Here is a 57,671-nt window from a genome sequence, read left to right on the forward strand (position 1 = left end):
GATGTGGTTCCTCAACCGCTTCGATCCCGAATCCGCGGTGGACAACATCCCGGCCGCGGTGCGGCTGTCGGGTCTGCTGGACCGGCAGGCACTGCAGATCGCGGTCGCCGATGTGCTGGCGCGCCACGAATCGCTGCGCACCCGCTACCCCGAGGTGGACGGGACCGCCTACCAGGAGATCGTGCCGACCTCGAAGGTCATCCCCGATCTCACGCCGATCGACGTCACCGAAACCGAACTGCCGCAGCGCATTTCGGAACTGGTCGGCACCGGCTTCGACGTCACCGTCGAGGTGCCGTTCCGGGCCCGGCTGTTCGAGGTCAGCCCGACCGAACACGTGCTGGCCCTGGTGGTGCACCACATCTCCGCCGACGGCTTCTCGATGGGCCCGCTGACCCGCGACGTGATGACCGCCTACGGTGCGCGCGTCGAGGGCGGCGAACCGGCCTGGGCGCCGCTGCCGGTGCAGTACGCCGACTTCGCGCTCTGGCAGCGCGAGGTGCTCGGCCGCGAGGACGATCCGGAATCGGTGATCGCCGACCAGATCGAGTATTGGCGCGACGCACTGCGCGGAGTGCCCGAACAGCTCGAACTGCCCGCCGACCGGCCGCGTCCGGCGGTCGCCTCCGGCCGCGGTGCGACGCACACCTTCCACATCGACGCCGACGTGCACGCCCGGCTCGCCGAGCTGGCCCGCACCCGCGGCGCCACCATGTTCATGGTCACGCACGCGGCGCTGGCGCTGGTGCTGTCGCGACTGAGCGGGGAGGCCGATATCGCCATCGGCACGCCGGTGGCCGGCCGCGGTGAGCGCGCCCTCGACGATCTGATCGGCATGTTCGTCAACACCCTGGTGTTGCGGACCGAGATCGACGGCGGCGCGAGCTTTACCGATCTGCTGCAGTCGGTGCGCAGCACCGATATCGCCGCCTTCGGGCATGCGGATCTGCCGTTCGAGCGGCTGGTGGAGATTCTGAACCCGGCGCGTTCGCAGGCGCGGCACCCGTTGTTCCAGGTGATGCTGTCGTTCCAGAACACCGGCCAGAACGCCCTGGAACTGCCGGGGCTGACGGTCAGCGGTGTGGAGCTGCCGATCGACACCGCGAAATTCGATCTGCAACTGGTGCTCACCGAGGAGACCGCGGAGACCGCCGACGGTGCCACCGCGGCCGCCGGTATCACCGCCGAATTCGTCTACGCCACCGACCTTTTCGACGGTGAGACGATCGCCGGCTTCGCCGGTCGCCTGGTGCGGGTGCTGTCCGCCGTGGTCGCCGAACCGGCGGCCCGGGTGGGCGACATCGATCTGCTCGCTCCCGCCGAGGCGGCGCGCGAACTGCGCGGCTGGAACAACACCGCACGCCATCTGCCGGTGCGCCGCGAGGGCGCCACCACGCTGCTGGCCGACTTCCACGCCCAGGTCGAGCAGACCCCGGACGCGGTCGCGGTCGTCGATCCGGAAGCCGGCGTCACGCTGACCTACGCCGAATTCGCGGCGCGGGCACAGCGACTCGCGCGGTATCTGGTCGAGGCGGGTGTGGGCCCGGACGCGCGGGTGGCACTGGCCGTGCGGCGTTCACTCGACCTCGTCGTGGCCGCCTACGCGGTGCTGGAGGCCGGTGGCGCGTACGTGCCGCTGGATCTGGAACAGCCGGGTGAGCGCATCCGCTACGTGGTCGACACCGCCGCCCCGATCGCCGTGCTCACCACGGCACGCGACGGCGCGGACATCGATCGCGCGCTCGAGGGGGCCGCGACCGCCGTGCGCATCGACGAGCTGGACCTGTCCCGCTACGCGGACGGCGAACTCGACAACACCGAACGGCGTGCCCCGCTGCGGCCGGAACACCTCGCCTACGTGATCTTCACCTCCGGCTCCACCGGACGACCGAAGGGCGTGGCGGTCTCGCAGGCCGCGGTGGTGAACCAGATCCGCTGGATCACCGCCGAATACGGCATCGGCGCCGATGACGTGGTGCTGTTCAAGACGCCGCCGACCTTCGACGTGTCGGTGTGGGAGCTGTTCGGCGCGACCGCCACCGGCGCGCGCCTGGTGATCGCGGCGCCGGACGGCCACCGCGATCCCGGCTACCTCGCCGAGGTGATCGCGGCCCAGCAGGTCACGATGACCTCGTTCGTGCCGTCGATGCTGTCGGTGTTCTCCGACAGCGTGCGCGCGGGTACGGCCGCGGAGGTGTCGTCGCTGCGCACCCTGCTGATCGCGGGTGAGGCGTTCACCGCCGACGCCGCGCAGGCCTACCGCCGGATCGGGACCGCCGAGCTGCACAACCTGTACGGCCCCACCGAATTCACCGTGCACGCCACCGCGATGCCGGTGGCCGCGGATATCGCCGGCGCGGTGCCGATCGGCCTGCCGGTGTGGAACGCGCAGGCCTACATCCTGGACGCGCGGCTGCATCCGGTTCCGGCCGGTGTCGCGGGTGAGCTGTATCTGGCCGGTGCGCAGCTGGCGCGCGGCTACTTCGGCCGCACCGACCTCACCGCGGACCGCTTCGTCGCGAATCCCTTCGGCGGCAGCGGTTCCCGCATGTACCGCACCGGTGACCTGGTGCGCCGCGGCGCCGACGGTGCCATCGAATACCTGGGCCGCACCGACTTCCAGGTGAAGGTGCGCGGTCTGCGCATCGAGCTCGGGGAGATCGAATCCGCGCTCACCGCACAGGATTCGGTCGCGCAGGCGGTGGCCGTGGTGCGTTCCGACGAGCGGATCGGCGAACAGCTGGTCGGCTATGTCGTGCCCGCCGCCGACGCCGGTGAGATCGATGTCGACGCGGTTCGCGCGCAGCTCGCGGCGCGGCTGCCCTCCTATATGGTTCCGGCCGCGATCGTCGTGCTCGACGCCTTGCCGCTGAGCGCGAACGGCAAGCTGGACCGGCGCGCGCTGCCCGCACCGGAATTCGAGGCCCGGGAGTTCCGCGCCCCGACCACTCCGGTCGAGGAGATCGTCGCCGCCACCGTCGCCGAGGTGCTGGGCATCGACACCGAGGCGCGGCCGGTCGGTCTCGACGACGACTTCTTCGAACTGGGCGGCAACTCGCTGATCGCCACCCAGGTGGTCGCCCGCCTGGGCCAGGCGCTGAACACCCGTATCCCGGTGCGGACCCTGTTCGAGGCGCCGACCGTGGCGGCGCTGGCCGCCCGGCTGGAGACCCACGCCGGTTCCGGTGGCCGCCGCGCCCTGGTGGCGGGGCCGCGACCGGAGGAGATTCCGCTCTCGCTGGCCCAGCAGCGGATGTGGTTCCTCAACCGCTTCGACACCGCCAGCGCGGTCAACAACATCCCGATGGCGGTCCGGCTCACCGGAGCGCTCGACGTCGACGCCCTGCGCGAGGCCGTCGCGGATGTGATCGAACGCCACGAGGTGCTGCGCACGGTCTACCCGGAAACCTCCGAAGGCCAGGGCGTGCAGGTGATCTTGCCCGCCGATCGCGACGCGGTGGAACTGGACGCCGAACCGGTGACCGAGGCGCAACTGCCCCAGCGGGTGCGTGAGCTGGTCCTCACCGGCTTCGACGTCACCGCCGCGGTTCCCGTGCGCGCCAAGCTGTTCCGCGTCGAACACGCGAGCGGCAACGGTGCCGGCGAGCCGGCACCGGACTACGTGCTGGTCTTCGTCGTCCACCACATCTCCGGTGACGGCTGGTCGGTGCGGCCGCTGGCCCGCGATGTGATGCTCGCCTACGCGGCTCGCTCGCAGGGCGGCGCGCCGGGCTGGGCACCGCTGCCGGTGCAGTACGCCGATTACGCCCTGTGGCAACGGGAAACGCTCGGTTCCGAGGACGATCCGGAATCGCTGATCGCCCAGCAGGTGTCGTACTGGTCGCAGCATCTGGCCGGTCTGCCCGAGCAGCTGGATCTGCCGTCCGACCGTCCGCGTCCCGCGGTCGCCACCTATCGCGGTGGCGTGCACGAGTTCTCGCTCGACGCCGAGTTGGTGCGGCGGCTCAACGCGCTGGCCCGTGCCCACGGCGCCAGCCTGTTCATGGTGACGCACGCGGCCTTCGCGGCGCTGCTGGCGCGGCTGTCCGGCAGTGACGATCTGGCCATCGGCACCGCCGTCGCCGGCCGTGGTGAGGCCGCGCTGGACGATGCCATCGGCATGTTCGTCAACACGCTGGTGTTGCGCAGCAGCGTCGATCCGGCGATGTCGTTCACCGAATTGCTCTCGCGCACCAAGGAATCCGATCTCGCCGCCTTCGGACACGCGGATCTGCCGTTCGAGCGGCTGGTGGAGATTCTGAATCCGGCGCGTTCGCAAGCGCGGCATCCGCTGTTCCAGGTGATGTTGTCGTTCCAGAACACCGGCGAGGCGTCGTTCGCCCTGCCGGAGCTCGAAGTCAGCGGCCTGCCGCTGGATGTGCTGACCGCGAAATTCGATCTGCACCTGAACCTCACCGAGCGCTTCGCCGCCGACGGTTCCGCCGAAGGTATGTCGGCCGAATTGGCGTACGCCACCGACATGTTCGACGCGCGCACGGTCGCGGCCTTCGCCGATCGCCTGGTCCGGACGCTGGACGCGGTGACCGCGGATCCGGCCGCCCCGCTCGGCGATATCGACCTGCTCGACGCCGTCGAACGCCGCACCATCGTCGACAACTGGAACGCCACCGCCTACGACGTCGACCGTGTCGTCCTCGGCCGGGCGGCCGGTACCGTCGCGCTGACACTGGCCTCGATGTTCGATATGCAGGTCGAACGCGATCCCGACGAACCGGCGCTGACGTTCGAGGGGACAACTCTGTCCTACGGCGAGCTGGCGGCCCGGGTGAACCGGCTCGCCCGCCACCTGATCGAGCAGGGCGTGGGCCCGGATTCGCTGGTGGCGCTGCATATGCGGCGTTCGCTGGAACTGGTCGTCGGCATGTACGCGGTGACGGTCGCCGGTGGTGGCTACGTGCCGCTGGATCCCGACCACCCGGCCGAGCGCACCGAATACGTGCTGACGACCGCGAACCCGGTCTGCGTGCTGACCACCGCGGACAGCCCGCTCGCGGCGCGGCCGGACGTGCCGGTCGTGGCGATCGACGGCCTGGAGTTGTCGGAGTACGGCGAGGACCCGGTGACCGACGCCGACCGCATCGCGCCGCTGCGTCCCGCGCACACCGCCTACGTGATCTTCACCTCCGGTTCCACCGGGCGGCCGAAGGGTGTGGCCGTCAGCCACGCCGCGATCGTGAACCGCCTGGCCTGGATGCAGGACGAGTACGACCTCTACCTCGACGACGTCGTCCTGCAGAAGACGCCCGCCACCTTCGACGTATCGGTGTGGGAGTTCTTCTGGCCGCTGCAGGTCGGCGCGCGCCTGGTCGTCGCCAAGCCCGACGGCCACCGCGATCCGGCCTATCTGGCGGAGCTGATCTCCGCCGAACGCATCACCACCGTGCACTTCGTGCCGTCGATGCTGTCGGTCTTCGTCGCCGCGCTGGACGCCTCCGGCGCCGACTGCACGACGCTGCGCCGGGTGTTCGCCTCCGGTGAGGCGCTGCCCGCGGTCACCGCCCAGCGCCTGATCGAACTGACCGGCGCCCGGCTGCACAACCTCTACGGCCCGACCGAGGCCGCGGTCGACGTCACCTATCACGAGGTGACCGAGGCCGACACGGTCGCGGTGCCGATCGGCCGCCCGGTGTGGAACACCTATGTCTACGTGCTGGATTCGCGGTTGCATCCGGTCGCCACCGGCGTCGCGGGTGAGCTGTACCTGGCCGGTGACCAGCTGGCCCGCGGCTATGTCGCGCGTGCCGATCTGACCTCGGATCGGTTCGTGGCCAACCCCTTCGGGGGCGGGTCCGGGGGGATGGGCGCAGCGGGCGGAGAGCGGATGTACCGCACCGGTGACCTGGTGCGCTGGAACTCCTCCGGTGAGCTGGAATACCTGGGCCGCACCGACTTCCAGGTGAAGTTGCGTGGTCTGCGCATCGAACTGGGCGAGATCGAATCGGCGCTGGTGGCGGTCGACGCGGTCGCGCAGGCCGTGGTGGTCGTGCGCTCCGACGACCGGCTCGGCGATCAGTTGGTCGCCTATGTGGTGCCCGCGACCGGCGCCGTCGTCGACGCCGACGTCGTGCGTACCGAACTCGGCGAGGCGCTGCCCGGCTACATGGTGCCCTCGGCCTTCGTGGTGCTGGACGCGTTCCCGCTCAACGCCTCCGGCAAGCTGGACCGCAAGGCGCTGCCGGCACCGGTGTTCGAGGCCCGGCAGTTCCGCGCCCCGGCCACCCCGATCGAGGAGATCGTGGCCGGCACGTTCAGCGATGTGCTGGGCGTGACCCGGGTCGGTCTCGACGACGACTTCTTCGAACTGGGTGGCAACTCGCTGATCGCCACCCAGGTGACCGCCCGCCTGGGCGCCGCGCTCGACACCCAGCTGGCGGTCCGCGATCTGTTCGAGGCATCGACCGTCGCCGCCCTGGCCGCGCGCCTGGAGCAGGGCGCCGGATCCGGCCGCACCCGGCCGAAACTGGTGGCCGGGCAACGGCCGCAACGGATTCCGCTCTCGCCGGCGCAGCAGCGCTACTGGTTCCTCAACCAGTTCGACACCACCACCTCCGCGGTGGACAACATTCCGCTCGCGGTGCGGTTGTCGGGTGCGCTCGACGTCGCGGCCATGGAACGCGCACTCGGTGACGTGCTGGCCCGCCACGAGGTGCTGCGCACCACCTACCCGCGTTCGGCGGACGGCCCGCACCAGGTGATCCTGCCCGCGACCGATACCGCTCCCGCGCTGGAGCCGGTGGCGGTCGACGAGTCCGAATTACTGGACCGCATCATCGGATTCGCGATGACCACCTTCGACGTCACCGCCGAGGTGCCGCTGAAGGTCGCGTTGTTCCGGATCACCGGCGGCGACCAGTCGGCGGAGGAACACGTCCTCGCGTTCACCGTCCACCACGTCGCCGCCGACGGCTCCTCGATGGGACCGCTGGCCCGTGATCTGATGGCGGCCTACGCCGCACGCGTCCAGGGTGAGGCGCCGCAGTGGACGCCGCTGCCGGTGCAGTACGCCGACTACGCGCTGTGGCAGCGCGAGGTGCTCGGATCCGAGGAGGATCCGGAATCGCTGGCCGCCCAGCAGGTGGCCTACTGGACCGCGGCTCTCGGCGGGCTGCCGGATCAGCTGGAACTGCCGACCGACCGTCCGCGTCCGCCGGCCCAGTCGTTCCAGGGCAAGGCGATTCGCTTCGAGATCGATCCACAGCGCCACGCCCGCCTGCACGAGCTGGCGCGGGCGAACAACGCCTCGCTGTTCATGGTCGTGCACGCGGCGCTGGCCGTGCTGCTCTCGCGCCTGTCGGGTACCGACGACATCGCCGTCGGCACCCCGATCGCCGGACGTGGTGAGCGCGAACTCGACGATCTGATCGGCATGTTCGTCAACACGCTGGTGTTCCGCACTCGCATCGACGGCAACGCGAGTTTCGCCGAGCTGCTCGCCGATGTGCGCGAGCGCGACCTCGAGGCCTTCACCAACGCCGACGTGCCCTTCGAGCGGCTGGTCGAGGTGCTCAACCCGGTGCGGTCCACCGCGCGCAACCCGCTGTTCCAGGTGGGCCTGTCGTTCCAGAACCTGGCCGAGACCGCCCTGGAGCTGCCCGGTCTCTCGGTGAGCGCGGTGAATTTCGATTCCCAGCTGGCCAAGACCGATCTGCACGTCACGCTCTACGACCGCTACGCCGAGGACGGTTCGCCGGCCGAGATCATCACCGAATTCGGTTATGCCATCGACCTTTTCGACGAGTCGACGGTGCAGGGCTTCGCGGACCGGTTCGTCCGGGTGCTCGATGCGGTGATCGCGGACGTGTCCGGCCCGGTCGGTGATATCGACCTGCTGGATCCGGCCGAGAACGAGCGGATCCTGCGGCAGTGGAACGAGACCACCCACCCGATCGACACCGAGGCGACGCTGGTGTCGCTGCTCGATGCGACGGTCGCCGCCGATTCGACCGCGGTCGCGCTGGTGGTCGACACCGAGGCCACCGGCACGGCGCAGCAGGTGCTGACCTACGGCGACCTCGACGCGCGGGTGAACCGCCTGGCGCGCTACCTCGTCGAATGCGGGATCGGCACCGAGGATCGGGTGGCGCTGGCGCTGGGCCGCTCGGTGGAGCTGATCGTCGCGATGTACGCGGTGGCCAAGACCGGTGCGGCGTACGTGCCGATCGATCCGGGCCAGCCCGCCGAACGCATCGACTACATCCTCGAGACGGCGGCCCCCGCGTGCGTGCTGACCACCTCGGCCGTCGTCGCGGCCACCGCCGGCGACGACGAGGAGAGCGCGCTGCGCTGGACCCCGCAGCGTCCGGTGATCGAACTCGACGGGCTCGAGCTCTCCGGTTACTCGGCGGCGCCGATCACCGCGGGGGAGCGGTTGCGTGAGCTCACCGCCGGCAACGCCGCGTACGTGATCTTCACCTCCGGATCCACCGGCCGCCCCAAGGGTGTGGTGGTGTCGCACGGCGCGATCGTCAACCAGTTGCGCTGGGAGATTGCCGAATTCGGCCTCGGGTCCGGAGATTCGGTGCTGCTCAAGACCGCGGCCACCTTCGACCTGTCGGTGTGGGAGTTCTGGACCGCCGCCGCCTGCGGTGGCCGCCTGGTGGTGGCCGCGCCCGAGGGGCATCGCGATCCGGCCTACCTCAACGATCTGATGCTCGGCACCGCCGTCACCACGCTGCACGTGGTGCCGTCGATGCTGGACGCCCTGCTCACCGAGAGCGAAGGCATGCTCAGCTCGTCGCTGAAGCGGGTGCTCGCCATCGGTGAGGCGCTGCCGGCCGCGACCGCGCAGCGCTTCCTGCAGACCGCCGAGGCCGCGCTGTTCAACCTGTACGGCCCGACCGAGGCCGCGGTCTCGATCACCAGCCACCGCGTCACCGCCGCCGACCGGCAGTCGGTGTCGATCGGCGCGCCGGAGTGGAACAGCCGGGTGTACGTGCTGGATTCGCGGCTGCGGCCCGTTCCGGTGGGCGTGCCGGGTGAGCTGTACCTGGCCGGTGCGCAACTCGCGCGCGGCTACTTCGGTCGCGCGGATCTGACCGCGGACCGATTCGTCGCCGATCCGTTCGGGACGCCGGGCACGCGGATGTACCGCACCGGTGACCTGGTGGCCTGGACCGAGCGGGGTGAACTGGACTACCGGGGCCGCACCGACTTCCAGGTGAAGATCCGCGGTTTCCGCATCGAACTCGGCGAGATCGAGGCGGTGCTGCTGCGGCAGCCGGTCGTCACCGCGACCGCCGTCGTCGCGCACGCGGATCCGAATCTGGGCGATCGCCTGGTCGCCTATGTGGTCGGCACCGCCGAACTGGACAAGCAGTCGCTGCAGGCCGCACTGGCCGAACAGCTGCCGTCCTACATGGTGCCGTCGGTGTTCATGCAGCTGGACGCGTTGCCGCTGAACGCCAACGGCAAACTGGACCGCGCCGCGCTGCCCGAACCGGTCTTCGAGAAGGCCGTCTTCCGCGCGCCGGTGACCCCGATCGAGCAGATCGTGGCCAACACCTTCGCCGATGTGCTGCGCAAGGAATCCGGCACGATGGGCCGCGACGACGACTTCTTCGCGTGGGGCGGTAACTCGCTGCTCGCCACGCAGGTCGCCGCGCGCCTGGGCGAGGCCCTGAACACCCGGGTGCCGGTGCGCCTGCTGTTCGAGGCCTCCACGGTCGCCGCGCTCGCCACCCGGGTCGAGCATCACGCCGACGCCGGCGGTCGCCGCGCGCTGACCGCAGCCCCGCGCCCGCCGCGGATCCCGCTGTCGCTGGCGCAGCAGCGGATGTGGTTCCTCAACCGCTTCGACACCGCCTCGGCCGCCTACAACGTGCCGATCGCGGTGCGATTGAGCGGTGCGCTGGACGTGTCGGCGCTGCGGGCCGCGATGGCGGATCTGGTGGCGCGCCACGAGATCCTGCGGACCGTCTACCCGCAGACCGATCAGGGCCCGGTACAGGTGATCCTGCCCGCGGCCCAGGCGATTCCGGAGCTCGAACTGCGCGTGGTCGATGCCGCCGCGGTGGAGTCCGAGGTGGTCGCGCTGATCAACGGCAGCTTCGACGTCACCACCGAGGTGCCGGTGCGGGTCGCGCTGTTCGAGGTCCGCTCCGACAGCGATACCGAAACCGCGAGCGGCACAGGTGAATACGTGCTCGCGATGGTCGTGCATCACATCTCCGGCGACGGTTCGTCGGTGGGCCCGCTGACCCGCGATCTGATGACCGCCTACGCGGCCCGCGCGGCCGCGCTGGCACCGAACTGGGCGCCGCTGGCGGTCCAGTACGCCGACTACAGCATCTGGCAGCGCGAACTGCTGGGCAGCGAGGACGATCCGGATTCGCTGGCCTCCAAGCAGGTCGCGTACTGGAAGCAGGCGCTGGCCGAGCTGCCCGATCAGCTCGATCTGCCGTCGGATCGCCCGCGTCCGGCCGTGCAGAGTTTCGCCGGCGGCAAGGTCGAGATGCGCATCGATGCCGACCTGCATCGCGCGCTGATCGACCTGGCCCGCACCGAGGGCGCGACGCTGTTCATGGTCGTGCACACCGCGCTGGCGGTTCTGCTGTCGCGGCTGTCGGGTTCCGACGACATCGCCATCGGCACTCCGATGGCCGGTCGCGGTGAGGCCGTACTCGACGACCTGATCGGTATGTTCGTCAACACCCTGGTGTTCCGGACACGGGTCGACGCCGGGGCCGGCTTCACCGAACTGCTGGGGCGTCAACGCGATATCGACATCCAGGCCTTCGCCAACGCCGACGTGCCGTTCGAGCGGCTGGTCGAGGTGCTCAACCCGGTGCGCTCCACCGCGCGGCATCCGCTGTTCCAGGTCGGTCTGTCGTTCCAGAACCTGGCCCAGGCCACGCTGGAACTGCCGGGCCTGCGGGTCAGCGGGCTGGACTTCGACACCCAGCTCTCGCAGTTCGACCTGCACCTGATCGCCACCGACCGCTACAGCGACACCGGTGCGCCCGAAGGCATCACCGGATTCTTCACCTACGCGACCGACCTGTTCGACCACGGCACGGTGGCGGGCTTCGTGGATCGCTTCGTGCGGATGCTGGGCGCGATCGCGGCCGCACCGCGCGCCGCGGTCGGCGATATCGACCTGCTCGACGCCGCCGAACACGAGGCGCTGGTCTCCACCCGCAATGCCACCGACCACCCGGTGGACCGGTCGGCGACGCTGGCCTCGCTGCTGGACGCGACGGTCGACACCCACTCCGAGCGGGACGCGCTGGTCGGCGCCGACGGTGCGCGGGTGACCTACGCCGAACTCGACCGCCGGGTGAATCTGCTGGCCCGCCATCTGATTTCGCTCGGTGTCGGGCCGGAGTCGCGGGTCGCGCTGGCGATGCGCCGCTCGGTCGACCTGGTGGTCGCCATGTACGCGGTGACCGTGGCCGGCGGCGCCTATGTGCCGGTGGATCCGGATCAGCCGGCCGAACGCACCGGCTACATCCTCGACACCGCCGATGTGGTGTGTGTGCTCACCGATGCCGACGCCGGATTCGAGACCGAGGTCGCCCCGGTGGTCCGCGTCGACGACCTCGACGCCACCGGTGACGATTCGCCGATCGAGGACGCCGAGCGGGTCGCGCCGCTGCTCCCGCAGCACACCGCCTATGTCATCTTCACCTCCGGTTCCACCGGTCGGCCGAAGGGTGTGGCGGTCCCGCACGCCGCGGTGGTCAACCAGTTGCTGTGGAAGATCGCCGAATTCGGCCTGGGCGCCGAGGATTCGGTGCTGCTGAAGACCGCGGCCACCTTCGACCTGTCGGTCTGGGAGTTCTGGTCCGCGGCCGTCGCCGGCGGGCGTCTGGTGATCGCGGCGCCGGACGGCCACCGCGACCCGGCCTACCTCAACGAGCTGATGGCCCGCGAAGCGGTCACCACGCTGCATGTGGTGCCCTCGATGCTGGACGCGCTGCTCACCGAATCCGATGGGACGCTGACGAATTCGCTGCGTCGCGTGCTGGCGATCGGTGAGGCGCTGCCGGGCGCGACCGCGCAGCGGTTCCGCCGCGACAACGCCGGTGAACTGTTCAACCTGTACGGCCCGACCGAGGCCGCGGTCTCGATTACCAGCCACCGCGTCACCGCGGACGAACAGCAGTCGGTCGCGATCGGTGCGCCGGAGTGGAACAGCCGGGTCTACGTGCTGGATTCGCGCCTGCACCCGGTTCCGGACGGCGTCGCCGGTGAGCTGTATCTGGCCGGTGCACAGCTGGCCCGCGGCTACTTCGCGCGGCCGGACCTGACCGCGGACCGGTTCGTGGCCAATCCCTTCGAACCCGGCACCCGGATGTACCGCACCGGTGACCTGGTGAGCTGGAACGCGCAGGGCGAACTGGACTATCAGGGCCGCACCGACTTCCAGGTCAAGATCCGCGGCTTCCGCATCGAACTCGGCGAGATCGAGTCGGCGCTGCTCGGCCTGGACGAGGTCGCGCAGGTCGCGGTGCTCGCGAAGTCGGATCCGCGCATCGGCGACCGGCTGGTCGCCTATCTGGTCCCGGCCGGCGAGAGCCTCGACATCGACGGGGTGAAGTCGGCGCTGAACGCGGCGTTGCCGTCGTACATGGTGCCCTCGGCATTCGTCGAACTGGACGCGTTGCCGCTGAACATCAACGGCAAACTCGACCGGCGCGCGCTGCCCGAACCGGAATTCGAGACCACCGCCTTCCGGGCGCCCTCGACACCGATCGAAGAGGCGGTCGCCTCCGTATACACCGACGTGCTGTCGGTCGAGCGGGTCGGCGCCGACGACGACTTCTTCGCCCTCGGCGGCAACTCGCTGCTGGCCACCCAGGTCGCCGCGCGCCTCGGTGCGCTGCTCGACACCCGGGTGCCGGTGCGCGCGCTGTTCGAAGCCTCGACGGTGGCCGGGCTGGCCGCCAAGGTCGAACAGCAGGCCGGTGCCGGTGGCCGCCCGCCGTTGACCGCGGGACCGCGCCCCGAGCACATCCCGCTGTCGCTGGCGCAGAACCGCATGTGGTTCCTCAACCAGTTCGACACCACCTCGTCGGTGGACAACATCCCGGTGGCGATCCGGCTCTCCGGTGCGCTCGATGTGTCCGCGCTGCGGGAGGCGGTCGCCGATCTCATCGCACGCCACGAGATCCTGCGCACGGTCTATCCCGAGACCGACGCCGGTCCGGTGCAGCGGGTGCTGTCGCCGGCCGAGGTGGCGATCGATCTCGAGCCGGTGCGGATCGACGAATCCGGCGTGGTCGAGGCCGTCGCCGCCGCGGTGACGACCGGTTTCGACGTGACCGCGCAGATTCCGTTCCACATCCGCCTGTTCCAGATCACCGACACCGACTTCGTGCTGGTCTTCGTCGCGCACCACATCGCGGCCGACGGCTGGTCGATGGGCCCGCTGACCCGGGATCTGATGGTGGCCTACGCCTCGCGCGCCGAGGGTGCGGCACCGGCGTGGGCGCCGATGCCGGTGCAGTACGCCGACTTCAGCATCTGGCAGCGCGATCTGCTCGGCTCCGAGGACGATCCGGAGAGTCTGCTCAGCGCCCAGGCCGACTACTGGCGGCAGGCGCTGGCCGGAATTCCGGACGAGCTGAACCTGCCCGCGGACCGCCCGCGGCCGACCGTGCAGTCGTTCCAGGGCGGCCGGGTGCTGTTCCCGATCGGCAACGAGCTGTACGACGGGTTGCAGCGCACCGCCCGGGAACAGAACGCGACGCTGTTCATGGTCGTGCACACCGCGCTCGCGCTGTTCCTGGCGCGGATGTCGGGTACCGACGACATCGCGATCGGCACTCCGATCGCGGGCCGCGGCGAGGCCGAACTCGACGATCTGATCGGCATGTTCGTCAACACGCTGGTGCTGCGGACCCATGTGCGCGGTGAGCTGACCTTCGGTGAGCTGCTGAGCCACGCCAAGGATGCGGATCTGCAGGCCTTCGCGCATGCCGACATTCCGTTCGAGCGGCTGGTCGAACTGCTCAATCCCGAACGCTCCACCGCGCGGCATCCGCTGTTCCAGGTGGCGCTGTCGTTCGAGAACCTGCCCGAGAGCACGTTCGAACTGCCCGGATTGCACGTCTCGGCACTCGATTTCGACGTCGACACCGCGAAATTCGACCTGTCGCTGACGGTTCGGGAATCCGACGACGGCCGCAACGGCATGTACGCCGAATTCTCCTATGCGCGTGACCTTTTCGACGAGGCCACGGTGGAGGTGTTCGCGCAGCGCTTCACCCGTCTGCTCGAGGCGATCGTCGCGCAGCCGCAGACCGAGGTCGGCGATCTGTCGCTGCTGGCCGCCGACGAGTACGAGTTGCTCACCCACGTCCACGGCGACGAGGTGATGGCGACCGGCCTGCTGCCGGATCTGATGAGCCACGGCGTGCGGCTCGGCCGGGATCGAATCGCGGTGCGCTACAACGGTGAATCGATCACCTACGGCGAACTCGACGACCGGTCCTCGCGCCTGGCGCGGGTGCTGATCGACCGCGGTGTCGGACCCGAGCAACTGGTCGCGGTCTCGTTCCCGCGGTCCTACGAGATGGTGCTGGCCGTGCTGGCCGTCACCAAGGCCGGTGGCGCGCACGTTCCGGTGGATCCGAACTATCCCGAGGATCGGGTGCGCCACATGCTCACCGATTCCGGTGCGCTGCTGGGTATCACGGGTTCGGCGTATGTCGGCGACCTGCCCGGCGACGTGGAATGGCTGGTCCTCGACGATCCGGCGACCGACGAGCTGTGCGCCGCGCAGTCGGCGGCGCCGGTGACCGATGCCGACCGGCGTGCCCCGCTGCAGATGGCGCACCCCGCGTACGTCATCTACACCTCGGGTTCGACCGGTAAGCCCAAGGGCGTCACGGTGACCCATGCCGGTCTCGGCGGTCTCGCGGATGTGGCGACGAGCCTGTACGGCTTGGAGCCGCAGCATCGGTTCCTGCACATCTGCTCGCCCAGCTTCGACCCGTCGGTGCTGGAGTGGGTATGCGCGTTCTACGTCGGCGCCACCCTGGTGATCACGCCGCCGCAGATCATCGGTGGCCCGGAACTGGCGGAACTGCTGCGCACCGAGCAGGTCACCCACACCATCATCACGCCCGCGGTGCTGGGCACGATGGATCCGGCCGACCAGGAGCAGTTGCTGGTGACGTCGGTGGGTGGCGATGTGACCACGCCGGAACTGCTGGCGAAGTGGCAGCCGGGACGCAAGTACTTCAACGCCTACGGTCCGACCGAGACGACGATCATCTCCTCGTACGCGCGGTTGTTCCCGGGTAACCACATCACCATCGGCACCCCGGTGCACGGTATGTCGGCGTTGGTGCTCGACGCCCGGATGAACCCGGTGCCGCCGGGTGTGGCCGGTGAGCTGTTCCTGTCCGGTGGTGCGGTGGCCCGCGGCTACCAGCATCGGCCGGGGCTGACCGCGGAGCGGTTCGTCGCCAACCCGTGGGGTGCGCCCGGAACTCGCATGTACCGCACCGGTGACGTGGTGCGGTGGTACGCCGAACCGGATGTGCGCGGTGGCAACATCGCCCGCCCGGAGGTGCCGTGGGAGCTCGACTACGTCGGCCGCACCGACTTCCAGGTGAAGATCCGCGGCTTCCGCATCGAACTCGGTGAGATCGACGCGGTGCTCGGCCGGCATCCGGATGTCGAATTCGCGATCACCATCGGCCGCGAAACCGCCGCCGGTGCGACGATTCTGGTGTCCTACGTGCTCGGCGTGCCGGGGCGCGCGGTCGATCCCGCGGCGGTCACCGACCATGTGGCCGCCGTGCTGCCGCCGCATATGGTGCCCTCGGCGATCGTGGTCCTGGACGAGATTCCGCTGACTCCGGTCGGCAAGCTCGACCGCAAGGCGTTGCCGGAACCCCAGCTCGCGCCGCGCGAGTTCCGGGCGCCGACCAGTGCGCTCGAGTCGACCATCGCCGAGGTGTTCGCCGAGGTGCTGGGCGTCGATCAGGTCGGGCTCGACGATTCGTTCTTCGCGCTCGGCGGTGACTCGATCCTGTCGATCCAGCTGGTCTCGCGGGCCAAGGCGCGCGGTGTGCTGTTCACGCCGCGGCAGGTCTTCGAACGGCGCAGCGTGGCCGCGCTGGCCGAGATCGCCACCCGTGCGGGTGAGGCCGAGCAGCAGGTGCTGGCCGAACTGCCCGGGGGCGGTGTCGGCGAGATCCCGCTGACGCCGATCATGGCCTCGATCCTCGGCACCGGCTCGTCGTATCAACGGTTCTCGCAGGCCATGGCGCTGCGACTGCCCGACGACACCGACCGGGAGACCCTGGTCGCCACCGTCGCCGCGGTCGTCGATCACCACGATGTGCTGCGAACCAGATTGCGGCGCAACGAATCCGCCGCCGTGAACGCCACGGACGGGTGGACGTTCGAGGCGCTGGAGCAGGGCGCGATCGATGTCGGCGCCCTGGTGCATCGGGTCGAGTTGCCCGGCGACATCTCCGAGGCGGAACTGTCGCGCCGGGCGAGCGCCGAATACGACGCCGCGCTGGGTCGTCTCGATCCGGCGAACGCGGTGATGACGCAGTTCCTGTGGTTCGCCTTCACCGGTGCGCAGGACGACGCCGCGCCGCGTCGCCGGGACGTACTTGTGATCGTCGCCCATCACTTCGTGGTCGACGGTGTGTCGTGGCGCATCCTGATCCCGGATCTCGCGGTGGCCTGGTCGCAGCTGAAGTCGGGGCAGGCCGTGACGTTGCCGGCGAACGGCACCTCCATGCGCCGCTGGGCACACGCCCTGGTCGACGCCGCCGGTGCCCGGGCCGCGGAACTGCCGTTCTGGCAGCAGATTTCGGCGGCCGAGGATCCGGTGCTGGGCGAGCGCGCGTTCGACCCCGCGGTCGACACCTTCGCCACCGTCGATCGGGTCGAGGTGCTGCTCCCGGCCGAGGTGACCGATGCGGTGCTGACCGGCGTGCCGGACAAGTACCGGGCCGGCGTCGACGACGGCCTGCTGTCGGCGCTCGCGCTGGCGGTGAGCACGTGGCGCGGTGAATCCGCGGGTGGTGCGGCGCTGGTGAAGCTCGAGGGCCACGGCCGCGAGGAGAGTGTGGTTCCGGGCGCCGATCTGTCGCGCACGGTCGGCTGGTTCACCAGTGCCTATCCGGTGCGGCTGGATCTGGGACATGCCGATGTGGCGGCCGCCCTGCGTGGTGGAAAAGCGCTGGGTGACATCGTGAAATCGGTGAAGGAGCAGCTGCTCGCGGTGCCGGACAAGGGCATCGGATACGGCCTGCTGCGCTACCTGAATGCCGCGACCGGAACCGAATTGGCCACCGGCACCGCACCCCAGATCAGCTTCAACTATCTGGGCCGCGCGGATACCGGTGCGGGCGCCGAGACGACCGAAAACGCCTCGGGTCCGGTCGGTTTCGACTGGGCGCCGGTGGCGGACCTGGGACAGCTGGACGCCGACATGGATCCGGATATGCCCGCCAACGCCGCGATCGACATCAACGCGATCGTCACCGACGGTCCCGAGGGCGCACAGCTGTCCGCCTCCTTCGCGTTCCCGACCGGGCTGTTCGGCAAGCAGCGCGTGCAGGAGTTCGCGGATCTGTGGGTGGCGGCGCTGACCGCGCTCGCCGACCACGTCCGGCAGCCGGAGGCGGGCGGTCTGACGCCGTCCGATCTGCCGCTGGTCGAGGTCGCACAGTCCGAGATCGACGAGTGGGAACAGCAGGATCCGGGTCTGTCGGATGTCTGGCCGCTCTCGCCGCTGCAGTCGGGTCTGCTGTTCCACGCGATGATGACCCAGCAGACCGTGGACGTCTACACCATGCAGGCCGTGGTGGATCTGGGCGGCGTGGTCGACGAGGACCGGCTGCGGGCGGCCGGCCAGGCCATCCTGGACCGCTATCCGAACCTGCGCGCCTCCTTCGTCACCGATGCCGGTGGCCGGGCGGTGCAGCTGATCTCGGATCGGGTCGAGGTGCCGTGGCAGAGCGTCGATCTGACGGATCTGGCGCAGCCGCAGCGGATTCCGGAGTTGAAGCGCCTGCTCGAAGAGGATCGGGCGACGCACTTCGACATGTCGCGAGGCCCGCTGCTGCGGTTCACGCTGTATCGGACCGACGCCCAGGCGTTCCATCTGGCCATCACGACCCACCACATCCTGGTGGACGGCTGGTCGATGCCGCTGCTGCTGCGGGATCTGCTGGTGCTCTACGCGGTGCGCGGTGATACCGCCGCGCTGCCGCGGGTGTCCTCGTACCGGAACTTCCTGAGCTGGCTGGCCGGGCGCGACCGCGAGGAATCGCTGCGCACCTGGTCGAGGGCACTGGCCGGGGCGGACGAGCCGACCCAGCTCGCACCGCCCGCGCGCGGCCCCGAACACTACGAGATCGAGAAGTTCGTCGCCCAGGTCGACGAGGACCGCACGCGCCGGATCACCAAGTACGCCGCCGAGGTCGGGGTCACGGTGAACACGCTGGTGCAGGCCGCGTGGGGCATTCTGCTCGGCCGGCTCACCGGCCGCGACGACGTGGTGTTCGGCGGGACGGTCTCCGGCCGTCCGCCGGAGCTGACCGGGGTCGAATCGATGGTCGGCCTGTTCATCAACACGCTGCCCGTGCGGGTCGGTGTGGACGACCGCCTGGCGGTCGGTGAGCTGCTGCAGCGCCTGCAGCGCGATCAGGCCGATCTGCTCGACCACCACTACGTCGGCCTCACCGATATCCAGCGGATCGCCGGTGCCGGAGCGCAATTCGACACGCTGCTGGTGTTCGAGTCGTATCCGATGGATACCGACGCGATCGCCGCGGCGAGTTCGATCGACGGCATGTCGGTGACCGGTGTCGGCACCAACGACGCGACCCACTACCCGCTGACGCTGCTGGTGACCGCCGAATCGACGATCGAGGTGACCTGGAAGTACCTCACCAGCCGATTCACCGCCGAGGAGGTGCACACCCTCGCCGAGCGGCTGGGCCGGGTGCTGGACGCGCTGATCGGCGATCCGACGGCCGCGGTCGGCGATATCGACATCCTCGACGCGGAGGAGCGCGCGCGCATCCTCGCCGGCGCCGCGGTGACCGCCGAACCGGTCGCCGAGCCCGGCCGGGTCGGCAGCCGTACGGTGGCCAAGGCCCTCGGCGATGTGGTCGAGGAGGATCCGCAGGCTCCCGCGCTGCTGTCCGGCGACGCCGAAATCCCCTATCACGAGGTGGATTCGCGGTCGTCGAAGCTGGCCCGGGTGCTGATCGGGCGCGGGGTCGGACCGGGCGACATCGTCGCGGTGGCGCTGCCGCATTCGGTGGACGCCGTGGTGGCGCTGTGGGCGATCCAGAAGGCCGGCGCCGCGGCGCTGTTCGCCGACGGCCTGTCCTTCGGTGACATCGTCGCCGCGGGCGCCGGCTGGGGTATCGCGCTGGAACCGGCGGCCAAGTCGGTGCGCTGGCTGGTCCCGACCGATCCGAAGGTGCGCGCGGAAATCGACGCTGCTGCGGCACATCCGGTGTCCTATGCCGACCGGGTCCGGGTCCTGCAGGACGACCATCCGGCCTTCGTGGTCCGGGCGGCCGACGGCACCCTGCGCACACTGACCCAGGAGCAGGCCCTCGAACACGCCGACGCCCTGCGCGCCGAGCACGAGATCGACTACGAGTCGACCACGTACACCACGGCGACGGCGGGCCCGGCAGCACTCGCGGAATTCCTGACCTCCGCGACCGCGGGCGCGCTCTCCGTCCTGCCCAGCGGTGATATCGCCGGCGACCTGGCCGAGGGCGAGGTCAGCCACTGGTTCACGGTGGCGGGCGAGGCGACCGATGCGGCCGACGGCGAGGTGCGGGTGATCGAGGCGGAGTGACCGAGGCCGGTGCACGGGGTGCGGCTGCCCGAACGGGGTGCGGCTGATCTCCGGCACGGGCTTTCGGTCCGAGGTTGTCGTGCGGGCGCCGTTCGACTTTCTCATCGACACCGGCGCCTTGCTGCGGTAGCGAGTCGGGAGGGTGGGGTCGACATATTGTCGGGCGGTTGCAGCGCGGACCAGGCACAGTGGATGTGGCACATCGATGCGGGTGCGTCACCCGCGGAGGAGGGGATATGCACGCCGACATCACGCCTGCGCTGGAATTGAGCGGGCTGTACAAGCGGTTCGGTGGGCCGTGGGTGGTCGACGGGGTGAGTGTGGTGGTGCCGCCCGGGTCGTTCTTCGGGCTGGTGGGGCCCAACGGCGCCGGTAAGACCACCACGTTGTCGATGGCGGTCGGGTTGTTGCGGCCCGACGCGGGGCAGGCGCGGATCTTCGGCGCCGATGTGTGGGCGGATCCGGTGCGGGCCAAGACGATCGTCGGTGTGCTGCCGGACGGGCTCGCGCTCCCGGAGCGGCTCACCGGACGTGAGTTGCTCACCTACACCGGCCTGCTGCGCGGTCTGGCGCCGGCGACGGTGGCCGAGCGGGCGCAGGAACTGCTCGCGGTCCTCGAGCTGATCGAGGCGGAAAACACTCTGGTCGTGGACTATTCGGCCGGTATGCGCAAGAAGATCGGGCTTGCCACCGCATTGCTGCACGCGCCCAAGCTGCTGGTGCTCGACGAACCGTTCGAGGCGGTGGATCCGGTGTCGGCCAGCACCATTCGCACGATTCTGCAGCGGTTCGTCACCGCCGGCGGATCGGTGGTGCTGTCCAGTCATGTGATGGCGCTGGTGGAGAATATGTGCGATCACCTCGCCGTCATCGACAAGGGACGGGTGGTCGCCGCCGGATCGGTCGCCGAGGTGCGCGGCGAGGGCAGCCTCGAGGAGGCGTTCGTCCGGCTGGTCGGCGGTCGCATCGGGGGAGACGAGGGCCTGTCGTGGTTGGCGTCCTGATCCGGATGCGCTGGCGGTTGATCGTCCGCGCGATGAACAACGGACGGGCGGCGGTCGGCTTCTGGATCGGTCTGGTCTTCGGGATACTCGCCGCTGTCGCCACCGCGGTGGTGATGGCATCGGCCGGCCACGCGTGGGATACGCGTGCGGCGATCAATGTGGCCGCGACGCTGTACGCCGTGTGGACGCTCGGCTGGCTGGCCGGCCCGATCATCACCGGCAGCAGCGACGAAACGCTGCAGCCCGAACATTTCCGGCTGCTGCCGCTGAGCTATCGCCAACTATCCATCGGTCTCGCGGCGGTGGCCTTCACCGGGCCGGCCGGTGCGGTCAATCTGATCGCCTTCGCCGGGCTGGTCGCGCTCGCAGCTCAATGGGGCGTGGTACCGACTCTGTTCGCTGTCGCCGGGATGTGCCTGCAGCTGATCTTCGTGGTGCTGCTCTCCCGGGCCGTACTCGCGTGGATCGGCGCCGCTATGCGTTCACGCCGCGGTCGCGATCTCGGTGTCGTGCTGGCGGGCCTGACCGGCCTGGCCTACTACCCGCTGCAACTGCTGGTGTCCTATCTCGGACCGCGCTTGGAGCACGTGTCGCCAGGCCTGGGCGCGACATTGCGGATCCTGCCCTCGGGATGGGCGCCCTACGCCGTCCAGGCCGCCGAGGAAGGTCACTGGTGGTTCGGCGTCGGGGCCCTGGCGGGACTCGCCGCTCTGTCGGCGCTGCTGTGGCAGGCGTGGGCGGTACTGCTGCGACGGCGTCTCACCACCACCGCCGCACCCGCCGGTCCCGTTCGCGCACAGGCGGGTTCGGGACGTCTCGACCGGATGGTCCGCCCGACACCGGTCGGCGCGGTGGTACTCAAGGAGCTGCGCACCTGGTCGCGCGACGGCCGGCGGCGGGCGGCGTTGCTGCCGCTGATGCTCATCGGCGTGGTCCTGCCGATCTTCCTCGGACTGCAGAACGGCGGGGCCAGTCTGCCGTTCGCGGGGGTGTTCGTGGTGTGGATGGCCGCGATGGCCAGCGCCAACGTGTACGCCTTCGACGGGACCGCCCTCTGGCACACCCTGGTGATTCCGGGGGCCGTGCGTGCCGATGTACGCGGTCGCATGATTGCCTGGCTCCTGGTGGTCGGCCCCCTCGCCGTGGTTCTCACCCTCGTCCTCCCGGGCGCGGCCGGGCGTCCGCAGATGTATCCGTGGGCGGTGTCGACGCTGCCGGTGGTTGTGGGCGTCGGCGTGGCGGCGTCGATGTTCCTGTCGGTCTACGCCGCGTATCCGCTTCCGCAGCAACGCGGTAACCCCTTCGCCGGCAATTCCGGGAATCCCGGATGCGCGCGGGCGCTGGTCCAGTTGGTGGTCGGCTTCGGTCAGCTCGTGGTCAACCTGCCGGTGCTCGGCCTGCTCGCACTGGGCGCCTATCTCCACAACGCGCTCGTGCAGTGGTCGGCACTGCCGGTCGGAATCGTCCTCGGCGCCGGCGCCGCACTGCTCGGCGCACAGGTGGTCACCCGCCGCGTCGAAGCCCGCGGGCCCGAACTGCTGGCCGAGGTGAAACCGCGCTGAACTACTCCGGGAGTCCTCCGAACTCACCGTGACCGCCATCGCCGCGCGGTCTCACCGACCACGCCGGTGTGCGGCGCGGTCGATCGCCCGATTCGCGTCAGCGCAGCGCGGGGATCCGCATCGTCTCCGCCATGATGCGGGCGCCCTCGTCGTTGAGGTGCAGTCCGTCGCCGCTGTCGAGATCCGGGCGGATGAAGTCCGGCCGCTCCGGATCCGCCACGGCGGCCGCCACATCGAAGACGGCGTCGAAAACCGTTGTGGTCCGCAGCCATTCGTTGACGACCGCACGCACCGGCAGTGCGGGATCCACATTCACCTCCGGATAGATCACCCCGGCGAAGGGCCCGATCGTATTGGCATAGACGGGCAGTCCGGCGGCGTGTGCCCGCGCGGCGAGTTCGGTGTAGCCGGCGATCAGATCGTCGGCCGCGGCCACCGCGCCCAGCCCGAGGTCGTTGATACCGAGATTGACCACCACGTGGGTGACGCCCGGCACCGCGAGCACATCGCGGTCGAACCGGGCCAGCGCGTGTTCGCCGACCTCGTCGGTGAGCAACTGGTTGCCGCCGATGCCCTGATTGACCACCCAGCCGCGGGTCAGCAGCGAATTCAACGCGTCGACCGAGCGGCGATTCGCGCCGACCGTGGTGCCGGCGCCGTCGAACCACGAGTCACCGAACGCCACCACCACCGGGGTATCCGCGTCAGCGAGTACGTCGACGCCCGTCACATAGAAGCGCGAGGCAACCTCCTCGACCTCGGACAGGTCCGGATCGGCGGTGTGATCACCGGCGACCACGGCGGCGATCTCCATCGGCTGATGGGAGAAGGTCGCGAGTCCGGTCGGCCCCGGCAGATACAGGCTCAGCAGGAGATCGTCGCCGCCGTCCACGGCGAGATCGACCGCGTCGCTGATTATTTCGCCACCTACCGGGATGTGAACCCGGTCGGCTCCGTCGAAACGCAGCACGGTACCGGTTTCGGCGACAGCCGCGAACCCGCTCTTGCGCAAGGCGATCCGAGCCGCGCTGATCTCCAACGCGTCACGTCCGTACCGATTGCTCAATCGCACCCGGAGCCGGCGCCCGCCACCGGCCATGTGCAGCACCTGGCGCACGGTCCGATCGGTGAACCCCCGGGGTTCGGACAACTGGAACTGCTCGTAGGGGCTGATGATCGCGGAGCGGAATCCGGCGAGCCAGGTGCTGGTCATGACATCTCCATTTAGTTGCCGTGAGGAATATCCCCGCAGCAATAATATGGAAGATATTCCTCATGTCAACTATCCGCACAACAACTGTGCGTTAGGCTGACCGCATGGAGCACCCGCACGACGCCGACCTCTTCGACGACCCGCGCCTCTCCGACATCGGCATGCTGTTCGAGGCGACGAGCGGAATCCGCCGCAAACTCGAACCGACCTGGTCGGCGAACGGGCTGTCGGTGCTGGACTTCACGGCGCTCATGCGTCTGAGCCGCTCGCCCGGACGCCGGCTGCGGATGACCGATCTGGCCGATCAGGCCCAGCTGTCGACCAGTGGTGTCACCCGCCTGGTGGATCGGCTCGAACGCAACGGATTCGCCCGTCGCCAGTCCGATCCGAACGATCGCCGCAGCTCCTACGCCGCACTCACCGCGGCCGGTGCGACGCGGCTGGCGAAGGTGCTGCCGGAGTATCTGAAGATCCTCGACACCTGGTTCTACGGTCAACTCACCCCGGCGCAGTGCGAGGCGCTGATCAGCGGCCTCCGGATCATCCGCGACGCCACCTTCCCCGAGGCGGGCCGGCTCTCCGACTGATCCGGTGCGGGTAGCCGAATGCTCGCGTTCACCGCACGGTCCGGTATCGCCCGGTCCCTATTGCCGAGATTCGCCCGGTTCGGCTCGTAGACTCGACCGATACGAGTTACTTCCCAGCGACATCGGTCGACGACGGGAGCGGCGCATGGCTGATCACGTTCGAACAGACGCTGAGCTCGGTTCGCCACCCACCGGTGCCAGACGGTGGTACGCCCTCGCGGTCCTCGCGCTGGGGCTCGGGATGGTGACGCTGGACGGCACCGTCGTCGGTGTCTCGCTGCCGGCGATCATCGGTGATCTGGGACTCGATTTCACCCAGGCGCAGTGGGTTTTCTGCGTGTACTCGGTGGTGCTCGCGGTCCTGCTGATCATGGTCGCCCGGATCGGCGACCGCTTCGGCCGCCGTGCCCTCTTCGCGCTCGGAGTGCTGATCTTCGTCGGTGGCAGCCTGTTGGCCGCCTCCGCCGATTCGGCGAGCCCGCTCATCTGGGGGCGGCTGCTGCAGGGCATCGGTGGTGCGGCGGTCGTGGCGGGATCCCTGGGCACGGTAGCCGCGATGTTCCACGGTCGCGCACGCGTGATCGCCTTCACGACGTGGGTGGTCGCCCCGGCCGCCGCGGCGGTCGTCGGCGCCGCACTCGGCGGGTGGTTCGTCGACTCCTTCACCTGGCCGTGGATCTTCCTGATCAACGTGCCGATCGCGGTGGTCGTCCTGATCGGCACCGTGCTCGTGCCCGAAACCCGCATCGGCGCCGCGGCCACCGGACCGGACGTGGACGGATGGCTGCTCAGTGCCGCCGGGTTCGCGCTGGTGATCTTCGCCCTGATCGAGGGGCAGCGCTACGGCTGGGTGCGGCCTCGGCGGGAGTTCACCGTGTTCGGCGTGACCTGGTCGACCCAGTCGGCGAGTTCGCCCATACCCTTCGTCCTCGGCGTGGGGGTGCTGCTGCTGGTGCTGTTCGTCTTCTGGGAGCGACACCGGGTGAAGGTGGAACATGCTGCGCTGGTGGACTTCTCGCATCTGCGCGATCCCCGGCACTGGGGTGACGGCGCCGCCCTGCTGCTCGCGGCGGCACAGTTCGGACTGCTCTTCGTGCTGCCGCTGTACCTGGTGAACTGTCTCGGGTTGTCCACGCTGCGAACGGGTTCGATTCTCGTGGTGCTGACCGGATGCGCGCTCATCTCGGCGGTGCTGACCGCCGGACCGCTGCGAACGGTACCTCCACAGTGGTTGATACGGATCGGCCTGGCGATCGCGTTGCTCGCGATGGCGGTGACCGCGCTGGCGTTGACCTCGACGATTCCGGCGTGGGTGCCGACCGTGCTACTGGCCTGCTACGGCGTCGGTCTGGGACTGGCCGCCGCCCCGCTGACGGCGAGTATGCGCACGGGTGCGGGCGCCATGGCATCGGATCCGGGCTCGATCACCGCGGCCACGGCCCGGCCCGCCGGTGCCGCGCTGGGTGTGGCGGTGCTCGGCAGCACCCTCTCGATCGGTCTCGGCCACTTCCTGCCCGACCGGCTGAGCTACGTTCCGGGCCTGGCCACCCGCGCCGCCGGGGAGGTGGGTGCGGCCACCCGCGATTCGGCGGGCGGTGCGATCGCCGGACTGCGCGCCCAGCACGCACCGGCCGCGGTCACCGATGCGCTGGCCAACGGATTCGCCGACGCGACCCGCGTGGCGCTGCTCGGCGTCGCGGTCGTGCTGCTCCTCGCGTTCGTGGTGGCCACGCAAATTCCGCAGATCGACACCGAGCAGATCGACACCGAGCAGACCGACGCGCGGCAGACCGAGGCCGGGCGGATCGATGGCGAACCGCCCGGTGCGGTAGCCCGCGACCGAGACCTCGAGCGACCGGACCAGCCGCGCCCGACCATCGACGGCAAGGGCGCCGCGCCGGTCGAACGTGGCGACGCGACGTAGCGATCCCGCAGTCACCGCACGGGATCACGCGTCGCCGTCACCAGTCGATCAGGTCGAGTTCGTGCAGACGCCGGAACACCAGCATCGAGCCGGGCGCGACATGCGGCATGGCCGCGTACTCGCCGACGGTGAAATAGCGCAGTTCCGCGATCTCGCTCGTCGGCGTCGGTTCGCCGGTGAGCTCCGCGGTGAAACAGGTCATGTGCAGTGCGGTGCCCGGCGTGTGCCCGTACGCCTCACATTCGAAGACGCCCAGCTCGTCGTGGGCCGTCACGTCGACACCCAGTTCCTCCCGCACCTCGCGGTACAACGCCTGCACCGGTGATTCGCCGGGGTCGATCTTCCCGCCCGCCATGTAGAACACCTCTTTGCCGGTCGACCGTGTCTGCAGCAGACGGCGATTCCGGATGTGGGCGAGCGCGGCGGTGCGAATCAAGGAGTTCACTGGGCGGCCGGTGCGAGCTTCCAGTGGTCGTGCAGGGCCGAGGCGATCTCGGGCAGCAGGGTGACCGGTATCCGCTTCTCGCGCAGGATCCGGCGAATCTCGGCGACCTGTTCGCGCTTGCGATGTTCGTAGGCGTTGGACACCGGATGCCGCACCGGCGGAATGCTGAGCAGGACCAGCTCGTCGTGCGGTTCGTCGCCGCCGGTCAGATCCAGCGCGAGCGACCAGCGGGCCCGCTCGTCGAGGGCGAACCGGCCCGCCACCACCCGATCCCACTCCAGCCGCGATTCGGCCCACGGGGTGCGCCGATAGATCGCGCGGTCGGTGAGAACGACGACATCGCGACCGAACAGCGCCACCAGTAGCGCGATACCCGCCACCGCCCCGGCCAGCAGCCCGGTGAAGATCCGGTTCACCCCGAACAGGACCACCACCGCACCACAGATCACCAGCACCGACAGCACGGCGAGCGCACTGTAGGTGAGGGTGCGGCGGCCGGTGACGACACCGGCCCGCACCGCACGCATCGGCCCGCGGGACCGGCGGGAGATATCGGGTCCGGAAACCGGTGGGACGTCGTCGCTCATGGTGATACCTCGGAGATCGCCGGCGCCGGGCTCAGCCGCGCAGCGGGACCGCGGCCTCGGCGGTGTAGACCAGGAAGGTCAGGCTCTCCTGGAAGTACAGCTGCACGCTCTCCGCGTCGTGGGACAGGTAGCCGATCGACAGATCCTGCCCGAGTTGCAGATCGAAGTCGCCGCCGCGGGTGGTCAGCACGAAGGCGCCGTCGATGGCGGGCGCCCAGATGATCTCGCCTTCGGGGATCAGCCGCTCGATATGCGTGCGGATCGGGTGGCCGTGGTCGGAGGTCTCACTCACGGCGGTGTACAGATCGGCGCTCAGCAGCACCGAATACGGCCCGTCGACACCGGCGAGGCGCAACTTGCTCAGTGCCTGGGCGATGGCCTCGGGGATGAGGCGCGGATCGCTCGGCGCGGTGACGGGAGTGTTCGATACGGCCGCCCGGATGCCGGTGATCCCGGCGGCGGGGTAGCCCTCGAAGACGGCACGGTCCTCGGCGAACGCGATCTTGCGGGCGGCATCCTTCACCGGATCCAGATCGGCGTCCTCGGCGCCGCGCTCGACGTTGTCGAGCTCTTCCCGCGAGAGCGTGAACGGCACCCGCAGCTCGACCAGCGGCGCCACCAGGCGCTGGCGGGCCTGCACGCCCTGATCCGGCGCGTCGATGACGGTGGTGCGTCCCAATCCGACCGCGGAGTAGTCGGTGCCGTGCGGACCGGACAGGTCCACCACCCGGCGACCGGCGATATGACGCCGGAAGGTGCGCGTCGCCTCCTCCTCGATGGCCGACCACGCCTCGGAGGTGATCGGCGCGAGTTCACGGTGCAGATTGTTCATTGCGGAATCCTTTTCAACGTGCCGATACCGAGAGAGCCGTCGCCGGAAGGCGCGGCCACGGGCAGCTCGGCGATACCGGCTGCCCCGAGTTCCAGGTCCTGTTCCGCATCCGCCTCCTGCTCGGGGGCGTCGGGAAGGTCGTCGAAGAAATCGTTGGCCGGGGTGAAGAACAGCGTGCCGGTGATCGCGGTGGAGAAGTCGAGAATACGGTCGTACGGTGCTTCGTCGGTGCCGAGGAACATGCGCACCAGCATCCGCTCGGTGACATCCGGGGTGGCCGCGTAAGCGATGTAGTACGTGCCGAATTCGCCCTCGCGGACACTGCCGAAGGGCATGTTGGCGCGCAGTATCTGGCGTTCGGTCCCGTCCGGATCGATCAGGGTGTTGACCGCCACATGGGAATCCGCCGGCTTGTCCTCGTCGGACAGTTCCAGATCCTCGAGTTTGGTACGGCCGATGACGAGCTGCTGCTCCTCGACGGTCAGCGAACTCCACGCCTCCAGATCGTGCAGATATTTCTGCACGACGACATAACTTCCGCCGGCGAAGTCGGGATCCTCGTCACCGATCAGTGCCGCGGCGACCGCGGCGGGACCCTCGGGATTCTCGGTGCCATCGACGAAGCCGAGCAGATCGCGCTGTTCGAAATAGCGGAATCCGACCGTCTCGTCGATGATCGTGGCGGCGCCCTTCAACCGGGAACCGATCAGCATCGCCAATTCGAAACAGGCGTCCGGCAATTCGCCCTTGATGTGGAACAGCAGATCGCCCGGCGTGGCCGGAGCCTGATGCTTCGCCCCGGCGTAGCCCGGAAATTCGTGCAGCTCAGCGGGTTTCGGGCCGGCGAACAGCCGATCCCAGGCGGCGGAACCGATACTCGTCACGCAGGACAGCTGCGTCTGCGGCACCCGGAATCCGATCGAGCGCCGCAGGCCCGCCAGATCGGCGAGAAGGTCACGCACCACCGGCTCACCGCCCTCGTCGATGGTCGCGACGAGGAAGATCGCGGCGCGCGAGAGCGGATCGAGGATCGGCTGCGGCTCACCCATGATCAACAGGGTACGGTGCCCACCCGACAGCGGGTGCGGACGGCCCGGCCCGGCGAGACCGGCGTCACTTCGCGACGGTCAGCAGGAATACCGCGTCGTCGATCGCTTTCACACTGTGCCGGGCCGACGGAATGACCAGCAGATCGCCGGGCGATCCCTTCCACTCGTTGGTGCCGCAGATCAGAATCAGGGTTCCGGTCAGAACCTGCAGGGTGGCTTCACCGTGAGTTTCGTGCTCGGCCAGGCTCTGGCCGGCGGTCAGCGCGATCAGGGTCTGGCGCAGGCTGTGGGTATGGCCGCCGTAGAGGGTTTGCGAACTGCGTCCACTCGTGGCGGATGCGGCCAGTTTCAGCTGCTGGCGAGCCGCCGCCGTCAGCGATTTCTTGTCCATGATCTGCCTCTCGCGGTTCAGCCGGGATCGGGGCTGTGGTCACAGGCTGGATATCGCTGAGTATGCCGGACCCACCTCGCCCGGTCGGGCGTTTCGCCGATGCGATTCGGGTTCGAGACCTGCCGGGCCCGGTCAGCCGACCGTCGCGGGGGCGGTGTCGCGGGCGAAGCACCGGATCCGGTAACGCAGACCCGACCGAGACTGCGACCAGGGCGCGTCCTCCACCTGCCAATCGCCCTCGATCGCGGGTGCGTAGGCGTCACCGGGGATATCGGTGTCGACTTCGGTGACTATCAGGTCGGTCGCGTAATCCATTGCCTGCCGGTAGATTTCGCCGCCGCCGATGATCCACACGGTCTCCGCGGCGGCCAGTGCGATGGCGCCGGCCACCGAGTCGGCGCGTTCGGCGCCCGGCGCCGACCACTGCGATTGCCGCGTGATGACGATATTGCGCCGCCCGGGCAGCGGCCGGAAGCGCGCGGGCAGCGAATCCCAGGTGCGCCGGCCCATCAGCACCGGATGATCGGCGGTGACCGTTTTGAAATGCGCCATATCCTCGGGCACTCGCCACGGGATGGCGTTGTCGGCACCGATCACGCCGGCCGGGGTCTGCGCCCAGATCAGCCCGATGCGGCTCATACCGCCACCGGCGCCTTGATCGCCGGATGATGGCGGTAGTCGAGCACTTCCACATCCTCGAAGCCATAGTCGAACAGGCTCGGCGCGGGCCGCAGATGCAACCGGGGGAACGGATACGGTTCGCGGCTGAGCTGTTCGCGGACCTGGCTCAGATGGTTGTCGTAGATGTGGCAGTCGCCGCCGGTCCAGATGAAATCGCCGGGCTCCAATTCCGTCTGCTGCGCGACCATATGGGTGAGCAGCGCGTAGCTCGCGATATTGAACGGCACCCCGAGGAACAGGTCGGCGCTGCGCTGGTACAGCTGACAGGACAGTTTTCCGTCCGCCACATGGAATTGGAAGAACGCGTGGCAGGGCGCCAGCGCCATCTTGTCCAGCTCTGCCACATTCCAGGCCGAGACGATGATCCGGCGGGAATCCGGGTCGGTGCGCAGGGTTTGCAAAACCTGCGCTATCTGGTCGATATGGGTGCCGTCCGGCGTGGGCCAGCTGCGCCACTGGACCCCGTAGACCGGGCCCAGTTCACCGTGCGCGTCGGCCCATTCGTCCCAGATCGTGACGCCGTGCTCGTGTAGCCAGCGGATGTTGGAATCGCCGCGCAGGAACCACAGCAATTCGTAGACGATCGATTTCAGATGCACCTTTTTCGTGGTGATCAGCGGGAATCCGGCGGAGAGGTCGTAGCGCAGCTGATGTCCGAAAATCGAACGCGTACCCGTCCCGGTGCGGTCGGATTTCGGCGTACCGCGCTCGAGTACCAGCCGCAGCAGATCCTCGTACTGAGTGTCGTTTCCGGGCGCGCCGTCCATATCCGCAAGCCTAGCCTTCGGGCGACCACCGCCCTCATCGCCCGGTGGTCCGCTGGCTAGCCTGGGGCACCGTGCGCATGCTCTATGTGATCGGAATCGGCGCCGGTGATCCCCGGCAGGTGACCGTGCAGGCGGTCGAGGCGATTCGGCAGGTCGACACGTTCTTCGTCATCGGCAAGGGCGAGACCAAGCGGGAGCTGACCGAGGTCCGCGCCGCGATCCTCGCCGGACACGCCGATCCGGAGCATCGCGTGGTGTCCATCGCCGATCCACCGCGGGAACGCACGGTCTCCGGCGCCGCCGATTACCGCGAGGTGGTCGAGGACTGGCATCGCCGCCGCGCCGAACTGCTGGCCGAGGCATTCGATGCCACCGAGGGGGTCGGCGGCATCCTGGTCTGGGGTGATCCCTCGCTCTACGACAGCACCCTGCGGATGGTGCAGCGAGTGCTGGACGCGGGAACGCGATTCGAGTACGCGGTGATCCCGGGGGTCACCAGCGCGCAGGCCCTGGCGGCGGCCCATCGCATCGTGCTGCACGAGATCGGCGAACCGGTGCACATCACCACCGGTCGCCGCCTGCGTACCGAGGGCGTGGCGGCCGACGGGTCGACGCTGGTGATGCTCGACGGCGAGTGTTCGTTCACGCAGGTGCCCGGCGACGATCTGCACATCTGGTGGGGCGCCTACCTGGGCATGCCGGACGAGACGTTGATCGAGGGTCCGCTGCGGGCGGTCGAGGATCGAATCGTCCGGCGCCGCAACGAACTTCGGGAGGCCAAAGGATGGGTGATGGACATATATCTCTTGCGCAGAGCCGATTAGCGGGCGTTCGTCCCCCGGATATGTCCGAAATAGCCCCAAAATTGCTGTGGAATAAATCGATACGAATGTGATCCAGACCACCGGCCGGTTCGAATCACTGTCATCGATCGAAATCCGACTGGAGGTTTTCATGGCAGGGCAGCATTCGGCGGCATCGGGACAGTGGTGCCGGCGCGTTGGTTCCTCACTCGTCATCGGCGCGTTGCCACTGACCGTGGCGCTGTGGCAGACGGGTGTGGCGGGGGCGGCCGCGCCGACCGCCGAATCGGGTGTGGCGGGGGCGCTGCCGGACGCCGGAACCGTCGCCGCCGGTGTCTCGAACGCGGCGGATGCCGTGGCACGCGTGGTGGCGCAGGCCAATCCGTGGCAGTTCCAGCCGAGTGCCGCGACCGATCCGGCCGTACCGCCGTTCGCCGCGCCGGTCGCCGATGCCGAACCGAATGCCTCCGCCGATGCCGCAGCGCCGGCCGCCGCACCCGCCCCGGGCGCCGTCTCGTCGAACCGCAACGCCGCCAACAGCACTCGGGCGGTCCCCGATCTGACCGCGCCGGCCATGGTGAATCCAGGCGCACTGCATCTGCCCGACCTCGCCCATCCGGCGGCGCCGGTGGCGCCGATCAAGGCGCCCGACGGCACCATCCGGATCGGTTCGGTCGTCACGCCCCGGCCCGATTTCATCGATCCGCAGTTGAGCGCGCAGATCAACGATTCGGCCGCGCAGACCGAGGCGGGGTTGGCGCAGACACTGGACTCGGCCGGATTCGAGCCGTCGCGCTCGGACCGCATCGCCGCGGACACCCTCGCCGGCGCGGTGATCGGGTCCAGCGTGGGCAATATCGTCAGCAGCCCCATCGCGAGCACCAGCGCGGTCGTCGGCGCGGTCGCCGGTTTCATCGCCGGGATCCCGTTCCTGCCCGCGGGCCTGGTCGTCATGCCGGTCGTCGGGGCCGCCATCGGATACGCGGTGATCGCGGCGCCGGCCGCTGCCGCGGGTGCCGCGATCGGCGCCGGAGTGGGCGCGATCGAGGGTGCGGTCGCCCCCGGTGCGGCCACACCGCCGCAGGCGGCTCCCGCTCAGATGTGATCCGGGCCGCGGCCGTCGCGCGAATGCGGCCGGTTGTCGGTGGGCGCCGGTAGGCTGCGTGAATGCCCGAGTTGCCGGAGATCATGGCGCTCGAACAGTTTCTGGTCGAGCATGCCGTCGGCGCGGTTGTCGGGCGGGTCGACGTCGCGGCGCTGAGTGTGCTCAAGACGTTCGACCCGCCGGTGACCGCGCTGTCCGGGCGTGACGTCACGGGCGCCGGGCATTGGGGCAAGCATCTGGGCCTCGACTGCGACGGCCTGTGGCTGATCACGCATCTGTCCCGCGGTGGCTGGCTGCGCTGGATCGACGAACCCGGCGCCGCGCCGCCGAAACCGGGGAAAGGCCCACTGGCACTGCGGGTCCACTTCTTCACCCCGGAGGGCGCGACGCCCGCCTTCGATCTCACCGAGGCCGGTACCAAGAAGCGGCTCGCGGTCTGGATCACCGAGGATCCGCGGTCGGTGCCCGGCATCGCTCGCCTGGGCCCCGACGCGCTCGAGATCTCCGAGGACCACTTCGCCGAACTCCTCGCCGGCACCTCGCAGCGACTGAAAACCGTCTTGGCCGATCAGAGCGTACTGGCCGGCATCGGCAACGCCTACTCCGACGAGATCCTGCACGCCGCCCGGCTCTCACCCTTCGCCACCGCGTCCACACTCGGCGCGGACAAGGTCGCCGAGCTGTACCGGGCGATGCGCGGCATCCTCACCGACGCGATCACCCGCTCCGTCGGTCAGGACGCGGCGCGGCTCAAGGGGGAGAAGCGGTCGGGCATGCAAGTGCACGCGCGGACCGGACTGCCGTGCCCGGTCTGCGGCGACACCGTGCGCGAGGTCGCCTACGCCGACAAATCGTTCCAGTACTGCCCGACCTGCCAGACCGGCGGCAAGATCCTCGCCGATCGGCGGATGTCCCGGCTGCTCAAGTAGTTCAGACCAGCGCCGGAACCCGGACTCCGTGCCACGCGAGTCGTTTCGCGCGATCCGGATCGACCTCCACCCGCGCCGGGCTGTCGATGATGCGCGTGCTGCGGCGCTGCTCGGTGTACTGCGGCCAGGACGGCAGCGGCTCGCCCTTGCGGGCGAACGACAGCCAGTTGTCCTGGAATTCGCGCTGCACCGCGAGGAAGTCCCGGTAGCCGCCGGCCGCGGTGAGGCCACGTCCGATCGCACTGTCCACACCGCCGAAAACCGGAATCAGATCGAACGCGTGGGTGGCGCCGAATCCGGCCAGCTGGACCACGCGCGGCGCGTAGTCGAGCCGATAGGCGTAGGTCGGGGCGTGGCGGCTGTGGCCCTCGAGCACCTCCACGGTGGGGCGCCAGAAGACGAAGTCACCGCCCATGCGCACGGCGGCCCGCCGCGACGGATAACCGGGATAGGCTGCCACGACCCGCTTTTCGAGATCGGCGTCGCCGCATCGCGACAGCGCCACATGCAGCTGTTCGGCGGTGGTGGGCAGGGTGCGGTCGAAGCGTTTGAACAGGGTCGCCTCATCGCGGTTGGTGCCGATGATCAGCGGGACGGCGTGGGCGCGCCCGGCGGCGATGGCATCGATCGGATCCATCGGCAGGAAGTCGCCGTCGACGACCGGGGCGGCGGGGAAGCTGCCCGGCTGCCGCCACAACACATCGCCGATCGCGCGGTCGGCGGCCTTGCGGATGTCGTTCGCACCGGCGCTGCTCAGCGCCTCGGCCGCCTCGTCCGGCGTGGCGCCGAGATTGTCGACGCAGCGCCGGGCGAAGATCCGCGCCTCCTCGGCGGTCAGCGACCAGTCCGCCGGCGCGCTCTGCGCGATGCCCCGATGGAACAGCCCGGCCGCGGCCGGGGTGGCGAGCAGGCTGACCACCGCGTGCGCGCCGGCCGATTCGCCGAAGATGGTCACATTGTTCGGGTCACCGCCGAAGGCCGCGATATTGCGCTGCACCCACCGCAGGGCCGCCACCTGGTCGCGTAGACCCAGATTGGATTCGAAGGGCCGTGTCGCCGTGGAGAATTCACTGAAGTCGACATAGCCGAAGGCGCCCAGCCGATAGTTGAACGACACGACGACCACATCGCCGCGCAATGCCAGCCGGGCGCCGGAGTACAGCCGCAGCGCCGAGGTGCCGAGCACATAACCGCCACCGTGGATGAACACCATGACCGGCCGGGGCGCGGTGGCCGGTTCCAGCGGCGCGGTGACGTTCAGGGTCAGGCAGTCCTCGCTCGTCGGCTGCGGACCCCGCGGACCGATGCGGGCGCCGTCGCGCTGCTGCATCGCGGCGAATCCGTATTCGGTGGCCAGCCGTACACCGGACCAGCTCTCGACGGGCTGCGGCGCGCGGAAACGAAGATCGCCGACGGGCGGTGCGGCGAAGGGAATCGAACGCCACTGCGCGATGCGACGCCGCCGGAGACCGCGGACAACGCCGTCGGCGGTCGTGATGTCAACCATTACCCGATGGTAACCGTTACTGCAGGTACCCTTCGACCTGCTTCACGGGGTTGGCTTGGGCTTCGTCGGGGTTGCCGCCCTGCTGGATGCGGGCCCGCCGCTGCCGCAGCAGATCCCAGCACTGATCGAGCATCACCTCGAGATCGGCCAGCTTCGCCCGTTCGGTCTCGGGATCGAGCTCCCCGCTGGTGGCCTTGGACCGCAGCTGATGCTCCTGCTTCACCAGGTCCTGGATATGGGCAAGGATGTCCTGTTCGGTCATGAGGCCATGGTACGGCGCGGTGCGGTGCGCCACGGGTGACGCGGCCTGTTCGGTCGCCTCCCGCCGAGAGCGGGTACCGGTCCAGTCGTTTCGTCAGGTCCGGCAGGCTCGCGCTCACCTGCGGATCGGCCGTGGCGACGACTCCCGCACCGGGCCACCGTGGCGCTCTCCGGTCGGGGCGGTGGGGCCGGCGCTTCCGTTCGGGGTTCGGAGCGCCGTGCCGGTACCGGTCGCATCAATGATGTTGGCGAGGAACGGGACTCGGGCGACCGCTGCGGCCGGATGGCGGCGCAGGACGGTTTCGCGCACGGTCCGGATGTACCCTTCGGTTTCCGGATGATCGCGGCGCCGCAGGTAGTGGCCGAAGTCGTAGTCACCACCCAGCAACTCGTGTGTCGTCTCCGCGAGCAGCCGTAGCCTTTCGTTCGCGGGTGTGGACGGGCGGGTTCGGCGCAGTTGTGTGCGCAGGGCGTCGTCGAGTATCTCGGGAGCGGCATCCGGTCCGGCGGCCAGCACTTCCGCGACGGTGGAGGTGAACCACTGGGCGATTCGCCCCTCCACCGATGTCGTGCCCTGGAATCCGTCGCGCAACCGCATGGCGTGACGCAGCTGATACGGCTCGATCCAGTGGTTGAGGAAGCGGTCGTATACGGGGCGGCAGGCGATCATCGGAAGCAAGCTGTCGCCCGCGTAACGTGCTCGGAAGTATGCCGGTGTCTGCCGGTCCAGGGCTCGGCAACCCGGATAGTTCAATCCGTAGACACCGTCGCGGGGGATGGGATCGAAATGCCGGAACTCCTCCGGCCGCAAGAGTTTCCGGGTCAGGTCACGATCGACTTGGAGGATCGGTCGTGCCGCGACCATCGCGAGGTAGGGGTACTGCGGAAGTTCGTCGAGCGACAGGTCGCGCTGCACGCGGCCGATGGCGCTGGCATGTGCCGCGGTGTCGGGTCCGCTGGGCTGCTCCAGCTCACCTCCCCACATCGTCCCGTATTTGTAGACGGGCAGCAGCTCACCGGGCGTCCGGGGTCGCGGCTGTTCGAGCAGCAACCTGCGGCCGCTCGTATTGGGAAGGCCGAGAGCCGCTTCCGCCTCCAGCGCGGCGGCCGAGAATGCCGCGAGCACACTCAGCCGGGGCCCGCGTTCGCCCAGCCAGTTGAGCTGCCAGTCCCAGTAGTCGGGACTGTCGATCCAGGCCGGGCCGTGCTGTTCACCCGCCGCGATGCGCAGCAGATCATCGATGTAGTCGAAGCTCGGACCGAATCCGAGTAGTTCCGCGGCGAGCCGGTCGGGTTCGGGTGCGTATGCGGTCGCGGACGGCCGACTTCCGATCCGGGGTTCGGGCGGGGTCGAGTCGCGTCGTTCGGCCTCGGCTGCGGCCAGCTCGCTGAGCTTGTTGTGGAGTACCGCTTCACCCTCGGTCGGTGTCAGGGTGTCGACCTCGGCAGCCACTACCGATTCCGCCTCGGCCTCCTGAGTATCGAGGGCGCCATCCTCCTGGCGGATGCCGTACGAGCTGAATTGCTCTGCCATCCAAGCCCGCAAAGCTGGAATGTCGTTGGAACCGTACCTGTCTCGAAAGTACTGTCTGACCACCTCGTACGGACCCGGCGCGTCGTCGGGCAGGTGCCTGCGCAGCAGATGCGCCAATTCGTGAACAGCCAGGCAGAAGTAGACCCGATCGAGATCGACGCGCAGCCGTCCGGCAGCCAACTGCGCTATCGCATCGTCGTGCATTCGCGCCGGTGCGGCCATCCACCATTCGTTGAATTCGACGGCGTCGACGGAAGCGTGGCCGAATTCGCCGATGTCCCCGGGAGCGATCCTGATCTTCGACACCTCGTCGAGGATCGGGAATCGGGCGATCATGTGCCGTATGCCCGCGATGAGATCACCGGCGGTGGCCGCAGTAATGCCAGGGTTGTCGAGCCCGATGATTTCGATTCCGTGGTCGGCCAGTAGCGCCGCGGCCATGGCCGACTTGGCCTGTTGTTCCGCCGGCGTCGCAGGGCGGTACTCGGCCGCCAGTTGCTGTCGGAGCTGGTCCCTCCCGACCTGGCGCTGCGGCGCGAGCGTGGTCAGCAGGTTGTGAAGCACCTGCTCTCCGACCGACGTGTCCTCGGGATCGTGTTCCATCGCCGAAAAGGCTCCCGCCAGCGCGGCGGCACCGTCCAACCTTCCGTCGGCGCCCGGTCCGTAATGGCGGAATTGGCTTTTCGACCAGGCGTATGCGTCACTCGGAAGCCACGCCGTCGCCCCCTGGTGACTGCCCTCATGGTGGTCGATGAGGGTCGTCTTGGCATCTCGTTGTGCGGTCCGCCGCGTCGCTGCATTGAGGGCGTAGCCGAACTCACGTCGGACCAGCCCGAGCATCGGCTTCTCGGCGGCCCCCACAGCTCGTCCGCTGTCTATCATCGCGGCCCATTCCGCAGCGAAGCGCGCTCGATCGGCTGCGACGATGTCGGACACCGTGATCGACCGGGTGATGGGGTAACCGGCGCCGCTTCCGGCGACGTGATCGCTCACGGCGAGCGGGCGTGTCTCCGGGATGGGGCCGAACCCGATCCGGAGTAGTTGGACGTGCGGATATTTCGTCAACAGGTGGTGTATCGCCCGGGCTAGGTCACGAACGAGTTCCACTGTTACGCCGGGTATGTCGATTCCGAACATGTCGACGGCGTGTCTGTCCCACAACTCGGCGGCGACCGCGGCGCCCGTCGTACAGGCTGCGAACGGGTCGGCCACGGCCCGATCGACAGCACCGGCCGCGACCACCGAATCGCGTGCCGCACGCGCCAGACGCCGATGCTGCTCACGCAATTCCTCCGGGTAACCCGGATCATCGAACGGCAGTCGCTGTTCCGGGGTGGCGATGCGCCAATGGCGTTGGAGGCGGCCGTTGTGAATCCGGCTGCCCAGGTCCTCGAGGAAGTCGTCGGTCGAGATATCTGTCCCGGAATCCAGCGCGGCGTGCACGAATCGCACTGCGATTTCGGCCAATCGCAGATGTTCGGACAGCACGTCGTTCGGAAGGTCGTAAAATTTCGTGGTGTCCGGCGAGATTCGGTTGCTGCTGTTGTGCGCGTCGATCCAGGCCTGCTCGGTCGTCGTGTCGAGTGTGGCGCCGTATCCCGTGGGTTCGTCGGGTAGTTGAGCGGTCGCAACCGCGTACATGCGAGCCGCAGATCCGACGACCAGCGAACGCGGAGGGGGTGCGGGAACGTCGCTGCTCGTCTCCTTGGATCGAGGCGCTGAGCCGATTTCGCCGTCCTCGGCCACCCGGTCCGTCGCTTCCCCGGCTTGGAGCGGCATCGGGTTTTCGTGAGACGCGCCGGAACGCTCGGTGTGGGGCTGCTTCGGGTTACGAGGTCGACCGGGTTCGAAACGTGTGACGCTCCATGGCGTTACGCCGCCGGGCACCGTTCCGATCGCCGGGTCCGCGTCGACTCTGCGCGGAGCGGCGTCCAGGGCGTCGGCGATCTCGTTGCGGGTGGGCGGCACGGCGCCGCGGGCGGGCTGCCGTCGGCCCGTATTCGGCCGGAGCGCCGGCGCGGCCCCGAGTGGTGGGCGTCCGCGATCATCGGTGGGGAAGGTCACCGTGTAGGTGCCGTCCGGGATGGCGGGTCGGCCTGCCGGATCCACCACCCATCTGCCGTCGACGGACCGGACGTGCGCTCGGGCGAGTTGTTCTCGTGTGCTTCGTTCTGCGAGTTCGGTCGGGACTTGGTGGTGGATCGGTGTAGCCGGTGTCTCGTAGGTGCCTCCCAGCGATGCGGCGAGGTACCTCGCCCTGCCCAGTACATCGAATCGACGTATCACCGATCCGGCGGTGATGGTGCCCATGGCCGCCGTCATTCCGATCGCGGTGGGTGTGGCTCCTTGGTTGGCGATGAGCGTGCCGCCCGCGAGACCGGCCAGGGAGTAGGCGGCGATTCGGCTGACGTTGAGGAAGGAACTCGCGCGCCCCAGCCGGTCCTCGGGCACGTTCTGGCTGAAGTAGGCGTTGGTCCGCACGCCGGTGGCTCCCAGGGCCACCCAGCCCGCCGCGTAACCGGCCCCGCCGATGTACGGGTCGTTCGTGACCGCGGTGATCAAGGCGCTGGCCGCCATCCCGGTCAAACCGACGTATTTGGCGGCCAGCAGTTTGTGGATGTCGACCTTGCTCAACCATCGTTTGGGGAAGAAATTGCCGATGATGCCGCCGATCGACGGCAGGATGAACGCCGCGGAGGTCTGGCCGCCGGAAAGTCCGGCCGCGGTCAGCGAGTGGATGAAGAAGAAATGTTGTGCGCCCAGGTATCCGTTGGTGACGACGAGATTCCAGGTGTAGTTGCGCAGGATCTTGTCTTGGTTCAGCGCTTCGAAGCCGGGTATGAACACCTGGCGCAGTCGGTCTCGAAACGATTGCGGCTCAGTCTGTTTCGGTGGGGGCGGCAGCTCGCGAATCCTACGCAACCCCGCCACGTTGACGCCCGAGGCCGCCGAGTCGAATCCGAAGAGCAACCACGGTTCCAACGCCCCCGCGAAACTGTTGCCGATCGTCCGGGACAGGTTGGTCACGAAGGCGTTGTATTGGCTCAATCCCTGCTGCAACCGTTCGCCGGACCCGATGATTGCGCGGTTCACCCGGAATGCGGCCGGCCCGTACAGCGTGTCGGCGGCGGTGTTCACAAGATTCGCGCCGATCAGGGTCGGAACCAGGTACGGCGTCTGGAATCCGGATGTGGCAGCGGCTACGGCGGAGGCGCCGAACATGACCCACTTGGCCCTGTTCATCATCCTGGTGGGTTCTATGGTGTCGGCGAGGTAGCCCATGTAGGGGGCCAGAACGAGCCTCGGCACATCCGACAGCCCTGCGACGATGGCCGCGGTTTGCGGATCGATGCCCATCATCAGCAGAGTCAGGGCGTTCTGGGACGCCGAGGTTCCTATCTCGGCTACCAGTTGGCCGGAGAAGAGGGTTCGCGCCTCGGCACTGTTGCGGACCAGGCGGAGCAGCGATCCGTTCGCTTCGGCGCCGGCTGCCGCTCGCTCGGCGGCGGTGGTGTCGGGGTTCGACTGCTCACCCTTCCGGCGTGCGGGGTTGGCGTGGCCATCGTCGCCGACCCGCGGATCGTCGGCGAAGACGATGGTGGGGTCTTTGCTCAGGTGTGCGACGAGTCCGGTGCGGTCGGCGCGTGCGGTCGTACCGCGGGGCAGGTCGAGGGCATCCCCGATCTCGGGGATCTGACCGGCATTCGGCGCTCCCGCCGCGGACCTGCGCGGAATCTGTGCTTCCGCCGCGGTGGGAGTTGTCTCGGAATCGGGTGTGGGAACGGGTGAACCCACGCGGTCGCGCGCCGCTCGCAGCTCGCCACCGGCGGCGCGCCGGGCTCGCTGCTCTTCCAGCAAGGCCGCGGCCCGGCGTCCCGAGGAATCCCCGACCTTCCTGCGAGCCCGGGCCAACGCGCGCCGTACCTCGCGTACGACCATCCCCGTCTCGGTCGCGATGTCGGAATAGGTCAACCCGCGGCCGACCAGTCGCAGCACTGTCGCTTCCTCGGCGGACAGCCGGGTTCCCGCGGTCTGGCCACCGCCCGGTAGGGCTGCCGGGCCGGACGCGGATTCGGCGAGCCTGGTCAGTTCGTCCTCGTCGAATGCGTCGAGCGCGCCGACGATCCGCGGCATGGCCGTGACCAGACTGGGTGATTCGACGCGGGGCAGTGATCGCTCGACGTGTTCGTCGACGGTACGAATCGAGACGGACAGCTTGTCCGCGATCTCCCGTCTGCTGAGTCCCCGAGACAGGTGCGCGAGCACGACGATCTGGCGCGGGGTCAGTACCTCCCGGAGATCGGTCAGTGGCGCGTGCACGGAAACGAGCCCGCGGCGTGCGCCTTCGGCGGCGATCAGATAGCGCTTGGTGGGAATTCCGAACGCCGACGCCAACTCCCGGATGTAGGTCGACGCGTTGCCCTTGTCCGGAAGCGCTTCGGTGATCTCCGGAACGGTCCGCCCCTGGCAGATCCACAGCAGCACCTTCAGGTGATCGGAACTTACCGGCACATGTGCGATGCCGGCCCGAGATTCGAGCGAACCGGCACCGGGCAGCTCCGCCGTGCGCTCCGATCGCCCGGCTGCCGGTTTGGCGCCGATCGAGGCCCACGGGGTCGCGCTGCCCGCCTGCGCGCCGGCAGCAGGCCGGGATTCGGTCGATTCTTCGTTCCGGCGCCCGAAGGCGCGAGCCTCGTCGCCGAGGTTCGGGTCGGCCGCGAACACCATCCCCGGGTCGTTCTTTCGGCCCGGTGCGTCCGCCAGATTCTCATCGACCCAGATGCCCGGTGTGCGGCCCCGCGGGCTGGTAACCGGGACTGTCGGCCGGGTAGGCGCCGAACGGGGGTTCCACGGTGTTTTCGGGTCGTGTTCGCCGCGGGCCTCAGGTGTGTGCCGGCCCGGTGCGCCCGGCACTACAAAGCGCTTCGGGTCCAGATGGTGCGCATTCCGCCGATCGACGAATCCCACCCGACGATGAACGTGCACTGTTTCGCCGATCCGGCTACCGCGCTCGTCCTGGTGGTAGGTGACGGCCACCGAGAAAACCGTGGGATCGTCTGTGCGCAACCTGGATTCGAGTGCCTCGACATCGATCATCCCGCGCTGGTCACGGGGGATTTCCGAACCGGTTTCGAGCTCGTCGATCCGGAGCACCGGAAGAAACGTATCCGGAACGTTGTCGCGGCGGTCCCACCAGCTACTGACCTCCGGTGACTCGCTCGAATCTGTCGAGCCCTCGCCGGGGCGGTCGAGATCGGTCGCAGTGGAGCTCCGCCCGGTGCGCTCCGACGGCCCGAATCTCCTCAGCGCGGCGTCGAAGAACGCATCGAGATCACCATCGCGCAGTGGAACCGTCGGGTCTCCCGCCAGGGAGGCGCCCTCGATGCGCAGGCCCTGCTCGAATTCGAAGACCGAATGATGATGCGGCAGAATGAAAGCCGCCATGGCCCGGATGAATTCGTCTTCCGCCACGCCGAGAACTCCCAGCCATCGGAACCGCGCGAGCATACGGGTCGCGGACCCCGAGATACCAGCGGTGAACGGGCTTTCACTCTCCGCGAGGGTGCTGCGAAAATAGTCGCTGTCGGGATCGAGTTCGACGAGTGCGCTACCTTGCCGCCAGGGCAACTCGATGGTGTAGCGGGCGGGGTCGAGACGTCCGGCGTTGATCGGGTCGATGTATCCGTCGTGGTGATGGACCTGGACCGACGCTACGAGGCAGTGGCCCTGGCTGTCGCGGACGTGCTTGCCTCGGTCGTCGTAAACATAAGTGGGAACGACATATTCGACGTCGGCGTCGTCCGACTTCAGCTGGGACTCCAGCCATTCCGTATCGACTCGGCCGTTCTCGTTGTATCGCAGTTCGACAGACTCGAGGTCGAGTGGCTCGATACGCAAGACCCGCGGACGTTCGATGAGTCCGGCGAACTCGCGGGGGGACAACTCCATTCCGAGCGCGGCGAGATCGCCCGAGGTGAGGTGTCGGCGGCGCTGCTCGGCTTCACTCCGTGGGCGGCTGATTTCCTTGCGTTGCTCGTACTCTTCGAAGGCGGCGTCGGCACCAGGATTGCGCATCCGCGTGAACCGCACCTCCCGCAGGTCCGCGGCGGTGATCGTCCATCCCTGGGGAAATGCGTTACGGACCCGCTCCAACGCCGCCTGGTCGAGCCGCAGTCTGCTGGCCGTATCGCGCCAGTCCGGTCGATTCAGCAGCCGGGCGATGCCCTCGTCCAGAGTGAAGCCGGTGGAGCCGTGCCGGAGCTCGGCATTCCGGATCATCACGTTGAGCAATGCGCACATCAGCTCGCGAAGATTGCCTCTGTCACGTAGCTCGTCCCATGAGACCCACGACGGAACCATTCCGCCCCACAGCTGGTTCTCCCGCGCATTACGGGTCTCCAGGATTTGCGCGAGGGATGCCTCGGGAAACAGACCCTGCAGCACCTCGAACGTCCGCTCCAGCACTGCCACGACCGCTGCCCGCGTCTGCGGCCGGTGGTAGTTGTGACGCGCGATCTCCACATCGTCGGAAACCCGGCGCTGCCGCCAGCCGATGCGGTGTCCCGCCTGCCCTTCCCCGGTTGTGGTCGGTGCCGGCTTTGCGCCGATCGCGCCCGGGTCCGGTTGCTCGGTATGAATGCTTGCGTGCGCTGCTGCCGCGGCCGGCGAATCCGTGGCAGGCGGTGTCGGCCGGGCCAGGCCGAGGAAGCGTGCGGCGGCATCGACGAGATCTGCGATCTCCTGTGGAGCGTTTGCTCGCGTGGCCAGTAGCCGAAGTTCGTGTAGCTTGTCGTCGCTGTCGGCGGCGCGCCAACCGGGGGCCAATTGATCTTGTCCGAGAATCGTGGGGAGATCTGCGTCGAGTTGGCGGGTATCCGCATCCAACCGGGCGAGTTCTTCCGCGGTGGCGCCATCGCTCATCGCGCGCTGGGCGCGGTACTCACGGTCGAGAGCTCGTCCCAGCCAGCCGGGAAGGTTCTCGGCGCGGATCCGAGACCAGGCCTCGTCGTCGAGGAGGCGCAACTCTGTTTGTACCTGATCGAGGACCTGTAGCAGCGCCCCTCGCTTTCTCAGTACGCGCGGGTCGACGCCGAGTGCCCTCGCGAGATCCACACGCGCACGCTCGGTTTCGCCCCGTTCGTGTGCTATTTCGATCTCGCTGCCGGTCAGACGGTGTGGATTCGGTTCCGCCGGAACATCGTCCGAGCCCACACCGGCCTGGGGCTCATCGGGTTGGTTGTGGAAGAAGACGCCGCCGTGTTGGAAGGGGGCGAGGCGTTGTTGCCGGGGTGCGGGCTGGTCGCCGACAACGTCGTCGAGTTGTGCCATGGCGGAGCGGTGTTCGGCGATGATGGTGTCGGCGATGTGGAGCAGGTGTTCCGCGGCGGCGTCGGGGTCGGTGGGTGGTTGTTCTCGCTCGGCGCGGGCGTGGGCTCTGGCGGCGAGGTCGCGGGCTGTGCGGGGGTCGCCGAGCTGGGCCAGCAGGCGGTGGTAGACCCGGCTGTCCTCGGCCGGGTGCGCGGGTTCGTCCGAAGTCTCGGTGGGGCGGGTGGCGTTCGTTGCAGCGCGCTCCGCCTCGGCAGGCTCGGCCTGACGCGCGCGTGACAATCGCCCGAGCCACCCGCGACCTCGTGTGATGACTCGGAGGGAAACGCGGCCCCGCCTCACGAGAAGAAGAGCGCTGTAACCCGTGGCGGTGAGCGCGGTAGCGGCCGCGGCGATACCGGCCATGGCGTCACTGCCCTGGCCTCCGTGCGCGTTCGCCACGGCCGCAGCCCCCAAGAAGCCGAGGGCCGGTCCGCTTTTCAGGAACAGCCGGCGCGCTGACATCGCTCGGCCTTGAAGGTCGTCGGGGAAGGCGTCTTGTGCATATTTCGTGACCCGGTTGCCCGCCGCCGCCATCACCGTCGCGTCCACGAGCGACGCGGACGCGATCACAGCGGGATCGGTCGTCGATGCCATCAGCGTGAAGAACCCGGCCATACTGGCGAGTGCAGCCGGATAGAAGGTGGTGGCGTTGATCCGGTCGAGCGCTTTCGGCAGGAAGCCGCTGAGTATCCCGCCGACAGCAGGCGCGGTAGCCGCCGCGCTCAGTGCCCAACCCGGCAGGCCCGCGTCGGTCAGAACGGTGGCGGTGCGGAGCCCCATCATGGCAAACGCGGCATTGTTGATCGTGGCGAAAGCGGTGTGTTGGGTGAGGAATTTCTCCCGCCGCAGAGCGCGTACTCCGTCGCCGATCTCCCGGAAGAGGTTGCGTGGCTGCCTTCGGGCCCGAGGGGGGAAAACGAAGCCCCGAACGTTCGCCAGGTTCCCCCAGTAGCTGAGAGCGTTCAGGCCGAACGGGGCTGCGGGCGCGACGCCGGCCAGCCCCGCGCCCAGTGCTGAGCCGGTGATCCCCGCGGCAGATCCGGTGCTGGTTATCAGGCGGTTTCCGGAATCGAGCTGTGATTTGGTGAGCAGATTCCGCATTTCGTTGAGGAAGGTGCCCGTATAGAAAGTGCCCGCGGTGGCTTCGACCAGTGTGGCCGCAGTCAAAGCGGCGCCGAGATGGGAGGCATCGGCCAGCACCAGCCCGGCAGCAGTGGTCGCGGCTGCCGAGCCGACCCACAGTGCGGAATTCACCACCTTTTCCGGTTTCCAGAAGTCGGCTGCGTAGCCGGCCAGCAGTTCGAATGCGCCCGGGACCCATAGCGCGGCAGCCGCCATGGCGGTCGTCGTCGTCGATTCCCCCCGGCCCAGCAGGACATACGTGAGTCCCGAGGACGCTGCGGCGGTACCGATTTGGTTCACGAACTCGCCCGGCAAGAATTTCTCGCCGAACAACAACTTCGTGAACGGTTTGTTGACCACGAGCAGTTCGCGCTTCGAAACCGTCGCGTCCGGCCGGCCATCCCCGGTTGTGTTTGTTGACGGCTTTGCGCCGATCGCGCCCGGGTCCTGGGTAGCAACGACATTCGAATTCGCCAACCACGGATCGATCAGTTCCGACCGTAGTTGCGTCCAGGCCGCGGCGGCCTCGGTGGCGACGGGCGAGAGGGTGGGCTCGGTGAAGGAGGCGGTGATGGTGTCGCCGTGGCGGGTCAGCGTAATCGTGTGTTCGACACGGGTGCCGTTCAGCAGGGTGACGGGCAACGACACCGACAGTCGCGCCGGCGTCGACTCGACCACGGTAGGGTAGACCCAGAATTGCGTTGTGGCACAAGCGAAGACCGACTCCGGATGCGCGTAGTCCTGTGAGATCAGCTCCGCTGCCGAATGCAGGGGTGCGGGTAGGCGGAAAATGGTGCCGTGAAATGTGCCACTGAGATTCAGCGCGGCGAGGTCCATTCCGTGCTCGGATAGCCAATGGAGCGTCTGCATCACGAATTTCACTCGTTCTTCGAGTGTGTCCGGGAACGCACGGCAGGTGAGGAGGGTCTCCCGCGGAATACCGTTGACCATCCTGCGCCAGTAGCCGGCCCCGATCGGCCCATCGCCAGGATCGGCATAGGAACAGAAGACGATGTCGTGCGGGTGCACGAAATCGTACGAATCGTCGTCCACTTCGTCGTCCGGAAAGTCTCCCGGGCCGACGACTCGGAAGTCGTCCGGTTGGACGCCGATCAAAAAGTACTCGAAATCATCGCTGTTGTGCGGCGTCCCATCCGAATCGCAGAACAGTCCGTCGCGGACGATCAGCTTCCGGACCCGCACGTCCTCGGCCATGTGGGGCTGGTATGCGTCCGGCCGGACCGGGGTCGCCACAGCGTATTCCGTCGGTGCCGCGCCTATGGGCGGCCCCTTGCGCGAGGGCGTTGAGGTGCTCGGCCTCGGTCTACTGCCGATATCGGCGCCCTCATCCGGATGGGTGGGCGATTGCGGTGGCCCGGGCGACTTTTCGCTGCGATCGCTCGATCCAGGACGGCCGGTGCTCCGTGCTCGCAGCCATCCGCGGCGATCGGCTGCATGGGGTTGCCTGACCTCGGCGAGGTCGCCACGCCCGACGGCGACCCAGCCGATGTTGTCCAGGGCACGAGCGGGGATCCGGCGTGGCCAATCGTGCCAGAGGTAGTACGAGGCATGCGGCTTGAATACGCTGCGGTCGAGCCGATCCGATCGGCTCACCGCGAACTTCGGTCCTGCCGGGACCTCGGTCGTCAGCACCGTGGCGCCGAACTCGGCCGACGTCGGCGCCAGCCCCAAACCGATGTCGATGCCGGCCCGATGCTCCTGCAGCGCAGTGCTTCCCAGCTGAGCGACGGGGTCTGCCGGCTCGCCCAATACCCACACCGGTACACCGAAATCATCGGCGTGGCGGACGGCCCAGCCGATACCCGGGGATCCGGTGAGGATCACATGATCGATCACACCGGCCAGGCGCCCGCCCCGTCCCGCGTAGCAGGTGGTGGTCGACCCGTAACTGTGCCCGACAGCGTTGAACAACCGCGGCATCGGTGCGCCACCGTCACGCCCGGCGTAATGCGCGCGCGTGGCATGGACGGCGGTGATATCACAGGCCAGCATGTCACCGCCGTCCGCGGCCTTGCGTGGGACAGCGACCGAGGCATCGGTGGGGCAGTGGTAGCCGATGTACCCGATCGTCGCGACCGCGGCGCCGTCCGCGCGCAGTGTGGCCATCTCGTTGAGGCTCATCGCATACCCCGAACGGTGATACAGCATCTCCGTGGTCGAGCCGAAACCGTTGGCCATCATGTTGATGATTTCGGCGTTGTCGAGGTCGCCGATGGAGACGATCACGCGGCCGTTCTCGCCGTGCGCGGCGGGGTCGAACGCCACCACCTGAACTCGCGGTCCGCCGGTCAGTCCCGCTGCTGTCTTCTCGATCAGCGGCAGCTGGTCCCGAAGGTGGAGCAGGTTCCTCAGCTCGGCCCGCTCGGCCGCAGTGAGGGTGGTGCGGAAGCGTCGGAGCCGGTCGGGCCGTCGTTCCAGGAACTGGTCGATGCGCTCTTCGATCGCCAGCCGATTCGCTCGGTCACGCACCGAATATGGGATGCCGTCGGCATTACCGATCAACCACGAACAGGCTCGAAGCATGTCGTACTGCTCGTCCGAAAGGTCGAGCTCTTTTTGCACCTGCGGCAGTCCGGACCGATTCGGAGCCCCGGTGCCCAGCGACTCCCACCATTGCGCAACCTTTTCGGTGTGCGCTGTGGACGCGCCGGTCACGTCGTCGGGGTCTACCGTCTGGACCAAGGTCCGCTCGGTGGCATTCGCGCCGAAGTACTCCGTCAGTGTGGCGATGGCTCGCTGGGCGAGGGGATTTTCCGTCGAGGGAGCGGCGGGGGATTCCGTCGGTCGGTGGGTAGCCGTGCTCTGTGCGTTCTTCCCTCGCCCCCGCGTCCTGCGCGACCAGGGTGCGCCGTCGGGTTGGCGACGGAAAGCTTCCGTGCCGTCGGGCGCTGCACCGTTGGACGGTCTGGCGCCGATGGCTGGGAATGATCCACCGGGGCGTTGCTGCCACGGGGTGGGAGCCGATGCCACGGTGTCGTCGCGATTGCCGCTCGCCTGGTCCGGTCTCGCCCCGATCACATCGGTGGGGCCCTCGATCGGGGCGGTGATGGCGATCCCGGATGCGCCGAGCCATTGGGTGAGTGTCTCGTGCACGACGCGAAATGCGGGGACCGTTCGTTCGGGTTCGGGTCCGGGATCGAAATGACGGTAGCGGGCGATCTCCGGTGTGTCGCCCCGGCCGATGTCGATCGTCACTGCCGCTGGTTCGCCGAGAACGGGATGGACGATCGCATCGATCGACAGCCCGCCGTCGTGCGGAAAGCCGACGTTTTCGACCTCGAACCAGAATTCCTCGTTACCGCCGCGGAGATGCTCCGCTACCTTTTTCGAGAGTGCTGGCCGGTCTTGGAAAGAATTCGAACTTCGAATAAATTTTTCTGCAGAGTTGTCTTCGTTCTCGGGTGGATTCTGCCACGCCCCTCCGACGTGAAGATTATCGTACTCGATGAATATAGTCGACAAATCGAAATTCTGGCTCAGTCGGTGCCGAGCTTGGGCCCAGAATTTTGGAGACCTTGTTGCATGTTCGATGAACAGGCCGCTGAAGAACATGATGATCTCCGGCCTTCCGTCTGCGAGGCGCCAGATGCCACCACCTGCGACGATGCTCGGTCCATCGATCTTATTGTATATTCGCCGCTCGTTTTCATCGGCATGGGTTTCTATATAGGAGTATAAAAGGTTCGGGTGTTCACCACTGCCGTCTTTAGTGGTGACAATCTTGCCGCTGCGTAGTATGAGGAAACAATTCTGGCCGCGTCCGGTTGTGAATGGCTCTCCGTCGGGTCCGATGAAGGAACCCTCCTCGTTCTCGTCGAGAACGACGACCTCGACCAGCCTCTTCCAGAATTCGTCGACCTCGGGATGGAACTTTCTGACAAGTTCTGCACCGTCGTACTCCGTTCGGCTCGGCCGAGCACCGATCGGCTCGCTGCCCGGCCTCCCGCCAGGTGAATCGGCAGAGCTCAGAAGCCGATCGAGACCCACGACGGCGGCCACGGCGGCTCGGTGTCTTTGTTCGGAGACTGCGGCCCGCTGTCCCAGTTCGGTCGATCTGTCGGCGCTCCGGATCGCCTCACGCATCAGCCAGGATTGCAGCGGCGAAGCGTCCGGAGCATGCGGGTCGACGTGGTGGGGAATAGTGGAAATCAGCGAGTCATATTGCTGAGAGCGACTTTTCGGCGAGACGCGCTCGAGGACGGCGATCAGGGCATCGAGCCAGTCGGTCAGCTTCAGCATCGATTCGTACTGCCGGGCCGACCGATCGAATTCTCTTTCGTCGGCCGCGTCGACGTCGTCCGCATATCGAGCCGCGTCGCTCATGTGCTCGAACAACGCGGCATAGACCAGGTGCGCCTGTGGGACGGCCGAGGCGTCGAGACCAGCGAGCAGCCGGACGGCGTCATCGCGCCGTGTCGCGTCGCGCGCCGCAGCTTCCACCGCGGTCGCAATCGAACTGACCGTGGCAAGCGCCGATTGCCGCTGGGTTTCGGTGACGGTCTCGGCTCGAGTGCGCGCCATCGTGGCTGCGGCATCCGACATTTCTTCGACGGCATTCGCGAATTCCGTCAACTGCCGGATTCGCTCGGTCGCCGGTGCATTTTTCTGCTCGGCCGCCTGCAGTTCCGCGAGGCGAGTTCGTATCCGGGCGACCGGAACCACGGTGGCCGGCGGATTGTTCGGCACGCGGTAGGGGTTGTCCTCCGGCTGGTCCTGTCCGAGGCGGGTGTTCGGGCCGGGTTCCCGTTCCCATTCCGCGTTGGACCAGTTGTCACTGCGGCGGAGGGGAAGTTCGGGTTGTCCGTCCTTCTTGTAGGTGATGGCGTGGAAGATGCGCCCTTCCCCTTGCCCGTCCGGTTCCTGCAGCTCGGCGAGGCGGGCGTGAGCGTCCGCGCCGAGGTGGATGTGATCTGCGACGTTGCCATCGGGGTCGAAAGCGAGGGTGTCGTCCGCGTTGCGGCGGACCTCGTGGACCCAGAGTTCACCGTTCTCGTCTACACCGAGGGTGAGGACGTGGCCATCGAGACGATCGCGGCGGGAGCGGTGTGGTTCGACGGTGAGTAAAGCGAGAGTGGTTGGCTTGCCGCGATTTTCGAGCGCCTCGAGTAGCGGTGCCAGTGGGGCGGTATCCGCATCGGCAGCTGTGTATTCGCGATATCGTCCACCGGCGTACTCGGCGAACTCACGCCCTCCGATTCCGAACAGTTCTATGATCCGCGCCGCTTCGGCATCGGGAACGCGAACCGGTGATCGACGGTCATCCGCGGTCAGCTTCTCGAGGCGCCCGGCGGTATAGGTCAGTTCGGCGATCGCACACCGAGGCGTGGTGGTTGTCTGTCCCCGCATCGGTGCGGTGCGGGCCGCCCGCCGCACCTCGGCATCTACTGTATCGGCGGCCGACGCAAGCAGCACGTCGTCCGGCACCTGACCGACCGGCTGCCACTGCACCGGTGTCGACGGGCTGTCGAGGATCCATTGCAACACCTGATCGACGTCGAGCGGAGCCGGGGCGGCGTCGGACGGCCGGTGTCCGATCGGACCATCGGCCGCATTCGTCCCGGTATCGGTCGGCACCTCTCGTTGCGCCTGCCCGGCAAGGGGTTTGAATCCCACCGCCGGCTCCGTTCGGCCGATGGTCTGGAGATGCGACACCGTCCGGTCGAGAATCCGGCGGGTGGGGCGGTCGTCCTCCAGTTCGGCGGATGTGGTTGCGGTGGCGCTCGGATCCTCGATGAGCCGGCGCCGCAGCCGGTGCAGGGGCGCAAGCATGTCCCTGATCTCGGTGACGGCGGGAAACCGATTGAGCAGAGCGATTCCCGCGTCGAAAGCGGCAGACAGATGGGCGCGTGCGATCGCGCCTCGGTCGAGAGAAAGTTCGTATGCCGCCACTTCGATCAGAGTGCGCAGATAATCCGCACCGGCAGCGGCGAATTCACCACGTGGGTCCGCCAGACCGGCACGAGTGAATTCTCGTTCCAGACCGGGCAGTGCGCTCAGCGCCGCGGCGATATGCGGGGGGTTGACGACGTATACCGGATCGGCCTGGCCTGCGGCCGCGGCTGCCGACGTCGGTATGCGATCAAGCACGCCGAGGGTCATCGCGACGGCCTCGGCGTCGCTGCGAGCGCCGAGCTTGCGCACGGTTCTCTGCACGGCGGTATTGACGAAACTACGCGTGACTCCGAGTAATTCGGCTATTTCCAGCCGAGACAGGCGTTCCGTGAGAAGTTTGAGGATCTGTTGTTCACGACCCGAGAGCGCCGAGATATCGGAGGTCGCGCTCGGGTGGGGAGGCACCTCTCCGCTACGTATGGCGGCTGTGAGCGCAAAGATCGCTTCGTGTCGCGGACCTCCCTTTGTACGGGTGTATTCGCGGTATACGTCGGTGTCGTGCCCGATCGGCGCCGATCGCGGAATGTCCGTGTCGGCCGACTCTGTCTTCTCCGGATCATGCGGCCTACTGCCGATGACGTCGTCGGCCCCCGACTGGTCCGCCGTCGTGGCGGTTCCCGATTTCGTCTCGCCAGCAAGAAGATTCACTACCAGGTCCGGCGAGATCTCCGGCGGCCGCAGGATGGTGACGAACTGGTGGATCACCCATTGCGGACTGCCGACTACCGGGCCGTCGATCTCCACCGCGGCGAACCCGACCGCGATGGCCTCCGGCGGCCTGAGCGTAGTTTTCGTTTCGTCGGTGAAGGCCGCCTCCGGGAGGCGCTCGAGCCATTCCTCGTACGGTTCGGCGACGAGGGCGGCGATTCGCAGTGCCGCCCATGCGCGCCGCAGCACGCCGTCGACCTCCCGGCTGAGCCGGTTGCCCGTGGCGTGGTCGATCGCGTGGCCGAACTCATGGATGACATCGTCGTGATAGGACCGTCCGCTGGCCGGGTGGAACCCGGTCGAGCGGTCGTACAGATCGTCCTCGAGTGCCTGAGCTCGGTCGGCCACCCGGGACAGGTTCAGCGTCATCCACTTGCTCCGGGTGCCCCGTTTGAGGGTCTCGGCGTTGACCCCGGGATCCGCCAGGAAATCGATGCGCAGTTCGCGGATATTGCTCATGTGCGCAACCAGATCCGGGGCGTGCCGGTATCGGGTGAGCAAGTCGTCCAGCGTCTCGAGAATTTCCCGCACCGCGTCGACGGGGACGCGGGGATGGTTGAATCCGGTGATGACGAAGTACGGATGGTTGAGGTTGAACTCCTCGACCAACCGGGCTTTGGCCTGTGCGTCGGCGCTCAAACCGCCGACGTGCACGGTCTCTTCCGGCGTGTGCACCGCATACCGTTCGGCCCGGCCGAGCTCGGTCATCACCCGGGAGTGCGTGTCGAGCAACATGGCTTCCTGCGCACTCGAGAAGTCCCGCAGCCGGTCCTGGAGATAGGACACCTGTTCCCGCATCCCGGTGATGTCGGTGCGGGGGAAGCCGTGACCCTGCCATACCGGGCGACCATCGACATACCGGGTGAACTTGGTGGCAAACGGGCTCGGCCCGGCCTGCTCGGAGTCGAGTGCGGTCCGCCCGCCGGTCACCTCGCCGTCCGGGCCGATATTCCAATGCCGGGTGCTGCGCCGAGTCCCGGTGACAGCGTCCAGCAGGCCGAGCAGCTCACCGGAAGCCGAATCCAGATAGCTGCGGTCCACCGAACCGAACGCCGCGAATCCTTCGCTCGCCGGATCATCGTTCACCAATCCCAGGTCGTATGCCCGTGACATCCCTTGTGGCAGAACGGTATTTGCTGCTCGACCGGGAACGATTTCCCGGTACAGCACCGTGGGGTCGTCGTTTGCGGGGTGGGTGGCGGCGACCGGCGCGCCCATCGCACCACCGATCAGCGATGTCAGCCACTGTTTCGCGGCATCGTCGGCCTTGTCGTACACCTCCCGGTCGCTCTGATAGCCATTACCGAAGGTGACCCGTTCGACCATGACCCCCTGAACTTTCGGCAGCGCTTCCCGGCGCACCACACCGGAGTTCAGACCCTCGGTGAGAAGCGCCGGAAACCCGGTTGCGCGCGGGCTGTGGGGCGCGCTCCCGATTCGGCCTTCCGGGCCGCCGGACGGTGGGGCCGTCGAATCGTCGCCGAGGTCGGGGAACAGGGTGCTCAGACGGTCCAGGTCGTCGTCGCCGGCTCGATCGTCGCCCGGCCGCTCACCACGGAGCTCGAACCACACGGTCTTGCCGTCGACATGCTCGACAACGCCGTAATCGGTCGCGAGCATCGTCAACAACCGGCCACCCCGACCCGACTCGACATTGCCGTCCGGGTTGCGCCACGCCGGAAGCGTGCGGCTGTAGTCGCGAACTCCCACCCGGATGACCGGACCACCAGGGCCTTCGGTCACCGCCGCGATGACGAACCCGTGAGTTCCGGCGTGACGCGCTATGTTGCCCGCCAACTCCGACACCAGCAACTCGGCCGAATCGACCTGATCGGTGTCCGGCCATCCCACCTCACCGGCGTGTGCCCAGTTCTCCATGATCCGGCGCACCAGCCGCCGGGTTCGCCAGCTGTCCGAACCGTCCGGGGCGCTGACCCGCACCAGATAGTCATCCACGTCGGGCACTGCGGACGGTGCCGCGCTCGGGATCGCTCCCTGCCTCTGGATCCGAGTAAACCGCGCCACAACGCCTTCGACGTCCGAGCGCGCCGCACCGAGATCGACAAGCATGGCTTCGAGGTCCGCCGGGTCGAGCCCTCGAATCGCCTCGACCACCGACGCTTCCAGACCCTCGCTCACTGCGGAGGCGACGAAGCCGGACGTTGCCCCGGCAACGTAATCGAGGACCGCCAGCACGCTGCGCTCTCGCGGTGAATGATTCCTCGATTCCGTATCGGGCGCCGCTGCATCGGCGGATTCGATCGACGATTGCGGCCCCCACAATGCCCTCGACAGCGCAGGACGAAAACCGTCGGGCACGGTTGTCGCGGAAAGGAACTCGCTCGGGCCGGCTGCGTCCGCCCCCTCCGTATCGTGCGGTCGACTGCCGATCGGGCGATGTCCGATATTTTCCCCGGATGCGGGGTCATCGGGTGTAGACCGGGCTTCGAGCGGCTCACCCGTCAAATCGATGCCGCGGTTCTCCGCCTCCTCCACCGCAGCCGCTCGGCCGCTCGTGCGTAGCTTGAGGCCGATACGGATCAGGTAGGCATTGACGGTTGTGGGTGAGATCCCTTGCGCCGCCGCGATCTGCCTGTTCGTCTTGCCCTGTTTGACGAGTCCGAGAATTCTGGCCTCGGTCTCGGACAACGAATCTCTGCCCTGGAACACCCCGGAACCGGTATCCGCTGCATCGGACGGAAGCACGAGGCCACCGGTGCGCAACGCCTTGCCTACCATTCCCGCCCGGTCCCGGATGCCGAGCTTGACGCCGATCCGGTTCAGCCGAACCTTCACCTGGTCGGGCGAGAGGCCGAGAAGGACGGCGATCTCTTTGTTGCTCATCCCTTCGGCGACCAGCCCCAGTACCTCACGCTCCGCATCGGACCAGTCGACACCCGGGCCGCTGTCGATGACGGGGATCAGGCCGGCGTGAAAGGCCCGTGCCACCATCCCGGCGCGATCACCGATGCCGAGTTTGCCGCCGACGCGGGCGAGATGGGCCTTCACCGTGAGCGGTGACAACCCGAGTTGCGTCGCGACCGCCTCGTTCGACATGCCGTCGGCGACCCTCGCGAGGATCAACACTTCTTGTGTGGTCGGTTCGAGGTTCGATGGTTTTCCGAGCGACGCCGCGATGTCGTCGTCCGAGAGCAGCCCCAGCTCTCGTGCCGCCGAAACGATGCCGACCCGGCCGTGGTCCCCGAGCTTGTCGCCGACCTGCTTCAGGTAGAACTTGACTCGGCTCTCCGAGCGGTCCAGCCGACGTGCGATGACGTCGTTCGACAACCCGGCGGCAACCATGCGGATCAGTCGGAGTTCGTGCTCGGTCAGACCGTGCGCTGGTGCGTCAGGGACCGCCTCGTAATGCTCGTCGATTTCCGGCGCGACGTCCCTCGGTACCAGCGCCTGGGCGGCCCGAGCGAACGCCCCGAAGGCACCTTGCTGAAGCGGCGTGCGGTCTCGGCTCGGGGAGGTGACCGCCTCGGTGATGATCCGACGCTGCCTGGAGGACAGGCCGGACCATGCCCTCGCGGCAAGCCGCGCAACGTCGAGAATCCACGGTTCGGTGTCTTCCTCCGCCGCGACCGGCCAGCGCCGAGTCTCCGCGATTCGAAAAACGACTGCGTTGATGTATTGAGCCACGGTCCGCCGTCGTACTGCCTCAGGGTCCGCCGCAGGTTGTGTGTCCGGCGTCAGCGCATCGAGCAGGCGTCGGAATGTCTTCTCGCCGTACCGTTCACGCAGTTCGCGGAACGCCGCGGCATCACCCTCCTGGGCGCGCTGCAGCGTTGACGATTCCGGGCCATTCGACCGTCCACGGACCGGTGCGTTCGTGCCGGCGAGTACTGCGCCCGCCTTGTGCGGGCGAGGCGTGAGACGACCTGCGGTGCTTTCGAAGTGGGCGAAGAAGGCTCGGTCCACCCGGGGGAACGACTGTCGGAAGAATTGTTGCCAGGTGTCGCGGTCGCGGATTCGGGAGATGGTTCTGCCGCCCAGGTCGGGGTCTGCGATGCGAGGGACGTTGGTGTCGTAGACGAAGAGGACGCCATCGAGTTGGGTGACATAGAAGGCGTGCGCGATTCCGTCGCGCTCGACCACGAAGACCGAACTTTGCCGCGAGTCTTCGGAATTGAGCAGACTGTCGATTTCTCGATCCAGGCGCTCCACAAGCGCCCCATCGACGTCGGCGATTTCGGCGAGACCGGTGGTGAGGCCGGTGACGAGTTCGCCCCAGCTCTCCGCATCCTGATGCGCGATGAGCGCAGCGTCCAATCCGTCGGCCCACGCGGCCTGGATGGTGGAGCCGGCGCATGCGACGACATGATCGGGCACGGCATCGGCCGGTTCCTGAGTGGAGCGGCGCAGGAACCTGCCCGTCGTTGCGTAGCGCGTGGTAGCGGGCCGGCGCGTTGCACTGCGGCTGTGCGTGGTGGCGATAGCACCGGTAGGAGGTGTCGCGTGGAATTCGACCGAATGCTCGATCGTGTTCTTGCCGTTGGCGAAGGTGATGCGGCGGACCGCGACCGTACTTTCGGCGATGACGAGTTGTGTGCCGCGGCCGCCTTCCCGGTCCACAGCTTGTTCGTCGGCTGTCCACTTCGGCAGTTTCGCGGCGATGCCCGGGACGATGTCGTTGGCGACCGCCAGGTGCACTTGGTAATCGTCCCCGGCACCCCGAATCGCCAGATCGAGAACTTCCTCCGGCGCCAGGCCCGCCGACGAGGCATTGCTGTACAGGTGTTTCTTCGCGTTGGTGACCAGTTCGCTCACCGCTCGCATGATGCTGTCGACCAGGTCGGCGGAGATATCCGCTTCGTATTCCAGTAGCCGTCCCTCGACGGCATTGCGAATTCGGCGAACCTCCCGTTGGTACGGCGGTATTTCCTCCGGCTCGGATTCGCCGAACATCTCCATCAAACGGTCGAGATCGATTTCTCCCGAGGACCTTTCGACCGGTGGCTCGGCGGCCCGCTCCACCGAATCCGGAGTGCGTCCCAGCCGCCACTCGACCCGCACATAGGAGTTGTCTCCCGTGATGTCGATGAGATCCACGTTCACCGCATCGGCATCGAGCTCGACCCGGAGAGATATCGGCCCCTGTCCCCACCGAATCGACGCACCGACGGCCGCGGCGATATCCCGCACGTACGCCGGATCCGACCAACCGTCCAGCAACTCGACGATCTGTCGTTCCACCAGCTCGGCCTGCGCCTCGTCACCGGCCGCGATATCGTCGAACCGCAGGCCCGGTTGATCCGCCGGCGCCGAAGCGAAGAAGTGATCCTCGGCCGCATCCAGGTCGATCGGGCTGATTCCCAGTTCACTGCCCAGGAGCCGGAAAATGCGTCGGCTCGGTACACGTTCCCCGCGTTCGATCTGGCCGATATATTTCTCGGACAGGCCCGTATCGGCTGCTACGTCGGACCGTTGCAGCAGATAGTGATATCTCAGCGCCCTGAACCACAGTCCCTGTTCCGTCGGAGCGTAGGCAGCCCAACCGAGATCGAGCCTCGCATCCGGGAAGAACCGTCCGGCGGCCCGGTGGGTCGCCTCGGCC

The 57,671-nt window shown here is 68.1% G+C and carries 19 protein-coding genes (1 of these 19 running past the window's edge); 8 read left to right on the forward strand and 11 right to left on the reverse strand.

All coding sequences use genetic code 11. From position 1 onward, the window contains the following. The 3 genes from IRT45_RS21245 to IRT45_RS21255 all read left to right on the forward strand — a co-directional run. Nucleotides 1-19,819: non-ribosomal peptide synthase/polyketide synthase (locus IRT45_RS21245; RefSeq protein ID WP_194807593.1), on the forward strand; the 19,819-nt coding region annotated here is incomplete at its 5' end. Nucleotides 19,820-20,055: 236 nt separating this feature from the next. Further along, nucleotides 20,056-20,823: an ABC transporter ATP-binding protein gene (locus tag IRT45_RS21250; protein ID WP_194807594.1), complete on the forward strand. Its 768-nt coding sequence runs from the start codon at nt 20,056-20,058 to the stop codon at nt 20,821-20,823. After that, nucleotides 20,808-22,385 (forward strand): hypothetical protein, encoded by a 1,578-nt coding sequence (locus tag IRT45_RS21255; protein ID WP_194807595.1) that lies wholly within the window; start codon nt 20,808-20,810, stop codon nt 22,383-22,385. The genes IRT45_RS21250 and IRT45_RS21255 overlap by 16 nt, the downstream gene beginning before the upstream one ends. A 97-nt stretch (nt 22,386-22,482) precedes the next feature. Here IRT45_RS21255 and IRT45_RS21260 read toward each other — a convergent pair whose 3' ends face one another. Continuing rightward, the gene (locus IRT45_RS21260; RefSeq protein WP_194807596.1) at nt 22,483-23,598 is read right to left on the reverse strand and encodes a GDSL-type esterase/lipase family protein; all 1,116 of its coding nucleotides are present in this window, start codon (nt 23,596-23,598) and stop codon (nt 22,483-22,485) included. A gap of 104 nt (nt 23,599-23,702) precedes the next feature. Between IRT45_RS21260 and IRT45_RS21265 the strand changes: the two genes are divergently transcribed. Together IRT45_RS21265 and IRT45_RS21270 are read left to right on the forward strand one after the other, a co-directional pair. Beyond that, the gene (locus tag IRT45_RS21265) at nt 23,703-24,185 is read left to right on the forward strand and encodes a MarR family winged helix-turn-helix transcriptional regulator (RefSeq protein WP_194807597.1); all 483 of its coding nucleotides are present in this window, start codon (nt 23,703-23,705) and stop codon (nt 24,183-24,185) included. 145 nt (nt 24,186-24,330) lie between these two features. Continuing rightward, complete coding sequence (locus tag IRT45_RS21270; RefSeq protein ID WP_194807598.1) at nt 24,331-26,109, forward strand: MFS transporter; 1,779 nt, start codon at nt 24,331-24,333, stop codon at nt 26,107-26,109. Nucleotides 26,110-26,146: 37 nt separating this feature from the next. On the opposite strand, the gene IRT45_RS21275 is transcribed toward IRT45_RS21270, so the two are convergent. The 7 genes from IRT45_RS21275 to IRT45_RS21305 all read right to left on the reverse strand — a co-directional run bounded on the left by IRT45_RS21275 (nt 26,147) and on the right by IRT45_RS21305 (nt 30,861). After that, on the reverse strand, nt 26,147-26,554 hold the full coding sequence (locus tag IRT45_RS21275) for an NUDIX domain-containing protein (protein ID WP_309241080.1): 408 nt from the start codon (nt 26,552-26,554) through the stop codon (nt 26,147-26,149). After that, nucleotides 26,551-27,141, reverse strand: coding sequence for a hypothetical protein (locus IRT45_RS21280; RefSeq protein WP_228534722.1), 591 nt, complete (start codon nt 27,139-27,141; stop codon nt 26,551-26,553). Before IRT45_RS21280 ends, IRT45_RS21275 begins: the two co-directional genes overlap by 4 nt. Before the next feature lie 31 nt (nt 27,142-27,172). Beyond that, nucleotides 27,173-27,973, reverse strand: coding sequence for a family 1 encapsulin nanocompartment shell protein (locus IRT45_RS21285; RefSeq protein ID WP_036505546.1), 801 nt, complete (start codon nt 27,971-27,973; stop codon nt 27,173-27,175). Continuing rightward, nucleotides 27,970-29,022, reverse strand: a complete 1,053-nt coding sequence (locus IRT45_RS21290) for a Dyp-type peroxidase (RefSeq protein ID WP_194807599.1) — start codon at nt 29,020-29,022, stop codon at nt 27,970-27,972. Before IRT45_RS21290 ends, IRT45_RS21285 begins: the two co-directional genes overlap by 4 nt. Nucleotides 29,023-29,086: 64 nt before the next feature. Next, nucleotides 29,087-29,413: a cupin domain-containing protein gene (locus IRT45_RS21295; protein ID WP_030517171.1), complete on the reverse strand. Its 327-nt coding sequence runs from the start codon at nt 29,411-29,413 to the stop codon at nt 29,087-29,089. A gap of 132 nt (nt 29,414-29,545) precedes the next feature. Then, a complete protein-coding gene (locus tag IRT45_RS21300; protein WP_194807600.1) occupies nt 29,546-30,052 on the reverse strand; it encodes a dihydrofolate reductase in 507 nt (168 codons plus the stop codon). Then, nucleotides 30,049-30,861: a thymidylate synthase gene (locus IRT45_RS21305; protein WP_194807601.1), complete on the reverse strand. Its 813-nt coding sequence runs from the start codon at nt 30,859-30,861 to the stop codon at nt 30,049-30,051. The genes IRT45_RS21300 and IRT45_RS21305 overlap by 4 nt, the downstream gene beginning before the upstream one ends. Before the next feature lie 71 nt (nt 30,862-30,932). Between IRT45_RS21305 and cobF the strand changes: the two genes are divergently transcribed. The 3 genes from cobF to IRT45_RS21320 all read left to right on the forward strand — a co-directional run bounded on the left by cobF (nt 30,933) and on the right by IRT45_RS21320 (nt 33,698). Continuing rightward, nucleotides 30,933-31,685, forward strand: coding sequence for a precorrin-6A synthase (deacetylating) (gene cobF, locus IRT45_RS21310; RefSeq protein WP_194807602.1), 753 nt, complete (start codon nt 30,933-30,935; stop codon nt 31,683-31,685). A 130-nt stretch (nt 31,686-31,815) separates the two neighbouring features. Then, on the forward strand, nt 31,816-32,769 hold the full coding sequence (locus IRT45_RS21315) for a hypothetical protein (RefSeq protein WP_194807603.1): 954 nt from the start codon (nt 31,816-31,818) through the stop codon (nt 32,767-32,769). A 62-nt stretch (nt 32,770-32,831) separates the two neighbouring features. Then, nucleotides 32,832-33,698 carry an Fpg/Nei family DNA glycosylase gene (locus IRT45_RS21320; RefSeq protein WP_194807604.1) on the forward strand — a complete coding sequence of 289 codons (867 nt, stop codon included), beginning with the start codon at nt 32,832-32,834 and terminating at the stop codon, nt 33,696-33,698. A 1-nt stretch (nt 33,699) separates the two neighbouring features. Here the strand turns inward: IRT45_RS21320 and IRT45_RS21325 are convergent, their stop codons facing one another. From IRT45_RS21325 to IRT45_RS21335, 3 genes are all read right to left on the reverse strand, one after another. Beyond that, nucleotides 33,700-35,205 (reverse strand): carboxylesterase/lipase family protein, encoded by a 1,506-nt coding sequence (locus tag IRT45_RS21325; protein WP_194807605.1) that lies wholly within the window; start codon nt 35,203-35,205, stop codon nt 33,700-33,702. A gap of 16 nt (nt 35,206-35,221) precedes the next feature. Further along, a complete protein-coding gene (locus IRT45_RS21330) occupies nt 35,222-35,467 on the reverse strand; it encodes a DUF2630 family protein (RefSeq protein ID WP_194807606.1) in 246 nt (81 codons plus the stop codon). 114 nt (nt 35,468-35,581) lie between these two features. Continuing rightward, nucleotides 35,582-57,671, reverse strand: the 3' portion of a protein-coding gene (locus IRT45_RS21335) for an MFS transporter (protein WP_194807607.1). 6,443 nt of this gene lie beyond the right edge of the window; the window shows 22,090 of its 28,533 coding nt (coding positions 6,444-28,533); its start codon lies beyond the right edge, outside the window; its stop codon occupies nt 35,582-35,584.

The sequence above is a fragment of the Nocardia sp. BSTN01 genome, from assembly GCF_015354405.1.
Classification (GTDB): Bacteria; Actinomycetota; Actinomycetes; order Mycobacteriales; family Mycobacteriaceae; genus Nocardia.

Bases quoted from the DNA above. Each gene is read 5' to 3' on its own strand.
- IRT45_RS21250 (WP_194807594.1), top strand. From the start codon at position 20,056: ATGCACGCCGACATCACGCCTGCGCTGGAATTGAGCGGGCTGTACAAG.
- IRT45_RS21260 (WP_194807596.1), bottom strand. From the start codon at position 23,598: ATGACCAGCACCTGGCTCGCCGGATTCCGCTCCGCGATCATCAGCCCC.
- IRT45_RS21265 (WP_194807597.1), top strand. From the start codon at position 23,703: ATGGAGCACCCGCACGACGCCGACCTCTTCGACGACCCGCGCCTCTCC.
- IRT45_RS21270 (WP_194807598.1), top strand. From the start codon at position 24,331: ATGGCTGATCACGTTCGAACAGACGCTGAGCTCGGTTCGCCACCCACC.
- IRT45_RS21280 (WP_228534722.1), bottom strand. From the start codon at position 27,141: ATGAGCGACGACGTCCCACCGGTTTCCGGACCCGATATCTCCCGCCGG.
- IRT45_RS21285 (WP_036505546.1), bottom strand. From the start codon at position 27,973: ATGAACAATCTGCACCGTGAACTCGCGCCGATCACCTCCGAGGCGTGG.
- IRT45_RS21290 (WP_194807599.1), bottom strand. From the start codon at position 29,022: ATGGGTGAGCCGCAGCCGATCCTCGATCCGCTCTCGCGCGCCGCGATC.
- IRT45_RS21295 (WP_030517171.1), bottom strand. From the start codon at position 29,413: ATGGACAAGAAATCGCTGACGGCGGCGGCTCGCCAGCAGCTGAAACTG.
- IRT45_RS21300 (WP_194807600.1), bottom strand. From the start codon at position 30,052: ATGAGCCGCATCGGGCTGATCTGGGCGCAGACCCCGGCCGGCGTGATC.
- IRT45_RS21305 (WP_194807601.1), bottom strand. From the start codon at position 30,861: ATGGACGGCGCGCCCGGAAACGACACTCAGTACGAGGATCTGCTGCGG.
- IRT45_RS21315 (WP_194807603.1), top strand. From the start codon at position 31,816: ATGGCAGGGCAGCATTCGGCGGCATCGGGACAGTGGTGCCGGCGCGTT.
- IRT45_RS21320 (WP_194807604.1), top strand. From the start codon at position 32,832: ATGCCCGAGTTGCCGGAGATCATGGCGCTCGAACAGTTTCTGGTCGAG.
- IRT45_RS21325 (WP_194807605.1), bottom strand. From the start codon at position 35,205: ATGGTTGACATCACGACCGCCGACGGCGTTGTCCGCGGTCTCCGGCGG.
- IRT45_RS21330 (WP_194807606.1), bottom strand. From the start codon at position 35,467: ATGACCGAACAGGACATCCTTGCCCATATCCAGGACCTGGTGAAGCAG.